General features: G+C 61.5%; 81 protein-coding genes (1 of these 81 only partly in view). 61 read left to right on the top strand and 20 right to left on the bottom strand.

Going from position 1 to position 51534, the window contains the following annotated elements; all coding sequences use genetic code 11:
- Nucleotides 1–25 carry the 3' end of a fibronectin type III domain-containing protein gene (locus tag NDI89_RS23095; RefSeq protein WP_277525150.1) on the top strand. Its footprint begins 2687 nt before the window's first position, so only the last 25 of its 2712 coding nucleotides appear in the window; its start codon lies beyond the left edge, outside the window; its stop codon occupies nt 23–25.
- On the opposite strand, the gene NDI89_RS23090 is transcribed toward NDI89_RS23095, so the two are convergent.
- The 16 genes from NDI89_RS23090 to NDI89_RS23015 form a co-directional block, all read right to left on the bottom strand.
- A complete protein-coding gene (locus tag NDI89_RS23090) occupies nt 22–204 on the bottom strand; it encodes a hypothetical protein (protein WP_277525148.1) in 183 nt (60 codons plus the stop codon). The two genes, NDI89_RS23095 and NDI89_RS23090, sit on opposite strands and share 4 nt — an antisense overlap.
- A 1119-nt stretch (nt 205–1323) precedes the next feature.
- Nucleotides 1324–1482, bottom strand: a complete 159-nt coding sequence (locus tag NDI89_RS23085; RefSeq protein WP_277525146.1) for a hypothetical protein — start codon at nt 1480–1482, stop codon at nt 1324–1326.
- Nucleotides 1483–1594: 112 nt separating this feature from the next.
- Nucleotides 1595–2473, bottom strand: a complete 879-nt coding sequence (locus tag NDI89_RS23080; RefSeq protein WP_277525143.1) for an HNH endonuclease — start codon at nt 2471–2473, stop codon at nt 1595–1597.
- A gap of 72 nt (nt 2474–2545) precedes the next feature.
- Nucleotides 2546–2944 (bottom strand): DUF7970 domain-containing protein, encoded by a 399-nt coding sequence (locus NDI89_RS23075; RefSeq protein WP_277525141.1) that lies wholly within the window; start codon nt 2942–2944, stop codon nt 2546–2548.
- Nucleotides 2941–3783 carry a ParA family protein gene (locus tag NDI89_RS23070; RefSeq protein ID WP_277525138.1) on the bottom strand — a complete coding sequence of 281 codons (843 nt, stop codon included), beginning with the start codon at nt 3781–3783 and terminating at the stop codon, nt 2941–2943. Before NDI89_RS23070 ends, NDI89_RS23075 begins: the two co-directional genes overlap by 4 nt.
- A gap of 246 nt (nt 3784–4029) precedes the next feature.
- Entirely contained in the window at nt 4030–4869 is an 840-nt protein-coding gene (locus NDI89_RS23065) for a hypothetical protein (RefSeq protein ID WP_277525136.1), read from the bottom strand.
- A gap of 93 nt (nt 4870–4962) precedes the next feature.
- On the bottom strand, nt 4963–5265 hold the full coding sequence (locus NDI89_RS23060; RefSeq protein ID WP_277525135.1) for a hypothetical protein: 303 nt from the start codon (nt 5263–5265) through the stop codon (nt 4963–4965).
- Entirely contained in the window at nt 5258–5488 is a 231-nt protein-coding gene (locus NDI89_RS23055; RefSeq protein WP_277525133.1) for a hypothetical protein, read from the bottom strand. Before NDI89_RS23055 ends, NDI89_RS23060 begins: the two co-directional genes overlap by 8 nt.
- The gene (locus NDI89_RS23050; protein WP_277525132.1) at nt 5481–5825 is read right to left on the bottom strand and encodes a DUF3307 domain-containing protein; all 345 of its coding nucleotides are present in this window, start codon (nt 5823–5825) and stop codon (nt 5481–5483) included. Before NDI89_RS23050 ends, NDI89_RS23055 begins: the two co-directional genes overlap by 8 nt.
- Nucleotides 5822–6151: a hypothetical protein gene (locus NDI89_RS23045; protein ID WP_277525131.1), complete on the bottom strand. Its 330-nt coding sequence runs from the start codon at nt 6149–6151 to the stop codon at nt 5822–5824. The genes NDI89_RS23050 and NDI89_RS23045 overlap by 4 nt, the downstream gene beginning before the upstream one ends.
- Nucleotides 6148–7959, bottom strand: a complete 1812-nt coding sequence (locus NDI89_RS23040; RefSeq protein WP_277525129.1) for a DEAD/DEAH box helicase — start codon at nt 7957–7959, stop codon at nt 6148–6150. The genes NDI89_RS23045 and NDI89_RS23040 overlap by 4 nt, the downstream gene beginning before the upstream one ends.
- Before the next feature lie 144 nt (nt 7960–8103).
- A complete protein-coding gene (locus NDI89_RS23035; protein WP_277525126.1) occupies nt 8104–8694 on the bottom strand; it encodes a hypothetical protein in 591 nt (196 codons plus the stop codon).
- Complete coding sequence (locus NDI89_RS23030; protein ID WP_277525124.1) at nt 8681–8845, bottom strand: hypothetical protein; 165 nt, start codon at nt 8843–8845, stop codon at nt 8681–8683. Before NDI89_RS23030 ends, NDI89_RS23035 begins: the two co-directional genes overlap by 14 nt.
- A gap of 539 nt (nt 8846–9384) precedes the next feature.
- Nucleotides 9385–10506: a DHH family phosphoesterase gene (locus tag NDI89_RS23025; RefSeq protein ID WP_277525122.1), complete on the bottom strand. Its 1122-nt coding sequence runs from the start codon at nt 10504–10506 to the stop codon at nt 9385–9387.
- Nucleotides 10499–10675 (bottom strand): hypothetical protein, encoded by a 177-nt coding sequence (locus tag NDI89_RS23020; RefSeq protein WP_277525120.1) that lies wholly within the window; start codon nt 10673–10675, stop codon nt 10499–10501. Before NDI89_RS23020 ends, NDI89_RS23025 begins: the two co-directional genes overlap by 8 nt.
- On the bottom strand, nt 10668–11030 hold the full coding sequence (locus NDI89_RS23015) for a hypothetical protein (protein WP_277525118.1): 363 nt from the start codon (nt 11028–11030) through the stop codon (nt 10668–10670). Before NDI89_RS23015 ends, NDI89_RS23020 begins: the two co-directional genes overlap by 8 nt.
- A 237-nt stretch (nt 11031–11267) precedes the next feature.
- On the opposite strand from NDI89_RS23015, the gene NDI89_RS23010 reads away from it, so the two are divergent.
- From NDI89_RS23010 to NDI89_RS22985, 6 genes are all read left to right on the top strand, one after another.
- Nucleotides 11268–11552, top strand: a complete 285-nt coding sequence (locus tag NDI89_RS23010; protein ID WP_277525116.1) for a hypothetical protein — start codon at nt 11268–11270, stop codon at nt 11550–11552.
- Nucleotides 11549–12034, top strand: coding sequence for a hypothetical protein (locus tag NDI89_RS23005; protein WP_277525114.1), 486 nt, complete (start codon nt 11549–11551; stop codon nt 12032–12034). Before NDI89_RS23010 ends, NDI89_RS23005 begins: the two co-directional genes overlap by 4 nt.
- Nucleotides 12034–12450, top strand: coding sequence for a hypothetical protein (locus NDI89_RS23000; protein WP_277525112.1), 417 nt, complete (start codon nt 12034–12036; stop codon nt 12448–12450). Before NDI89_RS23005 ends, NDI89_RS23000 begins: the two co-directional genes overlap by 1 nt.
- Nucleotides 12450–12797: a hypothetical protein gene (locus tag NDI89_RS22995; protein ID WP_277525110.1), complete on the top strand. Its 348-nt coding sequence runs from the start codon at nt 12450–12452 to the stop codon at nt 12795–12797. The genes NDI89_RS23000 and NDI89_RS22995 overlap by 1 nt, the downstream gene beginning before the upstream one ends.
- Nucleotides 12794–13033 (top strand): hypothetical protein, encoded by a 240-nt coding sequence (locus NDI89_RS22990; RefSeq protein WP_277525108.1) that lies wholly within the window; start codon nt 12794–12796, stop codon nt 13031–13033. The genes NDI89_RS22995 and NDI89_RS22990 overlap by 4 nt, the downstream gene beginning before the upstream one ends.
- 207 nt (nt 13034–13240) lie before the next feature.
- The gene (locus tag NDI89_RS22985) at nt 13241–13399 is read left to right on the top strand and encodes a hypothetical protein (protein ID WP_277525105.1); all 159 of its coding nucleotides are present in this window, start codon (nt 13241–13243) and stop codon (nt 13397–13399) included.
- On the opposite strand, the gene NDI89_RS22980 is transcribed toward NDI89_RS22985, so the two are convergent.
- The gene (locus tag NDI89_RS22980; protein WP_277525104.1) at nt 13387–13635 is read right to left on the bottom strand and encodes a type II toxin-antitoxin system HicA family toxin; all 249 of its coding nucleotides are present in this window, start codon (nt 13633–13635) and stop codon (nt 13387–13389) included. The two genes, NDI89_RS22985 and NDI89_RS22980, sit on opposite strands and share 13 nt — an antisense overlap.
- A gap of 3 nt (nt 13636–13638) precedes the next feature.
- The gene (locus NDI89_RS22975) at nt 13639–13938 is read right to left on the bottom strand and encodes a type II toxin-antitoxin system HicB family antitoxin (RefSeq protein WP_277525101.1); all 300 of its coding nucleotides are present in this window, start codon (nt 13936–13938) and stop codon (nt 13639–13641) included.
- Nucleotides 13939–14047: 109 nt separating this feature from the next.
- Here NDI89_RS22975 and NDI89_RS22970 point away from each other — a divergent pair, with 109 nt between their 5' ends.
- On the top strand, nt 14048–15328 hold the full coding sequence (locus NDI89_RS22970; protein WP_277525099.1) for a DNA double-strand break repair nuclease NurA: 1281 nt from the start codon (nt 14048–14050) through the stop codon (nt 15326–15328).
- 110 nt (nt 15329–15438) lie between these two features.
- Entirely contained in the window at nt 15439–16245 is an 807-nt protein-coding gene (locus NDI89_RS22965; protein ID WP_277525098.1) for a DUF4352 domain-containing protein, read from the top strand.
- On the opposite strand, the gene NDI89_RS22960 is transcribed toward NDI89_RS22965, so the two are convergent.
- The gene (locus NDI89_RS22960) at nt 16246–16590 is read right to left on the bottom strand and encodes a helix-turn-helix domain-containing protein (RefSeq protein WP_277525096.1); all 345 of its coding nucleotides are present in this window, start codon (nt 16588–16590) and stop codon (nt 16246–16248) included. It lies immediately after the preceding gene.
- Nucleotides 16591–17497: 907 nt separating this feature from the next.
- Here NDI89_RS22960 and NDI89_RS22955 point away from each other — a divergent pair.
- From NDI89_RS22955 to NDI89_RS22715, 49 genes are all read left to right on the top strand, one after another.
- Entirely contained in the window at nt 17498–17710 is a 213-nt protein-coding gene (locus tag NDI89_RS22955; RefSeq protein WP_277525094.1) for a hypothetical protein, read from the top strand.
- A gap of 393 nt (nt 17711–18103) precedes the next feature.
- The gene (locus NDI89_RS22950; protein ID WP_277525158.1) at nt 18104–18433 is read left to right on the top strand and encodes a PadR family transcriptional regulator; all 330 of its coding nucleotides are present in this window, start codon (nt 18104–18106) and stop codon (nt 18431–18433) included.
- Nucleotides 18434–18625 (top strand): hypothetical protein, encoded by a 192-nt coding sequence (locus tag NDI89_RS22945; protein ID WP_277525092.1) that lies wholly within the window; start codon nt 18434–18436, stop codon nt 18623–18625. It begins immediately after the preceding gene.
- Entirely contained in the window at nt 18622–18879 is a 258-nt protein-coding gene (locus NDI89_RS22940) for a hypothetical protein (RefSeq protein ID WP_277525090.1), read from the top strand. Before NDI89_RS22945 ends, NDI89_RS22940 begins: the two co-directional genes overlap by 4 nt.
- On the top strand, nt 18876–19241 hold the full coding sequence (locus NDI89_RS22935; protein WP_277525088.1) for a hypothetical protein: 366 nt from the start codon (nt 18876–18878) through the stop codon (nt 19239–19241). Before NDI89_RS22940 ends, NDI89_RS22935 begins: the two co-directional genes overlap by 4 nt.
- Nucleotides 19238–19648, top strand: coding sequence for a hypothetical protein (locus NDI89_RS22930; protein WP_277525086.1), 411 nt, complete (start codon nt 19238–19240; stop codon nt 19646–19648). The genes NDI89_RS22935 and NDI89_RS22930 overlap by 4 nt, the downstream gene beginning before the upstream one ends.
- Nucleotides 19648–20526 (top strand): hypothetical protein, encoded by an 879-nt coding sequence (locus NDI89_RS22925; protein WP_277525083.1) that lies wholly within the window; start codon nt 19648–19650, stop codon nt 20524–20526. The genes NDI89_RS22930 and NDI89_RS22925 overlap by 1 nt, the downstream gene beginning before the upstream one ends.
- A complete protein-coding gene (locus NDI89_RS22920; protein ID WP_277525080.1) occupies nt 20523–21332 on the top strand; it encodes a hypothetical protein in 810 nt (269 codons plus the stop codon). Before NDI89_RS22925 ends, NDI89_RS22920 begins: the two co-directional genes overlap by 4 nt.
- The gene (locus NDI89_RS22915; RefSeq protein ID WP_277525079.1) at nt 21329–22186 is read left to right on the top strand and encodes a hypothetical protein; all 858 of its coding nucleotides are present in this window, start codon (nt 21329–21331) and stop codon (nt 22184–22186) included. The genes NDI89_RS22920 and NDI89_RS22915 overlap by 4 nt, the downstream gene beginning before the upstream one ends.
- Nucleotides 22187–22212: 26 nt before the next feature.
- On the top strand, nt 22213–23037 hold the full coding sequence (locus tag NDI89_RS22910; RefSeq protein ID WP_277525156.1) for a DNA cytosine methyltransferase: 825 nt from the start codon (nt 22213–22215) through the stop codon (nt 23035–23037).
- Entirely contained in the window at nt 23034–23240 is a 207-nt protein-coding gene (locus NDI89_RS22905) for a hypothetical protein (RefSeq protein WP_277525077.1), read from the top strand. The genes NDI89_RS22910 and NDI89_RS22905 overlap by 4 nt, the downstream gene beginning before the upstream one ends.
- Nucleotides 23237–23467: a hypothetical protein gene (locus NDI89_RS22900; protein WP_277525075.1), complete on the top strand. Its 231-nt coding sequence runs from the start codon at nt 23237–23239 to the stop codon at nt 23465–23467. Before NDI89_RS22905 ends, NDI89_RS22900 begins: the two co-directional genes overlap by 4 nt.
- A complete protein-coding gene (locus NDI89_RS22895) occupies nt 23460–23888 on the top strand; it encodes an SGNH/GDSL hydrolase family protein (protein ID WP_277525073.1) in 429 nt (142 codons plus the stop codon). Before NDI89_RS22900 ends, NDI89_RS22895 begins: the two co-directional genes overlap by 8 nt.
- On the top strand, nt 23888–24526 hold the full coding sequence (locus tag NDI89_RS22890; protein WP_277525071.1) for a hypothetical protein: 639 nt from the start codon (nt 23888–23890) through the stop codon (nt 24524–24526). Before NDI89_RS22895 ends, NDI89_RS22890 begins: the two co-directional genes overlap by 1 nt.
- A gap of 437 nt (nt 24527–24963) precedes the next feature.
- Entirely contained in the window at nt 24964–28098 is a 3135-nt protein-coding gene (locus tag NDI89_RS22885) for a helix-turn-helix domain-containing protein (protein WP_277525069.1), read from the top strand.
- On the top strand, nt 28095–28361 hold the full coding sequence (locus NDI89_RS22880) for a hypothetical protein (protein ID WP_277525067.1): 267 nt from the start codon (nt 28095–28097) through the stop codon (nt 28359–28361). Before NDI89_RS22885 ends, NDI89_RS22880 begins: the two co-directional genes overlap by 4 nt.
- Entirely contained in the window at nt 28354–28887 is a 534-nt protein-coding gene (locus tag NDI89_RS22875; protein WP_277525065.1) for a hypothetical protein, read from the top strand. The genes NDI89_RS22880 and NDI89_RS22875 overlap by 8 nt, the downstream gene beginning before the upstream one ends.
- Before the next feature lie 161 nt (nt 28888–29048).
- Nucleotides 29049–29411 carry a hypothetical protein gene (locus NDI89_RS22870; protein WP_277525063.1) on the top strand — a complete coding sequence of 121 codons (363 nt, stop codon included), beginning with the start codon at nt 29049–29051 and terminating at the stop codon, nt 29409–29411.
- Between the two features lie 171 nt (nt 29412–29582).
- Nucleotides 29583–29822, top strand: coding sequence for a helix-turn-helix domain-containing protein (locus NDI89_RS22865; RefSeq protein ID WP_277525061.1), 240 nt, complete (start codon nt 29583–29585; stop codon nt 29820–29822).
- 149 nt (nt 29823–29971) lie between these two features.
- Entirely contained in the window at nt 29972–30541 is a 570-nt protein-coding gene (locus NDI89_RS22860) for a hypothetical protein (protein WP_277525059.1), read from the top strand.
- A gap of 8 nt (nt 30542–30549) precedes the next feature.
- Nucleotides 30550–30918 (top strand): hypothetical protein, encoded by a 369-nt coding sequence (locus tag NDI89_RS22855; RefSeq protein WP_277525057.1) that lies wholly within the window; start codon nt 30550–30552, stop codon nt 30916–30918.
- 641 nt (nt 30919–31559) lie between these two features.
- Nucleotides 31560–32135 (top strand): hypothetical protein, encoded by a 576-nt coding sequence (locus tag NDI89_RS22850; protein ID WP_277525055.1) that lies wholly within the window; start codon nt 31560–31562, stop codon nt 32133–32135.
- Between the two features lie 16 nt (nt 32136–32151).
- Entirely contained in the window at nt 32152–32748 is a 597-nt protein-coding gene (locus tag NDI89_RS22845) for an HNH endonuclease signature motif containing protein (protein ID WP_277525053.1), read from the top strand.
- A 76-nt stretch (nt 32749–32824) separates the two neighbouring features.
- The gene (locus NDI89_RS22840) at nt 32825–33073 is read left to right on the top strand and encodes a hypothetical protein (protein ID WP_277525051.1); all 249 of its coding nucleotides are present in this window, start codon (nt 32825–32827) and stop codon (nt 33071–33073) included.
- Nucleotides 33066–33359, top strand: coding sequence for a hypothetical protein (locus NDI89_RS22835; protein ID WP_277525048.1), 294 nt, complete (start codon nt 33066–33068; stop codon nt 33357–33359). Before NDI89_RS22840 ends, NDI89_RS22835 begins: the two co-directional genes overlap by 8 nt.
- Nucleotides 33360–33361: 2 nt before the next feature.
- The gene (locus tag NDI89_RS22830) at nt 33362–33538 is read left to right on the top strand and encodes a hypothetical protein (protein ID WP_277525047.1); all 177 of its coding nucleotides are present in this window, start codon (nt 33362–33364) and stop codon (nt 33536–33538) included.
- Nucleotides 33538–33675 (top strand): hypothetical protein, encoded by a 138-nt coding sequence (locus NDI89_RS22825; RefSeq protein ID WP_277525045.1) that lies wholly within the window; start codon nt 33538–33540, stop codon nt 33673–33675. The genes NDI89_RS22830 and NDI89_RS22825 overlap by 1 nt, the downstream gene beginning before the upstream one ends.
- Before the next feature lie 7 nt (nt 33676–33682).
- Nucleotides 33683–33889 carry a hypothetical protein gene (locus NDI89_RS22820; RefSeq protein ID WP_277525043.1) on the top strand — a complete coding sequence of 69 codons (207 nt, stop codon included), beginning with the start codon at nt 33683–33685 and terminating at the stop codon, nt 33887–33889.
- A gap of 3 nt (nt 33890–33892) precedes the next feature.
- Nucleotides 33893–34027, top strand: a complete 135-nt coding sequence (locus NDI89_RS22815; protein ID WP_277525040.1) for a hypothetical protein — start codon at nt 33893–33895, stop codon at nt 34025–34027.
- Between the two features lie 7 nt (nt 34028–34034).
- Nucleotides 34035–34238 carry a hypothetical protein gene (locus NDI89_RS22810; protein WP_277525038.1) on the top strand — a complete coding sequence of 68 codons (204 nt, stop codon included), beginning with the start codon at nt 34035–34037 and terminating at the stop codon, nt 34236–34238.
- A gap of 317 nt (nt 34239–34555) precedes the next feature.
- Nucleotides 34556–35158 (top strand): hypothetical protein, encoded by a 603-nt coding sequence (locus NDI89_RS22805; RefSeq protein ID WP_277525036.1) that lies wholly within the window; start codon nt 34556–34558, stop codon nt 35156–35158.
- On the top strand, nt 35158–36735 hold the full coding sequence (locus NDI89_RS22800; RefSeq protein WP_277525034.1) for a hypothetical protein: 1578 nt from the start codon (nt 35158–35160) through the stop codon (nt 36733–36735). Before NDI89_RS22805 ends, NDI89_RS22800 begins: the two co-directional genes overlap by 1 nt.
- Nucleotides 36732–37124: a hypothetical protein gene (locus NDI89_RS22795; protein ID WP_277525032.1), complete on the top strand. Its 393-nt coding sequence runs from the start codon at nt 36732–36734 to the stop codon at nt 37122–37124. Before NDI89_RS22800 ends, NDI89_RS22795 begins: the two co-directional genes overlap by 4 nt.
- Nucleotides 37117–39090: a phage portal protein gene (locus NDI89_RS22790; protein WP_277525029.1), complete on the top strand. Its 1974-nt coding sequence runs from the start codon at nt 37117–37119 to the stop codon at nt 39088–39090. The genes NDI89_RS22795 and NDI89_RS22790 overlap by 8 nt, the downstream gene beginning before the upstream one ends.
- A gap of 92 nt (nt 39091–39182) precedes the next feature.
- Nucleotides 39183–39311, top strand: a complete 129-nt coding sequence (locus NDI89_RS22785; protein ID WP_277525027.1) for a hypothetical protein — start codon at nt 39183–39185, stop codon at nt 39309–39311.
- 3 nt (nt 39312–39314) lie between these two features.
- A complete protein-coding gene (locus tag NDI89_RS22780) occupies nt 39315–39509 on the top strand; it encodes a hypothetical protein (RefSeq protein WP_277525025.1) in 195 nt (64 codons plus the stop codon).
- 3 nt (nt 39510–39512) lie between these two features.
- Entirely contained in the window at nt 39513–41411 is a 1899-nt protein-coding gene (locus tag NDI89_RS22775; protein ID WP_277525023.1) for an XkdF-like putative serine protease domain-containing protein, read from the top strand.
- A 12-nt stretch (nt 41412–41423) separates the two neighbouring features.
- The gene (locus NDI89_RS22770; protein ID WP_277525021.1) at nt 41424–42473 is read left to right on the top strand and encodes a phage major capsid protein, P2 family; all 1050 of its coding nucleotides are present in this window, start codon (nt 41424–41426) and stop codon (nt 42471–42473) included.
- A gap of 14 nt (nt 42474–42487) precedes the next feature.
- Nucleotides 42488–42670 (top strand): hypothetical protein, encoded by a 183-nt coding sequence (locus NDI89_RS22765; protein ID WP_277525019.1) that lies wholly within the window; start codon nt 42488–42490, stop codon nt 42668–42670.
- Nucleotides 42670–43047 (top strand): hypothetical protein, encoded by a 378-nt coding sequence (locus tag NDI89_RS22760; protein WP_277525017.1) that lies wholly within the window; start codon nt 42670–42672, stop codon nt 43045–43047. Before NDI89_RS22765 ends, NDI89_RS22760 begins: the two co-directional genes overlap by 1 nt.
- A 2-nt stretch (nt 43048–43049) precedes the next feature.
- Nucleotides 43050–43616: a prolipoprotein diacylglyceryl transferase gene (locus NDI89_RS22755; RefSeq protein WP_277525015.1), complete on the top strand. Its 567-nt coding sequence runs from the start codon at nt 43050–43052 to the stop codon at nt 43614–43616.
- A 3-nt stretch (nt 43617–43619) separates the two neighbouring features.
- Entirely contained in the window at nt 43620–43931 is a 312-nt protein-coding gene (locus NDI89_RS22750; RefSeq protein WP_277525011.1) for a hypothetical protein, read from the top strand.
- A gap of 7 nt (nt 43932–43938) precedes the next feature.
- Nucleotides 43939–44145 carry a hypothetical protein gene (locus NDI89_RS22745; protein ID WP_277525008.1) on the top strand — a complete coding sequence of 69 codons (207 nt, stop codon included), beginning with the start codon at nt 43939–43941 and terminating at the stop codon, nt 44143–44145.
- Between the two features lie 3 nt (nt 44146–44148).
- Entirely contained in the window at nt 44149–45021 is an 873-nt protein-coding gene (locus NDI89_RS22740; RefSeq protein WP_277525007.1) for a hypothetical protein, read from the top strand.
- Nucleotides 45021–45488, top strand: coding sequence for a hypothetical protein (locus NDI89_RS22735; protein WP_277525005.1), 468 nt, complete (start codon nt 45021–45023; stop codon nt 45486–45488). The genes NDI89_RS22740 and NDI89_RS22735 overlap by 1 nt, the downstream gene beginning before the upstream one ends.
- A gap of 3 nt (nt 45489–45491) precedes the next feature.
- Nucleotides 45492–46016, top strand: coding sequence for a hypothetical protein (locus tag NDI89_RS22730; RefSeq protein ID WP_277525003.1), 525 nt, complete (start codon nt 45492–45494; stop codon nt 46014–46016).
- 36 nt (nt 46017–46052) lie between these two features.
- Entirely contained in the window at nt 46053–46250 is a 198-nt protein-coding gene (locus NDI89_RS22725; RefSeq protein WP_277525001.1) for a hypothetical protein, read from the top strand.
- Nucleotides 46247–47173 (top strand): phage tail tube protein, encoded by a 927-nt coding sequence (locus tag NDI89_RS22720; RefSeq protein ID WP_277524999.1) that lies wholly within the window; start codon nt 46247–46249, stop codon nt 47171–47173. The genes NDI89_RS22725 and NDI89_RS22720 overlap by 4 nt, the downstream gene beginning before the upstream one ends.
- A gap of 2 nt (nt 47174–47175) precedes the next feature.
- Nucleotides 47176–47706, top strand: coding sequence for a hypothetical protein (locus tag NDI89_RS22715; RefSeq protein WP_277524997.1), 531 nt, complete (start codon nt 47176–47178; stop codon nt 47704–47706).
- 134 nt (nt 47707–47840) lie between these two features.
- On the opposite strand, the gene NDI89_RS22710 is transcribed toward NDI89_RS22715, so the two are convergent.
- Complete coding sequence (locus NDI89_RS22710) at nt 47841–48551, bottom strand: FxLYD domain-containing protein (RefSeq protein WP_277524995.1); 711 nt, start codon at nt 48549–48551, stop codon at nt 47841–47843.
- 42 nt (nt 48552–48593) lie between these two features.
- Here NDI89_RS22710 and NDI89_RS22705 point away from each other — a divergent pair, with 42 nt between their 5' ends.
- The 3 genes from NDI89_RS22705 to NDI89_RS22695 are packed head-to-tail and all read left to right on the top strand — an operon-like array spanning nt 48594 to nt 51514.
- Nucleotides 48594–49766, top strand: a complete 1173-nt coding sequence (locus NDI89_RS22705) for a hypothetical protein (RefSeq protein ID WP_277524993.1) — start codon at nt 48594–48596, stop codon at nt 49764–49766.
- Nucleotides 49763–50359 (top strand): hypothetical protein, encoded by a 597-nt coding sequence (locus NDI89_RS22700; RefSeq protein ID WP_277524991.1) that lies wholly within the window; start codon nt 49763–49765, stop codon nt 50357–50359. Before NDI89_RS22705 ends, NDI89_RS22700 begins: the two co-directional genes overlap by 4 nt.
- 3 nt (nt 50360–50362) lie before the next feature.
- Entirely contained in the window at nt 50363–51514 is a 1152-nt protein-coding gene (locus NDI89_RS22695) for a hypothetical protein (protein ID WP_277524989.1), read from the top strand.
- Nucleotides 51515–51534 lie beyond the last annotated feature (20 nt).

Genomic DNA, 51534 nt, shown 5'->3' with positions numbered 1-51534 from the left:
CGGCCGTGTCTCGAGGCAGGTTTAGACACCAATCTCGAGCGCGTCAACGGCCTCGGCGGGCCTGACGTCGTGATCGACGAGGCGATCGGCGGCCAGCTGCCACGCCTGTTCGGCGAGCTTGGGGTCCGCGGTTTCGTAGTGGACTGAGAACTCAGTCAGTGCGACGGCGACCAGGAAGTCTTCGCGACGATCGTCCAGAGGCATCACTGCCGTTGGCCGCGGCTTCATGTATAAACCTACGTAGTACAGAAACGCCGGCCAGAGGCCAGCGTTGGACCCCCCACCTCATCAATGGGTGTTCGACGGGGTGGGACCGAGATCGTGTGGCAATATGGCAATTGACTTTGTGATCGATCTCAGAGCGGCGAGGTGTGGATGTCTCGTGTCGAACAGTCGAGTGGTGTTGACCACTCTTTCCCCCTCGCCATCTGGTCGTTAGGACACAACTGGTATGAACCTATTGGCCGTTTTCGGACGTTTGATACCGGTAGAAACAGCGTTTAGTTTCTTTTTTGGTGATGGGATCTGGGACAACTCACGGATTGAAATGAAGCAAACCTTCAAATTGCATGCGGGCGCAGTAATGGATGTCCGGGGCGACAACTCACATCCATGAGGTCATTTCCCCCACCACCACCACTACCCTCATCTTCCCGGACTTCCTACACCAACCTGAGCCGACAGTCATCAGCTATGGAACTGGCGTACTATACGGACAGAGATCACAGGAGTAATCTGTCACACCGCGCCGAGTCCGTTCCTGGAGCGTCCCGTCATGGCAGGCTGGACAGATCTCGAGCGGATCGCGATCGTCGTCTGACATGGACCAGACAAGGGGAGGTTCTCACAAATACCTACGTCTCGAATATAGTCCCTACCAGAACAACAGAGAGGTCTGAGCAATCCTCAAACTTCTTTTTGTGAGCTCATGTAGGGACCACCCAGCCACCAATTCCTCCACCGACAAGGATGATGGCGAGCAGTAGCAACGCGATCACGATTAACGCAAGAACTCCTTTTGAGATTTTCATTTTAATCGTATAGATACCTACCCTATTATCCCAGCACTCACCGCAGCAAGGAGACCTCCAACTACGAAAACGACTACTGAGAGCAACACCAGTACCGGTCCAATGAGATGTGGATCTTTCACTTATCTCCCCCCAGATCTATTTTCGCTATTTTTAGGCCCATACCCAATTAAGGTGTTCATCGGTCCATATTCACCGAAAATAAGTATTCAACGACTGGCCGCTTCTTTCATGGAGAACTACACTCTCGAACTGTAGACATGGATCCTCCGAATAGCCGATGCACTGTCTTTCAGTACCTCGAGAAGCCCAATATCGTGATTGAGAAGCGGTCGGCAGCCAGCTGCCACGTCCATTTGGCGAGCTCGGGATCAGCTTCTTCGTAGTGAACGCTGAACTCGGTCAGTGCAACAGCGGTGAGGAGGTCCTCGCGACGATCGTCCAGAGGCATCGTCGTTGACCGCGGCTTCTCGAATAAAGGACAGGACAACACACTTGACTATCACAGTAATCAAGTGTGAATGTCATCAGTTCGGATATAATTCTTGGAGTGGTCTGAGAGATCAAAATAAGAGTTCGTATATTGACTCACGGTAATCTGTAACGATCTGCCCTTGGTCGAATTGCATCTTCTTTTTCTTGCCGAGGATATAATCACGGACAGCAGGCTGCCCCTGATAGCGCTCGTCGAAAAATTGACGGAACACATTCGGAGTGAGGTTCTTAGTAGCACCAGCGCCACTTTCATAAAAGCCAACCTTCTGTCCGTGTTTTCTGATTATATATTCGATCCCGTCTCTTCCTACCCCTTCACCCCATGATTCCCCCGTACCAAGAAGCAATTTATTGGTAAGACCATCCGGCCTAATCGCCAAATATCTCATCAAACACCCTTGGAGTTCCGGGCCGATCGGCACAAAGGTGTCACACAACCTCTGGGAAACGCCACTACCGGGCCCGTTTTTTGTTTCCTCGAGGAGAAAGAAGGGGTGAGACGGTCGCTCTACAGTTGACGTGAGGCCTAACCCACCGTCACGGAGGTAAATATCATCAACTGTAAGCGACGAGAGTTCTCCAACCCCGATGCCTGTCTTTGCTAATATTATGACGACCAACCGATCCAAAGGGTGGTGTATCTGGTTAATAAACCACCGCATCGTGTCAGTAGATGGCAGCCATCGAGTATCACTACTCTTGTAGTGCCCTTTTATCACTCCAATACTCCGGTCATGAGCTTTATCGTGGCAATCTATACATAGTGACCTCAGATTAGAGAGTTCATCAACTCCGCCAAGACTCTTCGGAACTACATGGTGAACATGCAGCATACCACTGTTACCGCAGTTCACGCATTGATGATCGTCGATCTCAAGACGCTGTTCTCGCAGTTGTCGCCACGTTTCCCCATCAGCCTCGGTAGTGTTTGTATTATCTCCACTCATATTACACCCGCGAGGTGGGTGTGCTGCTCCATCCCTATATCGTATGCCGCTTTATCGATTCGGCCAGTTGCCCTACTCGAAGTCGTAGCCCCACTCTCGGAGCTGGTCAGCAACCTCGTCGGGGTGCTGCATCGCGACCAGGTACGCCGCCTCTCGGAGGTCAAGCGCGTACACGTCTTCATCGAGGATGTCTTCGACGTCGTCGTGAAGATCGGCTTCCCCGTCGACGGTCGGCTCGCGGACGTGCAACTGGATGACCTCCGACCGATCCGACTTGACAGTGTTCCGTCGGTGGATCCACGGCAGCGAGTAGCCGTTGTTCTCGCTCGAGGCCGCAGTATCGGACTCGTCACTACCCTCGTCTTCGCCGGCGAGGAGATCGTCGACGCTGTCCTCGACTGCAGCGTCGTCGACATCCTCCTGGTCGTCATCGTCGTCGCTCAGGAGGTCGTCCCCCGCGCCGGGCTTCATAGGTCTGCCTCCGCTTCGATCGTCGCGGCGAGCTCATCGATCAACTCGAGCGTTTCGCGTTCGCGGTCGGGCACTCGCTCACGGTGTTCCTCGACGAACTCATAGGGAGAACAGCGATGCTCCCACGCGCCGTCGAACAGTGCCCCACGAATCGGGATCTCGACCGGGACGGGATACGCAACTTCCTGCAGGTCCTGGAGATACGTTCGCTGTGTCCCGGAGCGCTTGTCGACTTTGTTCGGGACGACCGCGAGGACGCCGACGTCAATGCCACCCAGTTCTTCCTCGAGGCCACCGACCAGCTGCTCGAGACCGATCACGGACTGCTTCCCCTTCGCCGTCGCCTCCGCTGGGACGACGAGACTCCCGGTCGCTGCGATCGCGTTGTAGAGACCAGCCCCTTCGGTCCGGGATGGGTCGATGATCACGACGTCGTACCGGTCGGCGACGCCGAACTCGACCAGGACCTCCCGGAGTCGGGTGGTCGGATCGAAGTCTTCCCCCATGTCGTTCGCGGTCTTCGCGACGCGATCGAGGAGATCATCGAGGCCTGAGAGCGCGTTGTGGGCTGGGATGATGTCGATGCCGTGGTCGGTCGTACGGATCAGGTCCTCGAACGAGCCCTTCGGCCGATCGATCAGGTGTCGGACCAGGTGATCGACGTCGGGGTCTTCGCGATCGTCGTCGACGTCGAGCAGATAACTGAGCGATGCGTTCTGCGGATCGAGATCAATCGCGAGGACATCCAGATCGTGGCGAGCGTGCGCAGCTGCCAGCGAGCCGGAGATCGTGGTTTTTCCCGGACCCCCCGCTTCGCCATATACACTGTACGCGAGCATGCCAGTCTGATCGTGAACGTTCGACATAAAGACCCGTCAGACGTTCCCAACAGTCGTCTTGGTCAAGGCGTCTGGTCAGAACGTCTGGTCAACTTGTCTGGTCAGACTGCCTGTGTTAACTCATCAGCATACTGGTTAGTTAACACGGTGGCTTCATGCATTCGACTTGATTGAAAGAGCGTCGACCAACTCCAGAAGTAAGTCGAGCTAACACTCGAGGTGCCGAAACTGTTAGCTGATGATCAGCTATGAGACCTCCATACGGTAGAAGACAGGTTCGATGATCTCCGGTGAAGCGGCCCTGAGTGCAGTTATCAATGCCTCATCCATATTGTCATATAGATATGATTCTGCATAAAGTCGATTAGGCGATTCAAATGCGTTCCATGGACGCTCTATCGAGCGGCTATGTTCTCGAATCGGATTATCTACGCTCACTTTATCAGTTACGTCCGATTCGATCCCTGCGGTCTCCTTGACGTTCTGTGGCTCATAGTTTATAACTCCGAACCCGCTTCCCGTCGAGATATTCCCTTCTTCAATATAGCTTGGTGGCCGCGCAGGGCTCACTTCGTGAATTTCATCGTATCGATCCGCATTAAATGGAATGTCTGGATGGAAGACTACCAACTCGAACCTTTTGACTGATTCTGCGTTATGAGTATGATAGTAGGACTCAGCGTAAAGTACTGAACCATCTTGTAAATCCGTATGGGCCCTAATTAGCGGCCGATGAGTGGAAAATTCCGAACTCTCGTCAAACTCTTCTTCAATTTCCTGAGATAGTTTGCTGATATTATCCTCAGCGTGTTGTAAGCTGTCTACACCTTTCCCCACTGCTTGATATGTTGGACGGTCATCAGAGGGACCAGCCCGTCCAAATTGGACAGTGAATATCGGCTCCTCTAAACAGATTCCAGTGGTGAAAATGGCTGCCAGATCTAACTCTTCTGCCGGAAAACCTCCACGATAGGTTCGTGTATAGTGAGTTGCTTCTTCCAGTTGATGGATGGCATCTGTCGGAATAGCAGATGCATATCCACCGGTGGTGATTCCATACATTCGTCCTCCAACATTCAGGTCCATATGAATGAAATTCACGTCACCTTGTAAATACTTTGTGTGGGATTGACTCGTCTCAAGTAATCTAAGCTGGCGACAGAACGCTAAAACAGACGGTTAGTCGTGATCGAATTCACGTTCCTCGAGCACGTCGACGACGTCCTCATGGTGCAGGTGGACGCGACGGAATACCGCTTTCTCATCGCTGACGTACAACCGTTCTTGCTCGAGCGTCTTCTCGTCCCGATCGTCGTCGACGACGCCACGTGAGCGGAAGGCGTAGGCCTGCGTGGTGCCGTCCGCGAAGTGCGTCGCCCGGATCGCCCACTTCTCCCCCCAGCGCTCGCGAGCAGCGGCCTCGAGGCGCTCGAGCGTTTCCTCACGGCCGTCGAGTTCGTGGTCGGCGTACTCGTCACCCATCCGGATCACCGCGCTGATCGTCGACGTCGTCCTCGTCGTCCGGTTCAACCACCGGTCGACCAGCCCGGCCGGCAGGAGTGTCTGGCCAGTTGTCTTGACGGTACTCCCCGGAGTGCTCGCTGTTGACGTGCTCGAGCAGCTCGTCCGCCGTGCCAGTGAACGGACAGTCGTCAGGCGAGGGACACGCGTAGATCTGGACGTCGTTCGAGTCTGACTCAGTCATCGTTTGCTACCTCGAGAGCGACTGCGAGGGCGATTAAATGCAGCGCCTGGTCGAACCACAGTGCTCGCGTGGGGAACCCGTCTCGGTTTTCATACCAACGCCGGGAGTCGACCAGGAAGTGCGACGCCCACAGGAACGCGAGAAACGTCGCAGTGCGCCGTCGCGACCAGTCGGTCCGACGGGCCGCCGGCAGGAACGCGGCCGTGTAGACAGTCACGTGGGCGGCTCGAGCGAGCCGAGAGTCGAACTTCCGGGATGCCATCCAGTCGGTTTGCAGGGGGAAGTCGCCCGCAGCGTGCGCGGCCAAGAACGCGAGGGCGTGGCGATCGTCGGTCACAGTCGATCAACCTCCTCGAGGGCGATCGCCGGCTCGTCGAGGACTGCGTCGACGGTGATCGACGCCACGCGGCCGGCCATGTGGTGGTAGAGATCGACCGTCCTGTACAGGTCCTCGTACTGGGCCGATCGGCAGATCGTCTCGTCGTAGATCACGGCTTCCTGCTGCAGCAGCGCTCTCGCAAGGTCGACCGTCCCGGTCACACGGTACAGTTCGGTTCGGTTCTCCGTCCGGCTCGCGTAGAAGACCTCACCGTCGTGGACGAAGCGGTCGACGAACCGCACGTTCGGGAGATCGTCAGCTCGGGGTTGGTTGGTGGCGCTCATGAGTCGACCTCCGTTTCGGTGACCGTCGTTCCACGCTCTCGCAGGTAGTCCATCTGCGAGCGGGCGTACTCTTCTTCTCGAGAGCCACGTGTGGCCAGCAGGTACGCTTGAGAGCCACCCAGCGGTCGCATGACCCGACCAACCCGCTGGGTGCCCTGTCGGCGTGACCCGCCCAGCATGGACGCGATGATGACGACGTCGACGTCGGGCAGGTCGATCCCTTCGTCGGCGATCCGGGAGACGATCAGCGCCTCGAGGTCGCCCTCCCGCAGCTGGGCGTAGTAGTCTTCGCGATCGTCGTGGCTCGTCTCGCCACTGATGAACGGAACGTCCAGCACGTCGCTGTACTGATCGCCCTGGTCGCGCCAGCCGCAGTAGATCAGGACCTTCTCCCCGGCTGCGGTATGCTCGCGGACGAGTCGGCGCGTTTCCTCGAGCTTCGCAGGGTTCTGTGCGGCCGTGATCATGGTCTGGATCCCCTCGGCGCTGCGGTAGTCCTCGCGAGCGCCGTCAGTCGCCCACGGGACGAACCGAACCTCGACGTCCGGCCGGTTGACCCAGCCGTCGGCGTACAGCTCTTCCCACGTCGACGTGACCGGCCGACCGATCAGCGTGAAGATCTCCTCGGACTTGCCGTCTGATCGGACCGGCGTTGCCGTCAGCCCCAGCCGTGATCGGGACTGGATGTCCGTGGTCCGGCGCCAGATCTCGGCCGGGACGTGATGGGCCTCGTCGAAGACGACTAGCCCCCATTCGCGGTCGAACAGCTTCCGACCGTGTCGGGACTTCGAGGCGATATCGTAGGTCGCGATCGTGATCGGCCGGATGTTCTTCTCACCGCCGTGGTAGCGGCCGATGTTCCTCGTGTTCTGGTGGATGCCGCCGGGGAGTTCGAGGTGAGTCGTCAGCTCGTCGTACCACTGGTTGACGAGCTCGCGCGAGGGGGCGAGAATCAGCGTCTGCTGACCGAGATCCGCGAGGATGGACAGCGCTGCGATCGTCTTCCCCGACCCCGGAGGCGCGTCGATCACACCGGATCCTGCCTCGAGGAACCGGTCGCGCCACTCACGCTGGTAGTCCCGGAGCTCGAGATCGTCGCGAAGCTCGACGTCCAGGGGCTCGCCGGTCTCGAGGTCGCGCTCGTCGATCGGCGGATAGCCGGCATCGTGGAGCGTCTGCTTGACCTCGCCCTCGGCGCCGGCCTTGATCCGCATCTCCGTGTCCGAGAGGTACTGCGTGTAGTGGTCATTGTGTTCGAGGTGCTCCTTCGCGACGTCCTCGAAGAGATCTTCGTCCTTCGCTCGGAGTACTGTGTACCCTTCCGAGTGGGTTCGTAGCCGGAAGGCATGGCCGCGCACCCACGTCCGCCGAATCTGCTGTTCGACCGACTCCGGGAGCTCGCCGGCGACGCCAGCGTAGTCGGCCACGAGTTCGTCGACGTGCTCGTAGGGTGAGGTCCAGACGTCGATCGGCTCGGTTTCGAAGATCGAGGCGTCGCCGTCGTGGCTGGTCTCGACCAGGTGTGCGAAGTTCCCGAGCGTCCCCGTCGTATCCTCGGTCGGGTTATCGACCGCGACGCGCAGCTGGCTCGGGTAGAGTCGGATCCGTTCGTCGAGCTCCTCCCGATCGGCGTCGACGACGTCGCTGGCATGGGCGATTTCGTGCTGCCGATCGAGCGCCTCGAGGCGGTCGGCGAGTTCGACCAGTTCCGGCGGGGAACTCTGTCGGATCCGTCGACCGATCTCCTCGAGGGAGAGGTCGCCACCGTCGCGATCGTCGCTGCGGTCTGGTTCAGAGGTCGTACTCATCTTGAATCACTTGCCTGTGGCATGAACCAGCGGATCTCTTCGCGGTCGAAGAACGATGCCCCACACTTCGGACACTGCTGGCGATGCGGATTGAACGAGTCCTCGCCTTGTGACTCTCGCCAACCGCAATCGCAGATGTTCACGTCAGTCGGCATCGGTGGTTCCTCCCGATCGGTCCTCCGCTGGAAGTGCGTCTTGAAGATGTCCCCAGACCCGACCATGCTGCTCTGGAACGCCGTGCTCGACGGATGCATCGGCAACGGCGTCGTGCGCTTTCGCCCCATCTTCGACGTCTGCGAGCGCTGACTGTGCCGCCTGTCGGCAGCGATAGCTGACATCCGGATACTCCTCGAGGGTCGATTCAGCATCTGCCACGTTCTCGATCGCCTCATCCAGGTGGTGATCGAGGACGTCGTCGCAGTTGTTGAGCTCGGCAGCTTCCTCGAGGAGCTCCTTGGCACGGCGGACGAGGGGTTCGACCTCTGGCTGGGGGTAGAGTTGCGGGCCTTCGCCGCGTCGATCGACCCAGAACAGTGAGTCGTCCTGTGTGAGGAGCATGTCTTCCTCGATCCCGCGGATCGCACACTTCTCACTGCAGAAGTAGGTCCGCTTCGCAGTCCGGAGGCCGACATCGTCATCGAACTCGAAGAGGCTGACGTCGATGCATTTGTCTCTGGGACGGGCTGATCCGTGCATCCCCTGGATCGTGCCGCCGCATGCTTCACATCTTGGCATCGTACTCACCCCCACAGTTCCCGCAGAACTCCATCTCGACAGTCTCAGCGTTCGGCGGGCCGACCTCGATCTCTCGCGTCTCGACGATGCTCGAGCCGCAGTCGAGACAGTTCCAGAACGGCTCCGTTCGGTAAGTGCCGTCACTCTGCATCGGGCGTGTCACCTCCGTCGCGATCAGTGATTGTCTGTAGTGACTGGCATAGGTGAACAGAGCTAGTCTTGCGTAAACAGAAATCGATAACGATATAGTCGCTAATCAAGATTGCGTTGACGAACTGGGTGAACAATATGACACAGCACAAGCGCGTCGTCGGTGTCTGTGAGTGCTGCGGGTCAGTGTATGCCGCAAAGGTGCTCTTGTCGGGGCGAATTCGTCCGATTGGACGGGCCCAGTGCTCCTGTGGAAGCAAGAGGTTCCGGCCGCTCGAGTGATCGGTACCGCTCGAGGAGTGCTCACTCACGGTCATAGCGCAACACGCTCCACGTGGTTTCGGTTCCGGATACTGTGACAGTCCGAGCAAAGTGTGATGTGCGGGTGGTCACAATCCGGGCCCGCTCGGTCTGGGAGATTGTACTCTTCGCGATGGACGTCCTCTCTCGAGAGGTCGAGCGTCTTCCCGCAGAGCGTAACGCCGCGAACGCTTTCGAAGTGCGTCCCCCAACCGTCGTTCGCCAGGATAACCATCGTCGTCACTCTGGATCACCGTCTTCGTTGACGACCGCGATGACTGCCTCAAGCAAATCCTCCCGGACCGACACCCCACAAGTCTTCCAAAAGTCGGCAAGGTCGCGGAACGTCTCGACCGGGACCTCGCAGCCGGCGGCCGTGGGATGCCCACCGCCGCCCAGTTGGTCGGCGATCTCGTGGCACTTCGCGAACGTCTCGCGATCGGAGTGCGAGTAGATCCCCATCCCGCCGTGGGGCTTCTGGATGATCGCGATGTCGTGGTCCATCTCTTCGACCAGGTCGTTCCCGATCTGGTTCGAGCGGCCGCCACGGACGTACGTGATCGCAACGTCGTATCCGCCGACACCGTACACGACCCGGTTCTCGATCGCCGCCTGCTCGAGCTCGCGATCGCGCTCGAGGCGCTCGTCGATTCGCTCCTGGACGTCGTCGGGAAGGTTGGCGCCGTGCTCAAGGACGACGTCGATGTACTCCCACGGACCGTCGACGAGCGACGCGAAGACGTTGAGCCGCTCGCTGCGGGGATCGTCTTTGATCCAGAGGTCGATGTCCTTCGTACACTCGGCGAGGTCCTTGTAGAGATCATCGAACGGGCCGAGTTCTCGTTCGATCAGCGACGCCGCACACTCGTCCTCGTCGATCACGACGCTGATACCGGCAGCCTCAAGATCTGCCACAAGCCCCTCATCCCATTGGTGGTGGTCGTACCAGATGATGGAACAATCGCGAGCGTTCGCGAGGGTTCCGAGATCGTCGACAACCGACTCGTTGTCGAGCGCAAAGTCACTGATGAAGATCGGCGTGCTGTGGACACCCGTCTCGAGTAAGTCTTCAACGACGTGTTCGAAGCGGTAGGGTCCGTTGTAGTCGATCGTCTTGACGGCGACATCGATAGTGTCGAGCGTACGCTCAAGGTGGTTCGTTAGAAGTGCCGCGCTACTCAGGCCATCCGCGTCCGTATGGCTGATCACGACGGCATCCGTCGGCGCGTTGAGACGCGATCGGAACTGTTCGCGAGCGCGCTTGCGCTCGATCGAGTCCGGGACCAGGTGTTCTGGCTGCGGTGTCTGGACCCACTCGTCGTAGTCCAGCGTCTCGCGAGAGAGTAGTGCGTCGTCAATCATCGGTCGCCTCCCAATCCCATACCTCGAGTTCGCCATCGAGGACCAGTTCCTGGATCTGTTCTGGATCCATCTCCGCAAGCGCGTCGCGGAGGTCTTGCACATCCCACGGCTCTGGGAGGTCGAACTCGGCCTGCGTGTCGATACGGAACGTAACTTGTCGATTAGTCATTGGAATTAGTGTCTGAGATTGCTTCTTGGGCTTGCTCGAGCGCTGCGCGTGCTGCCTCTGGATCGCCGCGTTCGAATGCTGCCTCGATCTCGTCTAGCGCGTCGGCCACGCGCTCAAGTTGGTCGCGTTCGGGTGCACCAATCTCGTCACGCCCCTTGTCTGTGAGTTCATAGAGGCCGCCGCCGATGTTCTCAACAAACTCGGCCGCGTTGAGTAGTTGGAGCCGGTTCTGTACATATTGCCGAGAGTAATCCAGCTTATCGGCGAGATTCTGCGGTGAATTTCGCCCTTCGGTAAGCGTGTTGAGGATTAACCCGTCGGCGTCGTTGGGTTCGTGAGCCATTTTCAGGTTCATTTCTCTGCCCTCGACTTGACCATGTTCCTTGACGGATTAAATGTTTGGTATAGCTAATACGCACGTACTTGACAAAGCAAACATTTATAGCAATGGCGCCTGTACTGTTGAGTAAGCACGGAACACCTCGGAGAATCTGAGGCCGGTGCTGAAGACACCGACCCCGTGCTGTGAAACAGCAATGAACGTTCAAACGCGAACCCTCGAAACGGTTTCGGAAGCACAGGAGGTCAACTGATGACGCGCAAATGCAAACAGTGCGGACAACTGACTAGTCCGAACCGGCGGATCTGTAAGGACTGCTCGCTCGAGAACCGGTACGGCGTCCCTTCGGACTACTTCGAGGACGACGAAGACGACCAGGAGGACGTCGAGACGAAGCGCGTCGAGTGTACCAACTGCGGAACGGAGTACAACCACGACGGCGACTGCGCCTGTCCCGACTGCGGGGCACGACGCCGGCGCTACATCGGGCCGATCGGCGGGCAGGCAGTTGCGACCGACGGAGGTGTCGACCAATGACGGTCGTTACAGATCACGAAGCTGTCGCACAGCGCGCGGAGGAACTCGAGCGCGAGGCCGCTCGCGAGATGCGTATCCGGGCGGAGGCTCGCGCGGTCGCCGGCTACGAGCCGACGGTCGAAGAGACAGACGGCTCGAAGATCATCGTCGCTGATGACGGTTCGGCCGTCGCGACTGACGGCGGCGAGACGCAGCCGATCGACGTTGGCGATCACGTCGAGGACGAACAGAACCCCGACGCGACGATGGTAGTAGTCAATCTCGACACGCTCCAAGCCGACGCGTACGAGATGGAAGACGGCCCAACAGTCGCGGACGTCAACACAGAGTACCCACCGGACGATGACGTCGTCGAGGTCGTCTACCCGAATCGAAAAGATCTCACCATCGAGGGGAAGAAGAAGTTCGCGTTCCCGAAGAGTCGTCTCGAGGTTGTTCATCGCGTCCACGATCGCGACGGTGACGACGGAGGTGAGAAGTGATGCAGGCGCGGAAGCGACTCAACGAACTCGCCCACAAGCGCGCGAACGCGTTCGACGCGACGATCTGCCACAACAAAGTCTACGAGACAGTCCAGGGCCACCACGATCACGGGCCTGACCTCCAGCGGTACGTCTCGGTCGCAGAGGACGTCTACGAGCTATCGGCCGACGAAGATCTCGAAGACCGCCGGATGGACGTCTTCGGTGCAGCGGAGACGGTCGACGGTCACATTGATGACGTCGTCGACGAAGTCACCGCCGCTGCGCTTGCCGACATGCTCGAGGTCATTGACGACTGGGGCGACGACTGGGACGACGCCGAGATTGAAGACGCGAAGTGCGAGGCTCGTGACTGGCTGCAGGGGCACTCCGAGGCAGCTGACCGAGCTGGCGTCTGGGAGAAGGTGACCGCGTGATGGCGGCCGCCGAGTCCGCCCACGACCCAACGGCCGGGATCGACGAGGCGACACTCACCCGCGACCGTCGCGGCGCCGAGCAGCCGATGGGGATCTGGCGGATCGCCGAGCGCCTCTGGGGCGTCGGATCTGGCAGTGGGTCGGAGTACTCTGAGTACGTTGTTGATCTTCGCGCAGGCCGTTGCACGTGCGACGACTGGATGCATCGGGGCAAGCCGGGAAGCGGGCAGATCGCCCGCTGCAAACACAGTGCAAGGGTCTTGATGGCCCTCGGTCGGATCCGCCCACCGGCCGACGCCGACGTCGATCGCGCGCTCGAGGCTCAGCGCACGAGGTGGTCGCAGTGAGTATCCAGACCGCGGACCTCGAGACGGCCGCCGAGACTGTCGGCGTGCACCCGACCGTTCGCGATGCCCGTGTCGTCGAGCACGACACGGATGCGGTTCCACGAGCACTCGAGATCGTCCTTGAGCGCGAGGTCGACCGCATCCCGCCAGGCGTGCTGGGGACGCTGGCCGATCATGACTGCGGTGTTGGATCAGTGCAGCAACAGGGCGCGTTCCTGATCGCAGTCGCGAAGTAGCTGTTCGCTGTTTTCTCTCGAGGTATTCCGCCAGAATTTCGACGTCTTAGAGCTTAACCAACACGCGAGAGGGTGTGACGGTTTTGTTGGTTAATTCGGCACAACGGTACCGGAGAAGGTACTCCGAATCTCCGTTGAAACACCTCTAAATCCCCAGTACTCTTTCGCAGCTAAAGCTATATACACACGTACATACTGAGATTAGGTATGGCAACTGACCGAAGCGCTAGCCAGCAGCCACCAGAGGACGAAATGCTGCCTGATGAGCGTGAGGTCATCGCTGAGCGTGCGTCCAATCTCAACGAACTCGAGGAAGACGAGTACCTCACAACTGACGATCTTGTCGATTCTCTCTACCGGGACTGATCGATCCATTCGCACCAGGCGTGGAAGTCCTCTGCACCACATTGATCGGCGATATTCCGGAGCGTGCCGGTTTTGATCCGGTCGTGCATCGGGACTGAGACGACGCGAACATCGTCGGAATTGGTCGGGTGTTCGTACCGGAGCCTTACGTGACTCCCCTCTCGACCGACGGTCCGAAACCGGTTCTTGGTCAGAGCCTTGACGATGTCGAGACCTGAAAAATCAGTTGTCGGCATTCGTCACTGCATGAACTCAGGAAGGCCATCAGCTGCTTCCCGATTCGCCTTCACTTCCTCGGGATCGAGTCCGAGATCTTCCAGTACCTCCTTCTCCTCTTCCCAAGAATCGATCGACTCTCCGACCTCACCGTTGTACAGAGCAACGGCCTCATCGAGATTCTTGAGGGCTTCAGTCCGTGTCTTCCCCTGACTGGCGACACCTGTTCCTTCGTCTTTTGCAACCCACCAGTCGTCCTCTTTCGTGAGCGTGATTCGCTCTTCGACAGGTGGTGTGCCGTTGGATCCAGTGTCCGTACTCATTGGTTGTCTGTATGGGGGATGGGTGGATAAGCATTCGGCCCGCTGCGGAACGGGACAGCATAACGTGACAACCACCTTCTTTTTGAGGAACCTGTTTGTTCTGTTGACTATGACACTTGATCCCGTCCACTTCGACGGTATCTCGAGGATTGCCGAGTTCGTCGAGTACGGCGTGGACGTTCAAGAGCATCGGCAGGTGGCAGAGAAAGTGTGGTCCAAGTCGCTTGACCCGCTCTTGGATGCAAATAAGAACCGGGTGATTCTGGAGTCATTAGACGGGTTGTCGCGACACAGAATCAATATCGAAGATGCGGGCCTGGCCGAACAACCGTTCGAGACGCAACACGCTGTCGATGCCGGAACGATCAACCCCACACAGTTCAAAAACGGGCTGGTCGTCGACGTCGCACAGGCAGCGATGGCGACAACACCATCTGATTTAGATCTGCACCGGTCGCGAACGGTCGTCTCAACCTTCCACTCGAACAACCACGAACTGAAGGTCAATGATGAGTGGCATACGTTCGACGACGATTACAGCCGAATGCGAGCGGTGAAGATCCCGCCACTATCAGGGGTTGCTGGGGGCGTTGTCCATGCGCTGGCGCTGTATTACGCAGAAAGCGAACATGCCCGCGTCCACTCAGATGCTGTTTCTGATCTCCTCATTTTGGATGGTCCCATCTATCCTCGAGGAATGCTTCGGTGGGGCGACCGAAACCATGACGCGTCCAACTTCCTCATTGAAAATCCGAGTCCGACGACTGTCCTAGAGAACTATGTTCGGCTCATTGAAGAGTTTGAAGAGCGCGGGATCCCGCTTGCTGGGTTCGTGAAGAACCCACAGCGGCGAATGATTACGCGAGCTGTAAAACGTGATCATGACGTTGACGTCGTCCCGTGGGCCGACGATGCAGCGTTCTTCACGCACGTCCTCGAAGTCGGAGAACGGGTGGACGATGTTGTTGGGGAGCGGTGGGAGCGTGACGACTCAGCGCTCACGTACACAAACTGGTTCCGCTCCCGTGGAGGGACAGACCAGCCCCTTTCAACCGATGGAAACGCCCTCGGCATCGAAAAGAAGCTTCCCGACGAGGATTACGAGGTTACGTTTTTCGTGGTCTACGACCCACGACGCGATCTTATCTACCGTGTTGAAGCCCCCTACGTGTTCACGAAGGAGCAAGATCGCCGTGATCGGTTGACGCTGCAGCTCCTCCAGGACGTTGCGGTTGCAGGTGGACCACCACAGATCGTTAAGAAGGCAGACGAGTTAGCCAAAATCGGGCGGGGAGAAAAGGACTCACTCAAAGAGTCTCTCGAGAAGCAATTCAACGCACCCGAAGACAAGACCGAAGATGACTATCGGTGGCCTCATTTATCTGATTGATCGGGACGGTCATTCTGGGGCGGTGTTGTCTGGCCTTTCCTGCTGATTGTCGAAATTCTGAATCCCCGCCATCTCAGGTATTAACCAACACAGGTCGGGAAACGGCTTGCGTGTTGGTTAAGATCGAACAGGCGACTTTGACCAGTCAACTATCCAGAACATTTACTGGTTGCAGGCCGAATGACCTGTTCATGAAACTCACTTTCAAGTCGATTCTGGGCTACTTGCTCGGGATCCCGATGCTACTTTTCGGAGCACTCGTTTGTTTCACCAGCTTCCTCAGCGGTGTCGTGCTGATCGTTGCTGGCATCGTTGCGATCCCGAAGACGCGGCGTGTATTCCAGGACCAGACAGGGATCGAATTTTCGACGGGAGCGGCCGCTGGCATCCCAACAATCCTGCTCATCGCCGGGATCGTGCTGCTCGCGATGACATCTGCCGGCACAGTCAGCGGGCCCGGAGATGAGGTTTCGAACGTCACGGTCGAGCACCAGGACCTCGAGGCCGAGCAACCAGATCACGAGCTCGCCGTGACCTACAACACCCGGGCACAGACGTCGGTCAACCCCGATCCGGACTCGATGACTCACTATTCAAGCGAAGACGGGCAGAAGTACCTCGTCGTCCGGATGGAGATCGAGAACCAGGGGACCAACGAAACCGAGCTGACGCCGCAACTGTTCCAGTTCGAGTCCGGTGGCGTCGTTCACGACTATCAGGGCTTGCTTGGCAGCGGTAATGGGCTCAGTAATGTGGCACTCGAGTCTGGTTCGACGTATCGTGCCTGGGTCGTGTTCTCGATTCCAGAGGATGCCACGCAAGGGACGCTCCGCGGATCGGATCAAGCCTTCTACGACGAAACCGTCTCGATTAGCTTCGAGCGGGACGGTTCGATGCCGATCGAGATGGAGACGTAGTCACTCTTCGTCGACGTCCTGGTCGTCAGTTGGCTCGAGCTCGTCCAGCTCCTCGAGCGGAATCTCGTCGGCCATGACCTGCTCGCCGAAGTCGGTCAGCCGGTACTCGCCCTCGCCAGTCTGTTCGACTAAACCGTATTCGACGAGAACCTTGCAGCGACCACTGGCGTGTTGTCGGGAATAGCCCGTGTTGAGGTGGATCGTCCGCGGTGTCTGGATCGCCGGCCGCCCACGGCGATCGCGCGTTGAGTAGAGAAACTCGAGGATAAGCGCATCGGCGGCCACCATCCAGCTCACCTGCCGATGCATTTCGGGCTCGTCCGGTCCGTTGGACGAGTTAGACATAATTTTGCTGATTAACTCGTCAGACGTACATATGCACCTTTAGAATGACGTGCGTACAGCAGAGCGTACGTACGTATAACTCTGTAATTCGCTAGCAATATCACTTTAGTGACTGTAGTCTGCACGTACTGGCGATGCCCAATGGATTCGGTAGATAAAACGCAAAGTCAGATCAGTTGCACAGTCACTTTCACTTTCACTCCGGCATCCACGAGACTTAAACAGGATATCACGCGACCCTCTGCATATGTACAGAGTTGATACCAGTGACCCTCTGCAGAAATGGCGCTGGGTCTGTCCAAGCCCGAAACGTCACTCCAATTGGCGGGTGACCGACGGCAAATTTGAATGCCGTTCCTGCGGGCGTACGTACGATGAGCTGGTCAACAACGAGACCGGCGATCGCGTCGCTCGAGACGAGATCGAGTTCGTCGGTCCGGACGCCGATTCAAAGGGACAGTTCGGAAAACCGACGGTAGGTGGCCGATGATCATACTTCGAAACAGACTATCTATGCGAAAAGGCGCTACTCGCCTGTTGGAGAGGGGCCATCGTGCGGCGATTTCCGCAAGCGGATCTCATCGCCGAACATATCAGCTACAAGCTCAAGCTCGTCTCCCTCTTCGAACCCTACGGACTGTAGGATCTCATCTGGAATCGAGACCACAGTACTTCCACCAGATGCTCGCAGATCCCGAGTCGCGTGAATGGTCTGGTTCTCTCGATCAATCTCCACTTTCCGTCCCATGGGGGGTACTTGCTGACTCTTACTCATGTATCTTCCTCAGTTCGTATATCACAACGCAGAATGATAAGTGTTAGGCACCGTGGCAAAGTCAGAGAGAAATAAGATTTAGACTCAGTGCTACCAAAGAGACTATTATGAACCAAAATAAAGTGAGTATTGATGAGTAGAGGGTCAAATGAAGCAGCAGACAAGATCTGTCGAGAACGCCCGATCCGGAGTGGTGGTGGCGGAACAAGCGTCATCACCATCCCACCGATTATCTTCGAATTCACCGAGTTCGGCGAAGAGGACGAGGTCGAACTCGAGGCCGACATCGGCGGCGACGAGATCGTGCTACGACGGCCCGACGCTGACGAACAGAACGAGAATTAGCCCTGTCCTGCGCGACCGGAATCGCTTGGTACCCGAGGCCGGGCGCGCAGGGGGCCAACCCCACACGCCACAATTACAATGACGCATGGAGCCACCGGGGAGAACAACCCCGGAACGGATAGCGGTATCGAATCGGTTGAAACTGAAGCGGCCACTGACACCAGTAGTCGGGCCGCCATCGCAACTGAGCGAATCGAGCAACAGGACTCACTCGAGATCGTCCTCGAGCAACTCGATTCCGAGCAGACCACCGACGAGTGGTGTGCAAGAGTCGACGGCGGTCCGGCATACGGCGAACATACTGGCCGGACACCGGGCGATGCACTCCACACACTGGCCGACCAGTTCGACACGATCGCCGACAAACCCACGGTCGCCACGGACGGCGGCCAGATCCGCAGCGATCTTTCGGCAGCGGAGGTCCACGAGCTCCGTCAGGACGTGTCGAAGTTCCAGACGCGGATTCTCGAGATTCTTGCCGAGGAGGATCGGTACGGACTCGCGGTCAAGCGCGAGCTCGAGGACTACTACGGGGAGAAGGTAAACCACGGACGGCTCTACCCGAACCTCGACGGCCTCATCGATTACGGGCTCGTCGAGAAGAGTCAACTCGACAGACGAACGAACAACTACGAGCTGACTGACGCGGGTCGAGCGTTTGTCGAAAACGATCTCGAGTGGCAGAACAGTCACGCCAACGAAGACAACGGAGGTGGGGAGTAGATGCCATCCCCCGATCTCGAGTCCCATGACGTCACCCTCGAGCAGTCGCTGACGCGCGAGGGAGACGAGGAAGTCGTCCGCTGGACTGCGACGGCCGACAGCGTCGATGTGACGCTCGGCTCCGACACGCCGGCCGGGGCGCTGCGTGCCCTCGCCGACGAGCTCGAGGTTAACGGAGGTGAGTCGGCGTGAGTTTTGAGACCGACGACTCCACCGGTGAGGTCCTCGAGGACGACGTCGACGAGACGGCAGCGCTGGTCCGCCGGCTCAAGGTTGCCCAGCGCTTCGACGACGCCGAGGCCCGCGCCGAGACGCTCGAGCCGCTGAAGGGCGGCCCGATGCTCGGCGCACACCGCTACCTCGTCACGGGCGAGCAGTCCGATGATGAGTGGATCGCGAGCTCCTACACTGTCGCAGTTGGATTCAACGGAGGTGAGTCCGCATGAACTGTGGACACTGTGGTGCGGACCTTCCGAGCCGCGCTCGCGAGGCGGTCGAAGACGGCGATCGCGACGAGATCGTCCTCCACGTCTTCAACCCCGAAGATGAGCCGTCGTTCGTCGTCAGTCAGACGGACGGCTACTGCGATCTTGAGTGCGCGAGTGAAGCGGTCGCCTACGACTTCATCGAGACGATGATGGGTCGGGCGCTCGCCGTCGACGGCGATCCCAGCGAAGACCGCCCCCGATCGTTCGAACACGCGGTCCGACTGCTGGTTCCGTCCGAGCACAGCGATCACATCAGCGAGGCGTACGAGCAAGCGATCGGCGACGACGGTGCCGAGATCGAAGCGGGTGAGTCGGCATGATCGTCGACGACGTTGAGACACCGTTCCCGATCAAAGGGGAACTCGAGCTGACGGAGTACGGACTTAGCCTGAGCGTTGACGCCGCATCGGAGTGGCTTAGCGAGTCCGAACACGGAAACCTCGTCGATAAAGCGGCTTCGGAGATCCGAAAGCGCCACGGTGAGGGCGTCACGGTCGAAGTCACGTGGTTCCGCAGCGGCCGTGTTGAACTCGGTGAAGTCGTCTCGAAGAGCGAGATTGCTCAGCTGCGCGAGAGCCATATCGACATCGCCTGCCACGAGACGGATGATGGCGATGTTCTACTGAAAATCGCCGGAAAAGTCGTCAAGACCGACAAGACCGGCGCACGGAAACTCACGGACGAGATTCTGACCGAACTCGATATCTGCGTCGGAGGTGACGCCTAATGCACGCCGCGATCCTCTACGTGCTCGAGGGCGAGCCCAACACGGGCGAACTCGAGCCGCGGATGACCGGCGAGTTCCCGGCGATCGACGTCGAGGGGACGGAGTACCTCGACGGGCAGACGATCTACCACGGCCAAGCCGCCGGCCGTATCATCGAGGAACGGAAGGTCCCGGCACCGACCAAGAAAGCAATCCTCGAGGAGACGATCGAGGTCACAGAGAAGGTCCAGACGGACTGGTACGCCGATCTCAAAGACGGCTGGGTCGGCATCAGCTCGTCAGATGGGGAGTTCCTGTTCGACTGGTTCGTCGGCACGGAAGGCGTCGTCCCGCAAGACGCACTGATCCGGCTCGATGCGTGGGCCGAAGACCTCGAGCGTCGTGACGACGCCAGCGTCTGGGCGGTCAGCTACTCGCAGTCCGAAGAGGACGGCCATGATGCCGATCGCGCTGGTGCGCAGTACCACGACGACGTCGCGACGCACAACATGCCAGTCGAAGGCAAGAGTGCAGTCGGCTTCACCTACGACTGGAACGGTAGCTACGTCCGCGGGATGGTCGCCGCGTCCGGCTACGTGGCCGCGTACAACGTCACGAACGCGGATGTCTTCGCGAAGTGGGTCGGTGAGGAGATCCTGCCGTACCTCGAGATCGACCGCGGTGATGACCAGCAGTTCCTCCGCGAGATCAAGGAGAAGCGCGAGTCGGACGAGACCGATCAGGACGGCAGCGATGGCGAGGCCGGCGAGTGCGAGAACTGCGACCGGGAGACCGACTCGATCCAGAAGACGCTCGTCGACACCGAGAGCGGCGACGTCATGAAGCTGTGCGTGGTCTGCCGTGACCACGTTCTCGAGACCGGAGAGGTGCCAGCATGACCGAGATCTGCCCCGTCTGCGGGGAGGATCCCGAGGCTGGCTACCGGTGTCAGAAGTGTGGAAAGGATCTGGTCGGTAGCGAGACCGAGACAGACGAGTCGGACGACCTCATGGCCGATGGCGGCTACGAGTACTACGCCCGGATCTCGGCGCCGAACAACCCCGAACACTTCGCGGTCCTGATCAACTCTCTCGAAGTCGGCGACAAAGTCGTCTGGAACGACCGCAGCGAGCCGTTCACAGTCACCGATATCGAGCGCGAAGAGTCAAGCCCAGACGGCATCGGTCGCTTCAAGAAGTGGCTGGTCGTCGAGAACCAGACTCGAGAGAACGGCGCCGAGTTCCGGATCCGCTTCGAAGAAGGTGCCGACCGCAGCCTCTCGCCGGGATCGTCCGGGTGGGATGCACGTTGCCAGGTCCAGCGCCAGATTGGCGATCGGGCCCTGAACGACGGCGGCTGGGGTCGCTGCGACGACGTCGAGTCACTCGCACACGTCAATCCAGTTGAGTCAGCCGAGCGTGACGGCAAGCGCGAGGTCGTGACCGACGGCGGCCAGACCAAGACGACCGACGTAATCGTCCTCGAGCAGATCGATTCCCTCGATGACGAAGGCAAGCACGGCGCGCCGATCGGCGCGCTCATCGAGGCCGTCCTGGAAGAGAGCGAGGTTTCGTTCAGCGCAATCTTCGAGACGGTCGACTGGCTTCACTCGCACGGTGAGATCTACTGTCCGGCCCGCGGCTACCTGCGGGAGACGCCAGAGATCGCACGTGAGGGAGACGGTATCGGAGGTGACGCGGCGTGAGCGACACCGACGAGAAAAGCGTTGCCGAGCACTGGCAGGAGCGGCTGACCGAGGCCCGCGTCCCGATCGGCGATGGACTCGAGCCCGAGCTGCTGGCTGATCGCTACGACGTCGAGACCGCTGCCGAGATCGAAGAGCTGACCACCCAGGCTACCAAGGAGATGATCCGCGGGGATCACACGCTCCTCGTCCTCGACGATCTGGATGCCGCCGAGGAGAAGCTCGAGGACGCGGGCGACTACGAGGTCGCGACGAATGGCGGCACTGACCGCCCCGAGGTCGTTTGCCTCTGTGGTTCCACGCGGTTCAAAGACGAGTATCGGGCGGCGAACCGCCGGTTTACGATGGAAGGGAAGGTTGTCCTTTCCGTCGGCTTATTCGGCCACGCTGATGGCCACGAGTTCTCCGACGAGGAGAAGGAGATGCTCGATGCACTGCACAAGCAGAAAATCGACCTCGCAGACCGCATCCACGTCATCAACGTCGACGGCTACATCGGCGACTCCACGCAGTCGGAGATCGAATACGCTCGGAAAACTGACACCGAGATCACCTACCTGGAACAGCCCGTCGTGACCGACGGAGGCACCAGTCACGTCCCAGAGAGGGATCTAAGCGTCCCTCTCGAGGATGCAGTTGGATACCTTCACATCGGCGTCGGTCCCGACTGTGACCCTGTTCCCGGCGAGGGTTACTGGATCCCGGTCGGCGAGCAGGAGTACGCCGAGGAACGGCACCCACCGCGTGGCCATGTCATCCAGTACCCGAAAGACGGCCGAGATCCATCTCGTGTCGGCGATCGGGATGTGCCAGACCATGTGCGAAATTGGGATTACCGAGGTGAGTCGGCATGAGCGACGCAGCGCCGACTCGCCACTCGATGCTCGAGACCAGCCAGTTCCTCGGATCCCAGCAGTACGACGAGCCGTCGGAGATCCAGCAACGGATCGGCTATACCGACCCACCGACGCACGTCAGCCTCTTCAGCGGCATCGGTGGCTTCGACCTTGGGTTCGCTCGAGCGGGGTTCAAGAACCTCGTCGCAGTCGAGCAGGGCGAACACGCCGCCGACACCTTCCGGCGGAACCTGATCGACGGCGATCACGGCGATCAGGACGAGCCACCTGTCCTGATGGAGCGCGACATCACGAAGGTCGCGACCTGGGAGATCCTCGAGGCCGCAGGCAAAGGCATCGGGGAGATCACCACGATCTCCGGCGGGCCGCCCTGCCAGGGCTTTTCGCACATCGGGAAGCGCGAAGAGGACGATCCGCGCAACGAGCTCTACCTCGAGATGGTCCGGATCGTCCACCAGGCCAAACCCGTGTCCTTCGTGATGGAGAACGTCCCTGGTCTGGCGACGATGCACGACGGCGAGGCGATCATGGAAGTCTGTGAGAACTTCGCCGCCGGCGGCTACCACGTCACCTGGGAGAAGGTCGACGCAGCCGACTACGGCGTCCCGCAGCACCGCGAGCGCGTGATCGTCATCGGCAAACGCGTCGACGTGATGGGGATGCCCGAAGAAGGCAATCCTCAGATCCACATCGGCGCGAAGCCGGGGGAGATCAAGCATCCGGAGTTCTTCCGCGAACGCCACGACCTCAACGAGCCCGACCAGGCGACGCTCGACGCGTTCGGGGACGACCCGGAGACGCTGGATGCGATGCTCGAGCAGATCATCCAGGAGGGGATGGCGGCATGAGCCGCGCTGGCTGGCACTACGGCTCCGTCGACGCCGCCCGCAGCGACGCCGGCGTCGGCGATCAAACTGACGAGTGTCGTAACGGGACGGTCGATTGCCCAGGCCCAGACGCCGACGTCGACGCACTCCCGTGCTTCCGGTGCCTGCTCGATGGCGCTGACGGCGATCGGAGCGTTGCGACTGACGGAGGTGAGAAAGCGTGAGCGACGCGTTCCTCCTCGAGGCCATGCAGTTGGACGACGTCTCCGTCGGTCGCGACGGCGGCGATATCGTCGTCAGCTGCCGTGACCACGACGGCCGCAGCGAGATCGAGACTGAGGGCATCCACGACCTCGTCGACGATCACGGCCTCCAGGTCACGAACACGATCGTCGACTTCGACGCCGGCGAGGTCCGGCACGTCATCGGAGGGTCGACAACCGATGACTGAGACAGACTCCGCTGACCAAGAACCTGTGACGGACCCGCTCTCGCAGGGCGATTATCAGTGGGTCCAAGCTTCCGCACGCGATCTGTACGAGCTTCCCGATCCCGGTGACGAACTCCGGCTCGAGGAGTTCCCGGAGGAGCTCCAGAAGATGTGGCGCCAGCTGAGGCAACACAACGTGATCCTCCTGGCCGGGAAGACTCAAGTTCGCGGTGGTGACTGGCGCAATCTGTGGACGGTCAATCAAGCCGCTGCAGAAATCGTTGAGAAGCACCGAGAGGTCGCGAAGGAGTCCGATACGATCCTGCCGTGTGACTGCACCACCGACGCGATCCGGAACCCCAGGGACGTTGACGGTATCGAGTGCAAGATCTGTGAGGAAGTCTTCGACCGCGAAGAGATCGATCGGGGTGGTCGGGCGTGATGTCCGACCTCTCGCAGTTCGGCGGCGGGATCGAACAGTCGGAAACCGGTACCGAGGAAGGAGATAGCAGCGACAGTCGCTACAAGTACAAGGCTGGGCGCTGCCGCGGCATCACGAACGACGGTGACCGGTGCCGTGCGTCGGCTAGCGAGGGAGACCTCTGCTACAACCACGATCTCGACGATCACTGCGTGACGATCGACTCCGACGCGATCACGCTGATCGAGTGGACGTCGCGAACGAAGTTCGAGAACCTCGAGGACCTCGACGTCGACGAGGACCTCATTCGCGAAGCGGTCCACAACGTGGTCGGACTCCGAGGGAGACCGCTACCGGTATACGAGGAAGGGATCTGGCTGCCCCAGAGGTTCTGCGAGGCCGACCAACTAATCGTCCGGACGCCGGCGAAGACCACGGACTCGCGCCGGACTGGTGACGAGCCACAGCGCCGTATCTCCTCGCTCGCAACTGCCGATGACTGGGATCCAGACTATTTGGTGGGCGAAGGTCGGACTGCTGAGATCCGTAACGAGGAATGTCTGCCCGGCGAGGACGGCGTCCCGAAGATTGGACTGAAGATCGCCGGTGAGGAGCAGCGCTGGTTTCCCGTCGAGATCGAAGGAGGTGAGCTCCCGTGAGCCCAACGGAGCGCGGACTCCTCACGCTCGCGGTCGGGATCGTGCTGCTCGCGACCATCGCGTACGGGTGGTCGCTGTGAGCTACAGTCAGGAGTGCGATGGCTGCGGGAAGACGATAACCGCCGCAGCGAGCTTCTGCCCCTTCTGTGGAGACGAACAGGGTAGAGACCAACAATGACTCCGTCAGACAGGACTATGCATTTTAAGTACGGTTACCGACAACAAGGGAGACAGCAAGCAAGAGCCAACGAAGAACACACGCGTCGCTGGAGAACGTTAGAGCCAGGGGGTAGGATATCTGGCTCTTGCACGTTTCTCCACATAAGCCTACCGGACGAAGAGCGGCGGCGCTGTGATACACGTCCGGTCAAAAACGCCGTGAACACAGGAGAGACAGGTCTACGCAGCCGTTTCAGCCGTCAGAACGAGGTGGGACGATGAGCGACTGGTGGGAAGTCGTCCTCTGTGGGCAGTGCAAGAACCCGTGGATCGTCGAGCAGCACGACCGCCGAACACAGGACTCGGTATCCTGCCCGAACTGCCCGAACGAGGTCACGGCGCCGAGGGTCGTCAAAAAGGCCGACAGTCACGAAGGTGCTGCTGAGCTTCGTGCGCAGTATCTGGCGAAGGAGGCAGACTGTGAAGAGGTCTACACCGATTTCCGCGACGAGTGGGGGCCGTGGAACGCCCAGCTCGAGGCGGTCGAGGACCGAACCGCGAAGGTATCGGACGAAGCGCTTGTCGAGTTCGTCACCGCTGACGAAGCGATCGCTCACTACTACGACGATTCCGACAGCCGCGACGCCCACTTGAGCCCTGACACCGAGGACTACCGACATCGGTATCAAGACCTCGCGGACGCGGTCGCCGAACAGACTCGACTCGAGCACCGCGAGATGTTCTCTGAACAGGTTCCCGATGAGCGTGCCAGCTGGAAGATCTTCCAGTCGCGCGTCGACGAACTGCTCGATGGATTCGCCGATCGACCCGATCCGGACGACCTGCCGCGGGGCGAGATCACTCCGACCGACCAGACGCTCGCATCTGTCGTCGTCGACCTTGATAAGGATGCGACGGTGACCGATATCTGGGAGCAGTTGTTCGAGAGTACGCGTGTCCGCGAAGTCCTTGCCGAGTCAGTCCGAGGAGTCCTTGCGGGCCTCGATCCTGCCGAGTGTCACGAGGTTCTCGAGGATGAACACATCCCGTTCTGGGTCCGGTCGCCGATCATCAACGCGGCCCGCGGAGATTCACGGGAAGCGTGGCGTGTCGCCGTCGACGTCATCCCGTCGATGCACGAGCATCCACTGGCTGCGACCGAGGACCTACTCGCAACGGCCACGCTGTTCGGGGGCACCGAAACTGGGGTGGCACTGGCTGCGATCGTCCACGAAGAGTGGCTCGACCGCAAGCGAAGTCAGCGCGAAGATATCTGCGAACTGCTAGCGATCCTCGCTTCGAATCTCGATGTCCGCGTCGCTTCGAGTGGGATCGTCCTGCAGCAACTGGCCGATCGCCATCGACTCGACCTCCCCGGCGTTAGCGAGTGGGGGAGTCAACGCCGCACAGAAACTGGCATCGCAGATCTCGTGAACGACGGCATGGCCGCACTCGATCACGACGGTCGGGAGGTTGCGATCCTCCGGACGCTCTACGAGGATGACGGCGATGCGCTGTCCTACGGGCAACTCTACGCCGAATTCCAGTGTGATGAGTCTCGTGTTCGGCAATGCATCTCAGAACTCGTGAGCCTCGAGCTCGTAAATCGGTTCGGTCCGCAGACCGGTCGGATGGTTGAGCTTCTCGAGGCCGGCGAAGCCGTTCTCGAGACGTTCGACAAGGAAACCGCACGACAGCGCCGGATTGAGTCCTTCGTTAGCGGCGATGGACAAAGCCGTTCGAAGGGCCGTGTAAACACGCACACGGGAAGGGTGGGGGAGGACGGCCCCCAGGAGCCGCCGGCCAAGGCGGCTGGTCCGTGGAAGACCGCCTTCCTCGGCAGCGCCGAGCACGCAGGGGCCGCTGCAGCGGCCGCAGACGGCGGTGTCACGCTGGTTCCCGGCGACGTCGGCGAGGAGAACGACCGCGTTCGCCGGGTCAGCTACGATGCCGATCGTGACGAGGTCGTCGTCGCTGTTCGAGGAGCCGATCCCACCACCTATGTGGCCAGCAGTGCGATCGCGTTAACCTGGCCGACCTTCCTCGAGAAGGTCTTTTCGAATGGTCGCCTCGAGGCGATCGACGATCCGCCGATCATCGTTCGCGAAGCCCGGTGTATCGGTGGAGCGACCGACGACGCTCTCGAGGACCAGTCCGAGTTCATCGAGAAACTGGCCGACTGGGGCAAGGAGATCGGCGACATGACTCGCCAGCTGAAACACGGCGAATACGGCGAGTTCGACGGTCGAGATGCCTTCCGGTCGGAGATCCTCCGGAAGTCACACGGCCTCTTCGGGACGATGGCACATCTCCTCGACGCGGTCGGCGTCGACCTCGTCCGGGAGATCCGTGTCCCCCCGAAGGCCGACCGAGAACGCCAGCTGGGCCAACTCGCTCGGTCCATCGCTGTCTCGGCGGCGATCCAGTCGACGTACAAGGACTGCTTTGCCTGCTACCGGCAGCTGTTCGAGGGTCGCGAAGAGAAGCGAGAGCGGGCCCTCGTCCCGTCCGTCGACGCCGCGGATCCGTACGGTGACCTCATCGGATCGATCGTCATCCGTGGCCCAGACATCCACCGCCTCGAGCCGTATCTCCGGTCGCGTCTCGAGGATCCCGAAGAGGAACACGAGGACGCTCTCGAGATCGCCGTCCAGGTCCCGATCGAGGACGTCGGTCGGCAGGCTTTCGCCGAGACGGCGGCCCGGATCCTCGGCGCAAAGAACCTCCGACCGACGTCGGAGGCCGTCTCGCTGCTTCACGGCCTCGTTGAGACGCCTCACGACGCAGCCGAGGGGCTCCATCAACGCCTCCAGGAGGAAGACGAGCGTCGCGAGGTCCGACCGGACGAAGTTCGGAAAGCGCTCGCCGGCGTCGACGCCGCAGCGCTGTGTCCCGACCTGCCGCGGTCGGTCGGCGTCATCCTCAAGACGCTGCTCGAGGCCGAAGAACCGCTTTCGAAGGCAGAGCTTGCCGAACGCTCCGGGAAGTGCGAGAAGACGGTCGGTCGCCACGAGGCCAAACTCGAGGCGCTGGGGCTACTCGAGATCTCCGAGGACGGCTACCGCGTCGAACTCTCGTTCCCGGAACAAGCGGAGCGACGCAATCCGGTCGTTCCCGAGACCGTCGCGACGCCATCGTTCCTGGACGTCGTCGACGCGCTGCTCGACGCCACACTTCCACCAGCACGGTACGCCGATCCGGACGACGCCCTCGGCGGGCTGCTGTGGGATCCGCCGAACCCTGGCGGTATCCTCGAGGACGACGATCTCCGACCGTGGGGCGAGCTCGCCATCCGGTTGCTCGACGTCGAGCTGCATGATCAGGGACCGACGACCGTTTCGATGGGGCCCGGCCCGGCAGTGATCCAGCAGTCGCTACCGACGACGGAGGACTCGAGAGAGGTGGGAGCATGATCGAATCGATCGCTCTCTACGCTGGCGGCGTTGCTGTCGGCGCGGCCGTGACGACGATGCTCTTCATATTCCGATTCGAGACTCGGTCGAAGGTCACGGAGACGCTTTTGGTCGAGACGATCGGCCAGCACGCGTTCCTTCGAGCGACCAAGGAGGTCGTCGACGACGAAACAGACGAACAGATCAAGGCGCGCGGGCAGGAGATCCTCGAAGAGGAGTACGACCTCGATGTCGTCGACGTCGGAGGTGAGTCCGATGCCTAAGTATGAGCCAGATACCTCTCACTGGGATGAGGAACCGGACGATCCACCGGCGTGGCGAGAAGACACGTCGGCAAAGGACATCACTCTCGACGTCCAGCTGCACGACCAGGGCTACCAGACAGACGAGAAGTGGACCGTCCACTGCACGGACCGCCTCGAGAACGAGGGGATCATCGCTGGCTACGCCATCAAACACACGAACAAGGGCAACTACTGGCGCGACGGTGAGCGCTGGCGTGACGCCGTCGACTTCGTCGATCTCCCGTTGCGCGTCCGCCAGCGCGTTGCTGCCGTGTTGAACCGCGACCTCGAGGAGATCACGCCTCCGTCTCGGACCATCCATCGCGAGGACGGCACGGGACTGGCCGATGATCTCGAGGACGAACCCGGGACCGTCGAGTGCGTCCACTGCGGCGACGACGTCCTGGAGGACGCGATCGTCGATCACCACACGACCGAACATCCGAACCGGCGCTACGACCCCATCTGGTACCAGTCTCTTTCGGACGGTGGTTACAATGAGTAGCGTTCAGCGCTTCGCGTTGACTACTATCTTGGGGAGCCTCGTGTTCCTCTGGTGGGCTTCTGACTCACACCTCATTTGGATGGCCTATGGAGCGGGTACAGCAGCCGGAATAGGTATTTGCACACTCATGCTCGCGATTGTCTCTGACCGAGGTGAGACCGATGAGTAAGACGGCCGGAGACGTCTCGACAGACACGCCGAAGGTCACAGAGTGTCCCGTTCGAGCAGCCGAGCACTACACTCGCCATAACGACCGGCACTACGCAACCCGGGGGGAAGTCATCGGATCCCTCGCTCGCGGCGGCAGCTCGCTCGAGGAGGCTCATGCAGCGATCCACGACGAGCTCGGCGACGGCCTACTCCGACCGCCGGACGACCCCACTCATCTCGACCCAACGACAGACGCTGAGGCGCTCTTAGCGTTCCTCGAGAGCTACCTCGAGCACGCAGAGGAACCGGATTCGGATCTGGTGGGGCAGATCAACGCTCGCCGGCAGGAGCTCCGCGACGGAGGGGATGCTTGATGTCGAACGACGTTACAGAACGCCCACTCGGACCGTTCAGCAATCTTGTCTGCTGGCTCAAAGGTCACGAATGGGAGGATTCGCCGCTCACAGGCATGGACGAATGCGCCCGGTGCTGGAAACTCGAGCGTTCTGCGGAAACGGAAACAGATCGACAACGGGGTGTCGACGATGCCGAGTGACACCGACACGCCGGTCGCTGTCCGCGAGGGCACCCCAACCCAGAAACTCGTCTATAAGGTCCTCGATCACGCCGACGACGCCCTCGATCAGGCTGCGATCGCAGAGCGGTCCCTCCTCCCAAAGCGAAGCGTCCGAGAAGCACTCGGCCACCTCGAGGACGCCGGCGTAGTCGAGTCGACGACCTACATGCCTGACGCCCGGAAGAAGATATACAGGCTTGACAAGTGACCTATTAGGTCGCTATACGACTCCTTATCTAAGATAAGTACCATATCTGGTAGTAAGTCAGATACCTCTGGGGCTCGCCGAACAGGCCGCCGGCTCGGATCGCCGGCCGTCTTTGTCCAGCAGCCCCGGATCCGCCGTTCTCACCACCCATGAAACAGTTTCGAGATATCCCGTTCGAGACACGTCCATCGGACAAGCGCAACTACGAGCTCTTCGAGGAGGAGATCTGGACGTCGAGTGAGATCTGCAACTCGTGTTTCGCCCAGGTGCGCTCGATCGGGCCGGCGAAGGAGAAGATGCTCGAAACGCCCGACGAGAAGTGTCTCGAACATGGAAAGCCAGTCACCCTGACGCTCTTTGAGTGGTACGAGCGCACCGAGAACGGATCCCAGGAACACACGACGTGGGACGCGAACCGGCGGTTCGGGACCTGTTACTGTCTGAACTGCGGGACCGACTGTAACGGGAACCACCGAAACAAGTCCCTCGAGGAGCTCAAACCGCTCGCGAAGAACATCTTCCGGTACGTCAAACGCCACACGGATCACGATATCGACGGGAAGACCTTCGGTCGGCAGGTTCGCCAGCTGAAGAGCCGGCGTGATGCCCAGGGCAACGAGACGGAGGTCCTCGGGATCGCGTTCGCCCGCGCCCTTGATCGGGATCGGCCAGCAACCGATGCCGGTCGCTCGTCGACGCCGGTCGCAGTCAGCGACTAACTCGCACTATGTCTACCGACGCTCAGTCCCCGCCTCGAGAGCCGTCGGCGTACCGACCGTCGTTGCACTTCCCCGAGCGGTTCAACGACCGGTACGAAGACGATCGCCCGCCGCGGCACCTGGACGACGAGATCGTCCGACGCTGCATCGAGGCAGGAAGCGTCACCGAAGCAGATCCAGGAACGGTCTGGCTTCGCGAGACGTTCGGCGGGGTGACGTACCGTCTCGTCGTCGACGTCGGCGACCGCGAAGTGATCACGGGTTATCCGATCTCGATCAACACCACAGCTGCTCGACGATCGGGCCGCTGGTCCACCCAGCAGATCGCAGACATCCGCGAGTTCATCGCGACGGATCCTCGCAACAACCCCCGATGACGGCCGCTGCCTCGGACCATCTCTGGCCTCGAGAGGCACGCTCGAGGAACCTCTCCGACTGACACACCTCTCCCCACCTTTCCCTGTCGACCCGACGCCTTGGTGGGCTGGCCGCAGTAGCGGCTGGCCAGGGTTCGACTCCCTCGAGGGTCATCCGATGACGTCAACGTCCGGCAGCGTCACGACTGCCGGAGACCGTGGTTGCGGTCGGCCTCGCCTAGCGCTCGAGGCCCGTCGACTGAGGTCACGCGACGGGCTGAGACATGCCCAGATAGGCTCTCGTCACTGCTCAAGGGCTGGCAGAGACAGTACACTGATCGTCGCGAGATTGCATCTCTTCGATCGCGGATTCGGTGGTTATCGTTCCGTTCACTTCAGCGACCACGACGACGTCCACGAACAGACTGTAGCGCCACGAGCAGGGCGAGCCCGCGGTGAGGGACTGCCGGCGGTGCCCTTGGGACAACCGAGGATCCGACCGGCTCGATCGAGGCCCCTCGCGAAAGCGAGCGATCGTCTCGAGCGACCTGCGGCCGCGAACCAACCCCATTAGCCAGTCCGACACCATCTTGAGTCGCCCCATCGGGGCGGCGTCTACTTTATCGTACACGAGAGGCCGACCGCAGTTTCACATACCCAGAATGCTCGAACCACTCACGAACCACATCTACGAGATCGCCGGCGTCGCGATCGGCGGGGCAGGCATCGCCCGACTCTACTACGGACCGCAGTTCAAGGAGGTCCCGTGGCAGCCGCTGCGGCGCGTGTTCATCCCACTGGCACACACCGTCGCGAAGCGCTCGCTCGGAGAGTCCTTCTACGCGACCTACCACGTCGACGAAGACGAACACGTCGCAACGCTCGATGCCGAACCAGAGGCCGTCATCGAGGACCTCGAGGCCGCAGGGTACGTCGTCGAACCACTCGCCGGACTGAAAACGGACTGGAACGGTAACACGGAGGTCGCCTCCTACGCCCGTCACCGGGGATCGAAGCCGTTCCCCGGCGCACCGGAGTGGCTTCGTCGACGGCAGGTCCACGTGACTCTGTTCCCAGCACCCGGCGATGGCACGATCGTCACCGCTCATCTGGAATATAATTCGTGGAGACCAGATCTGGCTGAAAAGCACTACCGAGGTGTAGACATGGATATCGAAAAAGGAGTCGAGTTGGCCGCTCAGGACCTCGGAATCGAAACTACTGAGGATCTGGAATGAGTGGATTAGAGGTACAATGGGGAAGCCGTGGCACGACGAGGAGACTCTCCGCGAACTCTATTACGACGAGGGCCTGTCGACCGACGAGATCGGCAAAGAACTCGGGTGTGCTGGACGTACCGTACGGGACTGGTTCGATAAGCTCGATATCGATACCAGGAGCCAAGCGGAGGCTCGCCTCGAGTACCCAAACTTGGCGGACGAGGAGTGGCTCCGAGAGAAATACACGGAAGAGGGGCTCACGGCACCTCAAATCGCAGACGCCCTCGGCTGCTCAAAGGGCGCAGTACTACACTGGGTCCACGAACACGGAATCAAGCCCCATAGCCAAGGGGTCGCAACAGCGACGGGCCACCCCTCTTTTGACCATCATCGCGGCTACTACCGCGCGACATCCCACAACTACGCAGACGGCGAACAGGTCGGAACGGACACGATCCGAGTACACCGCCTCGTCGCTGTCGCGGAATGGGGCTTCGATGCCGTTGCAGACAAACACGTCCATCACCGAAATGGATTCAAGTGGGATAATCGCCCAGAGAACCTACAACTCGTCACGAACGCGGAACACCGCCGCGTCCACGCGTCCGACGAATATCCGCGCGCGGCCTGATTTTCACAATCCTTGGCGGCTCGAACTCGCGGCGGCGGACCTCGGACTTTCTCTCGAAACACCACCAGACCCATGAATGACGCTCAAGAGACGCATCCGGCCACTGGCAGGCTTCGCAGCAGTTCTCACGCTGCTGTCCCTGATGGTAGCCGACACGATCCATCCCGAGATAACGCTCACACTCCAGAACAAGGCCCTGCTGGTCAGCCTGATTTCAGCACTCCTCGGCGTCGACATCGCCCTGGATCAGCTGCCGGTCACGATCGGTCGAACCGGAACCAGCCAGCAAAACGAGGGCAGTAACGGGGGCGATGGGGATGATTGATACCCAACTCGTGGATACGATCGGCGCGTTCGCCGGCGTGATCTGGATGTCTGCCGCACTCTACTTTCAGTTCTGGCGGCGTGATCACGTCCACCCCGCGCTGGTGAGCAGCTTGTTCCTGATCGGCGTCGCCCTACTGATGGCCTCGTCGGCACTGGTGCTCGCTGGGAGGCCGGCCATGGTCGTCCTCCTGGGCCTGATCGCCAACGGCCTGTTCGCTGCCCTTGGAATCGCTGTCTGGTACGGTCTCGATCAGAACACCCCCACCTGCGAGGTGGCTGCCTGACCATGTGGACCTGCTCGCTCGAGCTCGTCGACGACTGCGCTGGCCGCGGGATGTTCGCGGCGCCGGCGGAGTACCGCGGCGAGGACGCGTGCCGATCGTGCGTCGACGCCGTCGGGCCCGCAGCGGGACGAGGTAACGACGACTTCCCGGCGACGACGTCCTTCCAGGTGACCGACTGATGTCTTACTGCCCTCGCTGCGAGGACCATGAGGATGGAGAGATCCAGTGGCATCGGCGCTGCGCGCTGGTTGCTGCGACCGTCCTGCAACTCGAGGCCCTGGACGCCGAGGCCTACCGACACTACCCGAAGGAGTGATTCCAACATGGCAGAACTGACACTCACGCTCGTTCAACTCGCACTGATAACTGGCGCAGCGATTACGTTAGCACTTCTGCCGGGCGCTGACCTCGCGAAACTCGGACTCGCAGTTCTCTACCGGAAGGCTGGCATCAGCCCGGCCTACGCAGAGTCCGTCCAGGAGGGCGACGACGTCGATCCCTCCGAAGCGAATGGTGACGAGAGTGACTGAGCCATGTCCGACGACGCTCTCGAGCGCGGAGAGGACGTTGTCGTGTTCGAGTTCGACGGCTGGTTCATGCTCTACGACGGGACACCGGGTGGCTGGATCCGATCCCGTCCGCCTCTGCAGCTCCAGTACTGGCGGTGACTTTTTCATGACCTACCACTACGAGTGTGACGGCTTCTGCGACCCAGATACGATCTATCAAAGCCGTCCAGCGCTTACTGCCGAGTTCAACGAGCAGTGGATCCAGTCCTCGAAGATCGGCGGACAACTCGCTGAGCACGAGTACGACGCCGGTGACCTGATCACCCTCTGTCCGGAGTGTACGCGGCGGCTCCTGATCGACTTCCCATGACCGACTCGAGGGACCGACATAGAGAACGCACACACGACGAACGCGGCGGTCGACGCTGTCCGGGTTGTGGCCGCTCGTTCGATACCGCCGATCGCGTCGACGTCCACCATCGTGACGAAAACAAGCAGAACGGCCACCCGGCAAACCTCCGGAAGCGCTGCAAGAAGTGCCACCTCGAGGGAGAGCACGATCGGCCCGACGACGTCGACTCACCGAAGACACCAGCTGGCCTCTCTCGACGAGGACCAAACGGTCTCAGCCGAAGCGGTCCGCCGCGCTGAGCCACTACTGACACCCGACACCGCAACGATCCACCAATGACAGACGACGAAGAGTACGAGATCTCGAGCGAGCCTCCTCGAGATGAGCAGGGGCACCCGATTCATCCCGAACGAGGCCATCGTATCTGCGCGGCCAAGAAGTCGGACCGGACGACACCGACCGATCACGGCCGCGAGCGCGACGACTACGAGTACTGTCTGCAGGCAGCGGGCTGGGGTGAAGACAGACAGGTCGGGCCCTGCAGCAAACATCCGGTGACCGGCGAGCAGTGGGGCGAGTCCAACCCCAACCACGAGCACGGTAGCTACTCAGAGTTCCAAGACTTCATGCAGGAGGGGCTGACCGAGAACGAGGCTGATGCTATCGAGGCGCTCGACCTCGAGGAGCACGGCGACGACTTCGCAGCGGACGTCGTCAAGGAGGCGTACGCGAAGTACCTCCGGACCGGTGACGATCGGTTCCTCCGCGAGGCCCGGCAGTGGGCGGCGGACTTCGGCGTGATCGAGAAGCCGGCGGATAAACTCGAGGCAGAGGTCGACGCCGATGTCAACCAGACGACGGAGCTCTCGATCCCGGGCCACGTGTCCGACGCGATCGCGACTGCAGCGGAGTCCAACCTCGAGGAGGGCGGCGACTGATGAGCTCTGTAGATGTGTCCGGTCAGTCGGCCGCCGAGATCGACTCGGAGACACGCGCGGGAATCTACCGGGCGACCTACGAGTCGTTCGCGGCCTACGTCGACCTGATCTTCTCGGCGTCGTTCGAAGAGTTCGTCCGCGGCGAGTGGGTCGCGACCCGCTGCCGACGGCTGCAGGAGAACGACCGGTCGGTCGTCGTCGGCCCTCGAGACCACTTCAAATCCACTGGGAACTACGCATACGTCACGTGGTGGGTGTGGCGCAACCGGTTCGATGCCGATCCCGACTGCAAGTGGGCCGACGGCCCGACGGACCTCGAGATCCTCTACTTCTCGTTCAACCAGCCGATGGCGCGGTACCACATCGGCGCCGAGAACACGGACGGGATCAAACCGCTGATCGATCGCAACCCGTGGTTCGACGACGTCAACGACTTAAAGCCGCGTGCGGAGAGCCGCGGGGCCTACAGCTGGGACGGTGACCACGTCGTCTCGATCTCGCCGGCGAGCGTCCAGCAGATGGTCCGCGGGAAACACTCCGATATCGTCATCGTCGACGACCCGTTCCAGGACGACAACAAGCAGGACGCCGGCCTCGATCCTGGCCGCGTCCTCAAGATCAACCGCATCTTCAAGGACGCGATCATGTCGATCCCGTCGGGCGACGTCGCCGAGCTGCACGTCAGCACAACGCCCCAGACGGAGGAGGACTTCACGTTCGACGATGCGCTGCTGGCGGACTTCCACCGCCTCGAGGAGCCGGCGATCCAGGACTACGATCGCGAGGAGGTACTCTGGCCGGAGTGGAAGACCTACGACGATCTGATCGGCCTCAAACACAAGCTCGGGGACAAGTCGTTCAACCAGGAGTACCAGGTCTCCCCGCGCTCGAGTGAGATCGGTTACTTCCGGGATGAGGATATCGCCGGGATGTCGGTTCAGGGCCTTGAGGACTACGGCGAGCGCGGCCTCGAGGGCCGCTGGGTCGCACAAGAAGAGGAGTGGTCGTTCAACGGCTGCGTCGCTGGTCTCGACATCGGGAAGAAGCGCCACCCGGCACACCTCGCGGTCTTCGCGCTGCTCGATCGCGAGATCCGAGTGGGTGATGACTTGGCCGTCCGGTCGCCTGCCGGCCACCTCTTCCAGGTCCATTCGAAGTGGATGGACGGCTGGGACTACAAACGGCAAGTTGAGTACTGCCAGCGGGCGGTCGACTACTTCAACATCCGGTCGCTGCCCTACGACAACACTCGAGGCGAGTACGAGGGCCTTGACGAGATGGGGATGCTCCCGTCGGAGATGGTCCCGATCAGCCTCAACCGGCCAACGAACCAGGAGGTGGCGAGCTCGTTCGACGTCCACGAGTCAACCGGCCGGATCAAATTGCTTCCCGACGGCCGCCAGAATCGTCAGCTCAAGGTCGTCACGAACGACCTTGACGCCGTCGAGACGGGCGAAGGGCACGGCGAATCGTTCTGGTCGATCGCGCTCGCGTGCCACGCAGCAGGGGCGATCACCCGCCAGACGGCGTCGACGCAGCAGTCAAGTTCTGAGTCGACAGGAGTGAGTTACTTATGACAGATTCGGACGAGCCATATCACGACTTCGAGGGTATCGTTGGATGGGACAGAGACGAGGCCCGCACAGAGCCCGTCGACGAGGACCGTTGCGTCTGGTGCAAGTGGCCTCGAGACGAGTGGGACGACGATGTCGAGGGACACGAGATCGACACTGGAGAGGTAGTGTGTTCGAACTGTCTCGCCGACCAGCGCGCGTATAAGCGACAGACGATCCTCTCCATCTTCTACCCAGGTCACTGGTTCGACGATGAAACGCTCGAGGAACTGGACGAGCATACTGACCATGTCCACGAGGCGGTCACAGGGCGTGGTGCTGACTGGACAGGCCGATCAAACGCAACTGGACGATCAAACACAACTGGGCGCACGGTGATCGACGATGAGTAGCGACGAGGGCGAGGTCTCAGTAAAGGTATCAGGGATCGGTAGCGGGACACCACTGTCGAAAGCGGAGAACAGTACCCAACTCTCCGACCGGCGGATCCGGACCCACGGCGCCGGCGTCAAGCCGCCGTACAACCCATACCGGCTGGCGAGTTTCCACGAGCTCAACGAGACGCTCTCCACGGGGATCCGGAAGAAAGCCCGCTACGAGGTCGGCTACGGGTTCTCCATCGCGACCCACACCGACGTCGACGAAGACGAAGCCGACGATACCGAGAAGGAGGTCATCCGAAACTTCTGGCGTGGCCTCGACTCACGCTGGCAGACGAAGGCCCGCCAGAAGGCCGAACCGACGACGCCGGTCGAGGTCCTTGAACTGGCGCGTCAGGACTATCATCTGATCGGCTGGTGCTGTCTCGAGATCCTGACCGACCTCGAGGGGAAGCCGGTCGGCCTTGCGCACGTCCCGGCGAAGACTGTTCGCGTCCGGAAGCCCCAGAGTCGGTTCGATCAACCCCGCCACCCAGAGGAAGGGCGCTACGTCGACGGCGACGTCGCGGAGTTCGCGAGCCGCGGATACGTCCAGATTCGGGATGGCCGGCGCCGCTACTTCGGTGAGGCCGGCGACCGCTACCGCGGGCTTGACATTGAGATCACTGGTGGCGATGACGACTCGGCGAGTGTTCGCTATCGCGAGACCAATGGCAACGAGGAACCGATCTTCGTCGACCGGGAAACGGGCGACGTCGCCACCGGGTCCGCACAGAACCTCGAGAACGCGCCGGCGAACGAACTGATCTTCGTCACCAACCCGTCTCCCGGCGGCGATGATTACGGGATCCCGGACTGGGTGAGCGCCATCCGGACGATCACCGCGGACGAAGCGGCGAAGGACTACAATCGGGATTTCTTCGACAACGACACCATCCCGCGGATGGTCATCAAGGTCACTGGTGGGGAGCTGTCTGAGGAGTCCCGGAAGGATCTCCGGCAGATGCTCAACGGGCTGCGGGCCGAGTCCCATCGTGCAGTGATCCTCGAGGTCGAGAAGTTCGTTGATGACAACGCTCTCAAAACCGAAGACGGGAACGACGTCGAGATCAAGATCGAGCCACTGGGGCAGGGGATCTCGGAGGAGATGGACTTCAAGGAGTTCCGGAAGAAGAACGAGCACGAGATTGCCAAGGTCCTGGAGGTCCCGCCGGTCAAGATCGGCAACACGGAGACGTCGAACCGGTCGAACTCCGACCAACAGGACAAGGACTTCGCCCTCGAGGTAATCCAACCGGAGCAGTACAAGTTCGCCGAGCGCCTGTACCAGATTCTCCACCAGAAGGCGTTCGGGATCCGGGACTGGACGATCGAGTTCGAGTTGCGGGGCGCGGACCAGCCCAAGGAGGAGGCCCAGATGACCGAGCAGCGGGTCCGGTCGATGCGACTGGCCGGCGTCGCAACGGTCAACCAGGTCCTCGAGGAGCTCGGCCTCCCGACCCGCGATGACGAGTACGGTGATATGCCCCTCGCCCAGTTCGAGTCAGAGTTCACTGGCGGCGGTGCCGGCGGGGGCGAAGCGGAAGCGTCTCTATCGGCAAACGCAGCTGAGCCACCGCCGGAAAACAAGATCGGCGAGCGGGAGTGGGACGAGATCAAGACCGACCTCACGACGAAGGACGAGGTTGAGCAGATGCAATTCAACTCCTCGAACCTTGACGAGGGGCTCTACGACCACGAGGAGCAGGAACTCTACCTGTCGTTCCTCCGCGATGAGGGCCAATCGTCGCTGTACGCCTACGTTGATGTCCCGCCGACGGAGTGGTCCGGGCTGACGTCGGCCTCGAGCCATGGCGGGTATCACTACGATTCGATCCGCCTCGAGTACGCCTACCTCGAGATCACGAACTTCCACGAGCGGTTGCCGGAGGGCCCGTCACCCGATTCGGGTGAGGTGCCAGACGACCTTCCGATGTAACACTGCGGGCGGTTGCGGTTCGCCTCTGACTGGGCGGCGCGCGGTTCGACTCCGCGCCAGAGGCCTCCGCCGGGAGCGACCCGGCACCACCTATGACTGATTCTACCAAGAACGCAGAGCGCGGCGCAAAGCGTGGCGTCCTCTCGACTGACCGGGCTGAGAAGCTCGGGAAGACGAAGGACGCCGACGCGGACGCCGACGACGATGACGACGAGGGGTGACGTATGGCTACGTACCAACTCAGCATCCACGACGGTTTTGGGACCCAACAAAACTTCGAGGCCGATCCGGAGGATCTCACGATCAACGATGCAGTAGACGGGACGGAGGTCAAGGTGCATGCAAACGGCATCACCCCCAGCTTCCAGGCCCACATTCCCGAAAACGTCCCGTACACGATCCGAACCGTGGAGGACTGACACATGCCACCCGTAAGTAAAGCCGGAGGATCGGCTTTCCGCAAGGATGTCGAGTTCGTCACGAAGGACGACGACGAGCAGATCGCGGCTGGCATCGTGATGGTGCCGGACAAAGCCGATCTCCAGAACGACTTCGCTCGCGAGGAGACCATCCGCGAGTTCGCGGACCAGTTCGAGACGTTCGTCGAGGCTGGCGAGGCCGGCGGCGGCGTCATGCACGCCGTCTTCCCTGACGGCTGGATGGACCTCGAGCGCAACGAGGTCCTCGACGAGGCCACAGAGATCGGTGGCACCGAAGCGCCCGCTGGCGCGTGGGTCCAAGAGTGGCAGATCGACAACGGCGACCTCTGGGAGCTGATCGCCGACGGCATCCTCGAAGGCTATTCGATCGGTGCGATCCAGGTCGGCTGGAACGGCCCGTTCGAGCAGGACGCGGACGAGGTCGACGACGTCGCGGTTCCCGACGCACTCGGTGAGGACGCCCTCATCTGGGAGCTCGTCGACGGAATCATCCGCGAGGTCTCGGCGGTCGACATTCCGGCCGTGCCGGATGCACAGATTCTCGAGACGAAAGCCGACGCCGAGAAGCGGCTCGGTGACTACCTCGGCGATCGCGACGGCTTCGTCGAGGAGGCGCTCGATCGCGGCCACTCCGAGGCCGAGGCCGAACGCCTCTGGGACGTCCTGAACGCGGCCACCGAGGCCGAGGGGTCTGCCGAGCCCGGTGAGAAGAGCATCTTCCACCGGATCGGTAAGGCTGCCGTGGACACGTTCCTCGGCGACCCCGACGCGTCGAAGGCGTCCGGGCCCCCGGAGGACGGCTACATCATGGCCCCGACCGACAACGCGCCGAATCGGGGTACCGACAAGGAGGGGCGGACTCTCTCGACGTCGAACCGCGACCGCCTCTTCGCGACGATCGACGCGTCTGTTGACGTCCTCGAGGATGCCGGCATCGAACACGGTATCGAGCGGTTCACCGATCGCGACGAGTGGGGCTTCGATCTCTCGGAGCACACCGCTCGCGAATGGCCGGACGACGAGGATGGAGGGAGCCCGCTTGACGTGGACAACGCAAAGGCCGTAACCAAGGAGGACACGGTCGGCGTCGACGTGTTCCGAGTCCGTGCAGCCGATGACGACGAGACGGACTACGACGGCGATCTCCTCGGGATGGGCGTCGACTTCCCGGAACACGACGTCTACGTAGACTGGCGACGCGCGGCGTATCCAGACGAACTGGATGACCCGCATGTCTCGGTCTACGGGAGCGTTGGCGACCTCGAGCAGGCGACAGGCAACGTCGTCGAATCGCTGGGAACGGTCGACAGCCCGGTCGACGGGCTCGCCAACATGGCCCAGCGGATCCACTCGAAAGCCATCCTCGAGGCCGAGGCTGACGCTGACGAATCGGGCGACGAACACGCTGCCGGCGGCGAGACGCCGGACGATGGTGGCACAGAGGCCGCCGATAACTCTACAGAGACAGACATGACTGACGATGACTCCACCGACGGCGGGGACGGCGACAAGTCCCTGTCCGAGCAGAACGCAGAACAGATCAAGGACCTGACGCAGGCGGTCGAGAACCTCACCGAGAGCCTGACCGGGCCCGAGGCGAAGACCGCGGAGATCGAGATCGACGGCGAGACCTACGAGGTCCGCGAGGACGCAGCGAAGGCCGTCCTCGGCGTCGACGAAGGGTCCGACATCGGCGTCGCAGACGCGATCGAGCGACTCAACGAGAAGGCTGCCCGCGTCGACGAAGTCGAGGACCGCCTCGACACGATCGCCCAGCAGTCCGGCGTCGGGGGCGAGAGCCAGCAGCTTGAGGCCGCAGCGGCGGCCGGCGACAGCGGCGAAGAGGAGAACCTGGACCAGCTCGGCAAGATGCTCAACTAACGAGGTCAACAAATGAGTACCAACCTTTCCACGGCACGACAGCAGAATCGCGACGCCCTGCACGGTACGCAGAAGGACATCGGCCTGGCCGAACTGGACGGCTACCAGCTCGCCCCCGAGACGTTCGAGGAGTTCCTCACCCGGACGCAGGAGGAGATCGAGATTCTCGGTATGGCCGACGTGATGCCGCTCGACCGTCTCGAGGCGGACGTCCCTCGGTTCGGTGTTCCGATGCTCTCGGGCAACACCCGCGACGAAGGCGGCAACCGAACCCAGAGCGCCGACGCCGAATCCGGCGAGGTGAAGTTCAACACCACGGACAAGCAGTACTACATCCTCGTCGAGCCCGAGCGGGACGCGCTGAAGAATACCCACTACGGCAACGACGAGTTCGGGCAGTACATCATCGACGAGTTCATCCAGCGCTGGGCGAACGACGTCGGCCTGATCGGCATGCGAGCGAACGCCACCAACGGCAACCTCGAGTCCTACGCTGGCGCCGGTGCGTCGGATCTCGACGCCACCTGGAACGGCTGGATCGCCGTCGCAGAGGGCAAGGACAGCAACTCGGACCGCATCGGACTCGAGAACACCGCAGCAGGCGAGGTCGACTCGATGCCCGAGGTCGACATGGGCGACGCTCCGATCGACACGAAGATGTTCAACGACGGTGTCCAGCAGCTGGACCCGCGCTTCCGTGATCCCGACGACGTCGTCTGGCTGTGCAGCCCGGACCAGGTCCAGCAGTACAACTTCGACCTGACCGAACGCGAGGACGTCGGCGGCGCAGCTGTCCTCATGGGCGACGGCGACGTCACGCCCTTCGAGTACGACATCATCGGCGTCAACGGCTGGCCAAACAACTACGCCATGCTGACCAACCCCGAGAACCTGGCGTACGGCCTCTTCCGCGAGATGGAACTCGACCAGACGACCAACTCCGACAAGGTCAACGAGAACGCGCTCCACTCGCGTAACTGGCTCGAGGGACAGTTCGACTTCCAGATCAAGTCCCTTCAGGCGGGCACCCTGGTCAAGAACATCCAGGATCCGGCGGCCTAACGTGGTGACCTGACATGACACGAACAACGGTCTATCGGGGGACGCCCGATGATCACGACGACGAACCCCTCGCTGACGTCTACCACAACCACGACGCTGACGACGCAGTCGTGATCAAGGCGCAGGGGACCGAGTACCGCATCCCGGAGGGCGAACCGGTCGACATCTACATCGACGGCGAGGAGGTCGACGACTGATGGCTGGCCCGACTACGAACGCAGAGATGCGAGACCGATACGAACGCGGCCTCGCACTCACTGACGGCGCTCGCGGCAACGTCACGACCGACGCGCCGGCCAACGGCGCAGATACCGTCGTCACCGAAGACGCGGACGCCCACGTCGTCACGGCTGACGGCACCAACACGGTCGACCTCTCGAGTGCAGCGGCAGAGGGCCGCGAGGTCACGGTCGTCCACGACGGCGGCGCCAACACGCCGACACTGTCGTTCACTGACGCGGACTTCGTCGGCACCGGACCGAGCAACATCACTACACAGGGCGCAACGGCGACCGTCCTCAACATCGACGGCACGGCTAGCGGCTGGGTCGTCGTCGCCACCGGTAGCGCCTGATCATGCGCGCAGTTGAGAAGGTCCGTGGCGGACGGGTCTACATCCGACCGATCGACCAGCGGTTCTCGATTGGCGACCGCGTCACCGTCGACGAAGAGCTGGCCGCGTACCTCTGCGAGGAGCGTGGCGACTTCGAACGCGTCGACGGCGAGCGTGACGGGTGTACCGTCGATCACGATACCCTCGAGGACGGCGAGCAGTGCTCGAGGTGTGACTTCGTCGCACCACTTCCCGAGCCCGACAACACCGACCAGAACTCGATGGAAGCTCTCGAGGCCCAACTCGCTGCCGACGCAGACGACAAGAGCGGCGCGTCAGCGGATTCCGAAGACGACGCATCCGATGAGTCGGCCTCCGGCGACGAAGACAGCGACGACGAACGTGTCCCGACCTACGAAGGCGAGGACTACGATCCCGGGGAGCACACCGTCTCCGAGATCCAGAAGCACGTCGAGTCCACCAAGGACCGACGATGGCTCGAGCTCGTCCGGGATGCTGAGGAAGAGGGGCAGGATCGCACGACGGCGCTCGACGCCATCGACGCCCGGCTGAACGAATTGGAGGGCTAACCCGTGAGCGACTCCCCACAGGTCGCCGAGGAGACGATCGACATCGAGGCCGCCGGCAGTTCGGCTTCGATCCGGATGCTCGGCGCGACGATCGCGTCGCTGCATATCCGCGGCGATGCCGCTGCGGAGTATCAGTGGGATGCTCGCCGACGCGGCGGTGACTGGATCGAGAACGTCGGCCCGGAGTATACGGGCAGTGCGGACTACGACGACGTCCACGAGACCGGCGACGTCGAGGTCCGGGTTCGCTGCTCGAGCGGGACCGGGACAGCTGGTGATCAGGCCACGATCACACTGATGGCTGGCGGGGGATAGCCTCGCCATGCCGGACGATATCGAACTTCCGTGGGGGTCTGACACCTCGTTGCTCGAGGAGGAGAACCTCGACGAGGAACACATCCGCACCTACCTGGACGAGTGCATCGAGCACTGGAGGGCGTCAGATGCGGACTTCGCAGAGTACTACGTGGACGCGTTCCAGTCGACTCGGATGTCGATGCTCGGCGAACAGCTTCCTGAAGAGGACTAATTCATGACAACAGGTTACTGCACACTCGAGGACGTCCGACGAGCCTTGCAGAAGTCGAGTCTGCCGGGTGATCTCAGTCAGGACAAGCAGCTCGCCGTCGACGCGATCGTGTCGCAGAGTCGGTGGCTCGAGCGGACGTACAAACGCCACTGGTACGCACCGACTGGCGCGGATATCCTCGACGAGGCGACGGAAATCGACATCCCCACGGCGCCGCGAACGCGGGATGACGAACACGACATTTCCAGCCACGGTGCGATGGTCCACGGCGCGAGCGAGCGTGACCGATCTCGCCGTCGGAAGAACAGCGATGCACTCCTCGAGTCTGGGCCGCGGTACGAGCGTCGGCGACACGACCGCCGCGACTCCAAGCAGGAGATCCGCATCGCGATCGGCGAGCCCGAAGCGCTCGAGCCGCCGGTCGACGAGACCGTCCCAGCGTACACGCGGATCCGCCTCGACCGAAAGGACGTCGACGCGATCAACGAATTGCACGTCATCAACGGCGATGGCGGCTACGATGACTGGGTTGCAGAAGACGACTACGATGGCGGCGCTGGGCTGACCCACCGAGGGGAGGACTATTGGGGTCGCGTGAACAACGACGGGATCAGCGAGCTGTATCTTAACGTCCACGCGATGGATGACGAGATCGCGTCGCTGAGCAAGGCTGTCTACATCGATTGGGACTACGGCCGTGAAGGCATCTCGCGGACCGCTCGCCGGGCAGTCGCGCTCTTTGCTGGTGCCGAGTTCACCGAAGAGATTGGTACGCAGATCCCAGACAACGCCAAGCTGTACAACGTTGAGACGAAGGCCGAAGAGATGCGCAATCGGGCTGAGAAACTCCTCGAGCCCGACGCAGAGGTGCCGTGATGAGCGCAAGCGACACCATGGCCAGCGCTACGTTTTCGCTTGAGGGTCCAGAGCCGGTCCTCGACGAGGCCGAGCACGAACTGGTCGGAAAGGCCCGACCGCTGGTTTTCCAAGCTGTACGCGTCAGCCACGGAACACTGCGAAGCTATGGATCGCGCAACGACTACGATGCCGAGCCGATCATCGACTCGTTCGAGGGTCCCGAGGTAAGACGCTCGAGCGGCAAACTGACCGTGACGTGGCGCTGGGATCACGACGCGGCCGTGTTCTACAACAACGGCACGAGCGACCACACGATCCATGGCGATCCGGTGCTCGTCTTCCGGTTCGACGGCGACAAGTACCCGCACCTGGAGGAGATGTTTCCCGATGGAACGGCGTTCCTTCCTGAGGTGGACGTCTCCGGTCTCCCGCAGTCGCGGTTCGTTCAGGCCGGTCTCGAGTGGCTGCGACAGGAGGTGAGCTGATAGATGGTACAAGACGAAGTGCGATGGCTCCTTGAGGCGATCAAGACGAACTGGCCGGCCGCTTGGCCGACCGACGAGAACGGTGACCCAGTCCAAGCGCGGATCCATCGCAACGAGCCGGAGGTCCTCGAGACCGGCGAACGAACACTGGAGCGCGAGCTCACGAAGTGGAACGCAATCGGAGCCACGTTGAACAACCGAGAGCCGACGCCAGTTGGCGATGAATACAACCATCGCGTCGAAACGACGGTTTCGATCCGCTTCGAGGGTATGACCTCGCAGTCCGGTGAGTTCGGGCATATCGACTCGTCAGACCACTTCGAGAAGCTGGTCCGATACGCTCAGCACGCGATCGCGCAGGAGCGGTCCTACCCGACGGTCGAGGACGTCGACGACGACCCGATCGGCTCGGTCGCCTATCACACGATCTCGCCACCGGAGAACGAGGAAGATCTGAGCGTCGAGGACGAGGACTACTTTCGGCGGGACTGGGAGCACCGGTTTATCGGTTACGCAAACCAACCATGACTCGACACGATACGACACTGACGGCGGTGGTACTGTATGGTAGATAGCGAACAATTCGAATGTTCGCACAACGAGAACTGCGACGGCCTAGGGGAACACGTCGAAAAACGCACTCGGGAATGGGCCCGGGAAGAGGCCGAGGAAGTCGTCCAGGAGGAACTACGAAAGCGTGATCGGAAGATCGAGCGCCTGGAACGGGCGTTGGAATCGGAGACGGGGAGTGATCGGCAATGACGGGCGCTGGCGCGGCAACGGTGGCGTTCGGGAAAGAACAGACGTTCATGGGCGACCTCGTCGACGGCGACTCCGACGGCAACCCGGACTACTGGAAGTTCGGGCGAAACCCGTCGGTGACCGACCTCGAGCTTGACCGGGGGCTCTCAAACATGACCGAGGGCGACAGCGCCGAGTACGTCGAGTCGATCGCCGGCAACCTCGAAGGTGCGTTCGGCATCGAGGCAACCGTCTCGAGCGATGTCCATGGCGACGTCGAGGACCTCGTCTTCAACGACGGCGGGACCGGGTTCACGCCCGGGAGAGCGGCGAGCGGTCGCGTGTTCACCGGGATCGACTACCTCGACGGGACCGCCGAGCGCGAACTGATCGGCTGCATCCCGCTCGACTACTCGGTCAGCTACGAGCAGGGTGATGAGTTCACGTACTCGTTGTCGATGGGTTACGCGGACGAGAAGCTGAACACGTCGATCACGCCCTCGTCGATCAACACGGTCAGCGACGGGACGTCGGCAACGTTCCACGGCATCACGCTCCAGATCGATGGGACGACAGTCGCCAAACTACAGTCGGCCGAACTGTCGATCTCGAACATCAGCCGCTTCCAGCGCGGCGCGGATCACGTCGCCGTCGACGCCGTCCTCGCGCGACCCGAGATGGAGCTGACCGTCGACGCGACCATCGCCGGGCCCTCGAGGACCGAACTCGCGTACGGCAGTGCTGGCGCGACTGAGACAGCGGCCCGGATGGACAGCGTCACGGGGTCGCTCGAGGCTGCCGTCGACGGGACGCCGGTCTCGACGTACAACTTCGCGAAGCTCAAACCCAGCACCAACAGCTGGAACGACGTCATTACCGACGGAGACACCGACACGACCGACTCGACGACGTTCAACGTCACCGGCGGGGTGACGGTCGCCTAATCATGCCACTTCGAACTGAAACCTACGACCTCGACGAGGAGGTACAGCGCCTCGAGGACAAGATCGCCGAACTGGACGACGTCCTGGAGGACATCGAGGACGACAACCCTGTCGCGCAACGGTTTGAGAACGAACGCGTCGGTCTCGAAACCACGCTCGAGGGCGTCCGTTGGGCCCGGGACGAGGCCTTCGAGGCGGACTACGCCCCCCAGTGGGACGAGGACGCCGACACGATCACACTCGGCGGCCTCACAGCCGGCGAGTTCGGCTCGATCGAGGACGACATCGCGGATGGCAGTGGGCAGGGTGCGGTTCGTATCTATCAGGTCGCCCGTGGAACTGTCGACGCGCCCTACGTCGACGACGGCATGGACGACGACCAGCAGATCGGGGCCGTCTCGCAACTCCCACTCGCCTACACAAAGTGGGCTCAAACTCGGATCGACGAGCTCACTGGAGTGGGGGGAAACGGAGAGACGAGCTACAGCGAATTGTACGCGGAGATGCAAGCGACCGCATCGGACAGGACGTAAGAGCGGATCTTCTTATCGGCGTCGCCGGCGCGTGTGGGATCTCGCCACGTGAGGCTCGGCAGTGCTCCGTCCGAGATCTCGAGTTGATCGAGCTGGTCGCGGCCGAACTGTACGGCCGGCGCAGTCCGGAGTGATCATGCCGTCAGCACGATCTGGTAGCCGCCGATCCGCTCCTTCCAGTCGGGGTTTTTGAAGTGAATTTGCTGGTCGAAGTCCCATGATTCGCCGGCGCCGAAGTTCTGGATCGACGCGATCCCCGTCTCGAGCAGGTTGCCGTTGTCGGCGATCGTCTTCAGTCGTGCCTGGAGGATCCCGACGTCGGACTCGGACTGGTTCGAGACCGTCCCGAGGACGCGCGGCATAGCAAGGTCGTCGGTCGGGATCTGCATGTCGTGGGACTCGAGGACCATCCCGTTCGGGGCGATCGTCCGGGAGTGCGCGGTGGCGTCCGTGACGACCAACTCGGCGTGATCGACGTCGCCCTCGCCCATGTACGGGATCCAGGGCTCCCAGACCTGGCCGGGCTCGAGGTCGCGGACGTCCCACGGCGACGAGGAGAGCAACTGCCCGTCGGCATCGTAGAACTTCCCCGCAACGCTCACAAGTCCGAGGCGGGCGTCGCTGGTGTTCTCAACGAGCCCGGTTACGGCGGTCTCGGTGCGGTCGCCATCCAACTCTCGGGTCTCGAGGGTTGCATCGGTAACGGTCGTGTCGACCTCCGGCGGTTGCTCATCGCTTGGGGATTCATTCCCATCGTCTGGCTCGTCCGTGTCCGTTGACGAATCGGCGAGGCATCCCGCGACTGCAACAGTGCCCGTGACTGCCAGTAGCTGTCGTCGTTTCATACAGCCAACTGGGAGATCAGTGACAAAAAGAGTTCACAACACATGACAGAATTTAGCACAAAGGCGGAGTTGTCCTTTAGCGACTCGTCGGTGAAAAGCGCCAGTCGACAACTCGAGCGCGAGTTGAGCGGCGTCAGCGTCGGGATCGAGACGGGTGGCACGACGGCCAGACGCATGGGCGGTGGAACAGGAGGTGGCCTCGGGTCGACGGCGACGACGGCCGTCGGCACCAAGCTCTCCGGCGTCTCAGGGACGCTTGAGGAGACGCTCGAACTCGACCAGGAGCGCAACACGATCCTCTCGCAACTCCTCGAGGCGACCGAACGCAGCAGCGGCGGTGGTGGCGGTGGAGGTGGCATGGCCTCCAGCCTGATCACCACCGCCGGCATCAGCAGCATGCTGAGCGGGACCAGTCTCACGTCACTGATCGTCCCGGCCAGTCTCAGTTCGCTGGTCACCTCGGTCAGCGCTTCGGCGCTAATCGGCGGTGGGCTCGCTGCCGCGACACTCATCACCAGCGGCGTGATGGCGAAGAACCTCATCGAGGGGAAGGCGACTGTGTCGGATATCGTTAACCCGCTGAACAACCTCGGAGACCTCATCACGGGGCCGCTACCGGCGTCGGAGTTGGTCGAGACCGGCGTGGGGCTCGGGACGTTCATCGCCGGCGGCGTCTCGATCGCGAGTTTCGTGACCGGAACGTCGATCACGTCGATGGTCAGCGGCGCCGGGATAACCTCGCTGATCAGCGGGGCGGCGCTGACCTCGTTCGTCGCTCCGGTCGCCGCAACCGCGATCATCGGCTCGGTCGGGATGAGCAAGCTCATCGACATGCATGACGACAAGGGCCAGCCCAACCAGGACACCATGACGTCGTCGGCAGGGACGGACGCGGCGGACACCGAACCGCCCTTGCCCGAGGGGGTGAGCATGCCGAACAACATCGAGAACCCGAACCAGCTCGTGCCGCCTGAGGAAGCCGATGCCTGGGTCAAATCGATGCAGTCGGACTCAAACAGCGGCAACAGTACATCCTCTTCCAATTCCTCAGGTGGGACGAACCGGGCCCGCGAACGGTCGCGCCAACGGATGGAAATCAACCACTCGCCGACGTACCAGGTCAAGGATCTCCGCGAATTGAAGCGGAAACAGGAGCAAGACAAGCGCGACCTCGAGAGCCGAATCGAGAAGCTCGAGCGGGGGTTTGACGGATGACTTGGGTCAGCCCGCAGGTCGAGATCCAGAACGCGGAGATCGGCGGCTCGACCGTCGACGGGACGTTCGTGTTCCCGTCCGATATCATGGTCGAGTTCGAAACTCGGACCCAGGAGTTCTTCCAGTCGGAGGGAACGCTCGCGACCGGCGCGAGCACCATTCTGGACTATCTCGCCGAGCAGACGGACGTCGACGCGGCCAGCATTCGGCAGGAACTCTCGTTCGATATCGGTGGCGGGATCCACGCGATCACGCTCGACTTCCGCGGCTACACCGGCTCACCCCACCAGTGGGGCGACACCGGTGACGGTGGGACGAAGACCGATGCGACCGGCGAGGACCTCCACGCGCAGATGGCCGTCTTCGACCGCTACCTCAACGCCGCCCGGATCGACTCGACGAACCCGGCGCTCCTCGAGGTCGGCGAGTACAGCACCGAGGGCCGATACAGCCCGCTGCAGGTCGTTCCGGAGAACCCCAACGTGATGTTCGACTCAGAAGAGGAGAGCAGCGTCTTCGATGGGTCAGTGACCTGGGTGGAGACGGTCGACCTGCAGCAGTCGATCGACGGCAGCAAGCAGACCGAGGGATAACCGATGACAGACCTACAACTCTACACGCTCGTCGTCCCACAAGACTCGCAGTCTGGCCTTCTGAGCCAACTGCAGCAGCAACTCGCGACGTCGGGGATCCTCGAACAGGACGGCGGGATCGTCGAACAGCTCAGCGGCCAACCCGGTGACCAAACCGTCTCGGGCGTCTACCGAGCGCGATATGCTGGCAAAATGGCCGACGAACTCGAGGAGCTCGGTCGGGCCTCCGGCTTCGACGAACTCCCGCTCGCGGGGGTAGGCGAGAAGACGTCAAAGGACGGCTACTACGCCCTCGAGAGCGCGGACGTCGACCAGATCCAGCCCCAGACGACGCTGGTCCAACGCTACGACCTGCAGTTGCGGAAGAAGGGCACACAAGACGACTACTGGCGAGCCGTGAAGCCGAACCGGCGCCAACTCGACCACCCGTTCGGCAACGACACGGCGCCCGTCGAGGTCGGCGTGCCGGCCGCCGCCTCGAAGGTCCAGTGGTTCAACGCGGAGGATCAGAGCCGCGAGTCGGCGTCAGCGATCGAGACCCGCAGCGCCGAGCTCGGCGACGTCGATATCTACGACCTCGAGGGCGGCGAGAGTGCGGTCGGGGTGGAGGACCCAACCCTGATCTACGAGGTTCCGTACACCGACGAGGAGCTGACCGACTGCCGGATCTACGACACGCTGGGCGAGGCCTCGAAGCTGGACGCGGACGGCGACCTGCAGTGGCAGAAGCTGTTCTCGACCCAGCACGACTTCGACGACGAAATCGTCTTGGACAACGGCCGGATCCGCCTCCGGCTCGACGAGCCCGCCGGTACTCTCGAGGCCGAAACCTGGGACTCGAGCACCGACTCCTGGACGACGGTCGGCCTCGAGGCAGATCAGCCCTCGAGCGTCGAGCTGTTCGACGTCGACCTCATGGACGTCGCGATGGTCTGCGATCGCGCCCAGCTCACCTTCGACGTCGACGGCTCGCTCTTCGCGTTGAACGCGATCGTCAACCGCGGGCACGACGCCGTCCAGTTCACGATTCCCGCCGGCGAGTCAGGTCCGATCCCGACGGATCTCGAGTCGTGGCTCGAGCCGATCGCGTCGACGAGCGTCGTCGACGCGAACGCCGCTAAGACGCTGGTCGCCCGGAACGAGGTGCGACGATAGATGGCACTGACTTACCTCTT

The organism is Natrinema salsiterrestre (assembly GCF_029502005.1).
Lineage (GTDB): Archaea > Halobacteriota > Halobacteria > Halobacteriales > Natrialbaceae > Natrinema > Natrinema salsiterrestre.
Note: the sequence above shows the minus strand (reverse complement) of the source record. Positions and strands in the feature narration are given on the sequence as shown.

Bases quoted from the DNA above. Each gene is read 5' to 3' on its own strand.
- NDI89_RS22855 (WP_277525057.1), top strand. From the start codon at position 30,550: ATGTCTACCGACGCTCAGTCCCCGCCTCGAGAGCCGTCGGCGTACCGA.
- NDI89_RS23085 (WP_277525146.1), bottom strand. From the start codon at position 1,482: ATGCCTCTGGACGATCGTCGCGAGGACCTCCTCACCGCTGTTGCACTG.
- NDI89_RS22700 (WP_277524991.1), top strand. From the start codon at position 49,763: ATGACTTGGGTCAGCCCGCAGGTCGAGATCCAGAACGCGGAGATCGGC.
- NDI89_RS22805 (WP_277525036.1), top strand. From the start codon at position 34,556: ATGACAGACGACGAAGAGTACGAGATCTCGAGCGAGCCTCCTCGAGAT.
- NDI89_RS22770 (WP_277525021.1), top strand. From the start codon at position 41,424: ATGAGTACCAACCTTTCCACGGCACGACAGCAGAATCGCGACGCCCTG.
- NDI89_RS22710 (WP_277524995.1), bottom strand. From the start codon at position 48,551: ATGAAACGACGACAGCTACTGGCAGTCACGGGCACTGTTGCAGTCGCG.
- NDI89_RS22945 (WP_277525092.1), top strand. From the start codon at position 18,434: ATGCCATCCCCCGATCTCGAGTCCCATGACGTCACCCTCGAGCAGTCG.
- NDI89_RS23030 (WP_277525124.1), bottom strand. From the start codon at position 8,845: ATGCAGAGTGACGGCACTTACCGAACGGAGCCGTTCTGGAACTGTCTC.
- NDI89_RS22850 (WP_277525055.1), top strand. From the start codon at position 31,560: ATGCTCGAACCACTCACGAACCACATCTACGAGATCGCCGGCGTCGCG.
- NDI89_RS23005 (WP_277525114.1), top strand. From the start codon at position 11,549: ATGACGGTCGTTACAGATCACGAAGCTGTCGCACAGCGCGCGGAGGAA.
- NDI89_RS22985 (WP_277525105.1), top strand. From the start codon at position 13,241: ATGGCAACTGACCGAAGCGCTAGCCAGCAGCCACCAGAGGACGAAATG.
- NDI89_RS22895 (WP_277525073.1), top strand. From the start codon at position 23,460: ATGACTGAGACAGACTCCGCTGACCAAGAACCTGTGACGGACCCGCTC.
- NDI89_RS22815 (WP_277525040.1), top strand. From the start codon at position 33,893: ATGTCCGACGACGCTCTCGAGCGCGGAGAGGACGTTGTCGTGTTCGAG.
- NDI89_RS22905 (WP_277525077.1), top strand. From the start codon at position 23,034: ATGAGCCGCGCTGGCTGGCACTACGGCTCCGTCGACGCCGCCCGCAGC.
- NDI89_RS23060 (WP_277525135.1), bottom strand. From the start codon at position 5,265: ATGGGTGACGAGTACGCCGACCACGAACTCGACGGCCGTGAGGAAACG.
- NDI89_RS22930 (WP_277525086.1), top strand. From the start codon at position 19,238: ATGATCGTCGACGACGTTGAGACACCGTTCCCGATCAAAGGGGAACTC.
- NDI89_RS23025 (WP_277525122.1), bottom strand. From the start codon at position 10,506: ATGATTGACGACGCACTACTCTCTCGCGAGACGCTGGACTACGACGAG.
- NDI89_RS22830 (WP_277525047.1), top strand. From the start codon at position 33,362: ATGTGGACCTGCTCGCTCGAGCTCGTCGACGACTGCGCTGGCCGCGGG.
- NDI89_RS23080 (WP_277525143.1), bottom strand. From the start codon at position 2,473: ATGAGTGGAGATAATACAAACACTACCGAGGCTGATGGGGAAACGTGG.
- NDI89_RS23045 (WP_277525131.1), bottom strand. From the start codon at position 6,151: ATGAGCGCCACCAACCAACCCCGAGCTGACGATCTCCCGAACGTGCGG.
- NDI89_RS22780 (WP_277525025.1), top strand. From the start codon at position 39,315: ATGGCTACGTACCAACTCAGCATCCACGACGGTTTTGGGACCCAACAA.
- NDI89_RS22695 (WP_277524989.1), top strand. From the start codon at position 50,363: ATGACAGACCTACAACTCTACACGCTCGTCGTCCCACAAGACTCGCAG.
- NDI89_RS23035 (WP_277525126.1), bottom strand. From the start codon at position 8,694: ATGCCAAGATGTGAAGCATGCGGCGGCACGATCCAGGGGATGCACGGA.
- NDI89_RS23065 (WP_277525136.1), bottom strand. From the start codon at position 4,869: ATGGACCTGAATGTTGGAGGACGAATGTATGGAATCACCACCGGTGGA.
- NDI89_RS22875 (WP_277525065.1), top strand. From the start codon at position 28,354: ATGCCTAAGTATGAGCCAGATACCTCTCACTGGGATGAGGAACCGGAC.
- NDI89_RS22790 (WP_277525029.1), top strand. From the start codon at position 37,117: ATGAGTAGCGACGAGGGCGAGGTCTCAGTAAAGGTATCAGGGATCGGT.
- NDI89_RS22880 (WP_277525067.1), top strand. From the start codon at position 28,095: ATGATCGAATCGATCGCTCTCTACGCTGGCGGCGTTGCTGTCGGCGCG.
- NDI89_RS22745 (WP_277525008.1), top strand. From the start codon at position 43,939: ATGCCGGACGATATCGAACTTCCGTGGGGGTCTGACACCTCGTTGCTC.
- NDI89_RS22955 (WP_277525094.1), top strand. From the start codon at position 17,498: ATGAGTAGAGGGTCAAATGAAGCAGCAGACAAGATCTGTCGAGAACGC.
- NDI89_RS22730 (WP_277525003.1), top strand. From the start codon at position 45,492: ATGGTACAAGACGAAGTGCGATGGCTCCTTGAGGCGATCAAGACGAAC.
- NDI89_RS22870 (WP_277525063.1), top strand. From the start codon at position 29,049: ATGAGTAAGACGGCCGGAGACGTCTCGACAGACACGCCGAAGGTCACA.
- NDI89_RS22885 (WP_277525069.1), top strand. From the start codon at position 24,964: ATGAGCGACTGGTGGGAAGTCGTCCTCTGTGGGCAGTGCAAGAACCCG.
- NDI89_RS22835 (WP_277525048.1), top strand. From the start codon at position 33,066: ATGATTGATACCCAACTCGTGGATACGATCGGCGCGTTCGCCGGCGTG.
- NDI89_RS22760 (WP_277525017.1), top strand. From the start codon at position 42,670: ATGGCTGGCCCGACTACGAACGCAGAGATGCGAGACCGATACGAACGC.
- NDI89_RS22795 (WP_277525032.1), top strand. From the start codon at position 36,732: ATGACAGATTCGGACGAGCCATATCACGACTTCGAGGGTATCGTTGGA.
- NDI89_RS22920 (WP_277525080.1), top strand. From the start codon at position 20,523: ATGACCGAGATCTGCCCCGTCTGCGGGGAGGATCCCGAGGCTGGCTAC.
- NDI89_RS22705 (WP_277524993.1), top strand. From the start codon at position 48,594: ATGACAGAATTTAGCACAAAGGCGGAGTTGTCCTTTAGCGACTCGTCG.
- NDI89_RS22925 (WP_277525083.1), top strand. From the start codon at position 19,648: ATGCACGCCGCGATCCTCTACGTGCTCGAGGGCGAGCCCAACACGGGC.
- NDI89_RS22845 (WP_277525053.1), top strand. From the start codon at position 32,152: ATGGGGAAGCCGTGGCACGACGAGGAGACTCTCCGCGAACTCTATTAC.
- NDI89_RS22720 (WP_277524999.1), top strand. From the start codon at position 46,247: ATGACGGGCGCTGGCGCGGCAACGGTGGCGTTCGGGAAAGAACAGACG.
- NDI89_RS22740 (WP_277525007.1), top strand. From the start codon at position 44,149: ATGACAACAGGTTACTGCACACTCGAGGACGTCCGACGAGCCTTGCAG.
- NDI89_RS23000 (WP_277525112.1), top strand. From the start codon at position 12,034: ATGCAGGCGCGGAAGCGACTCAACGAACTCGCCCACAAGCGCGCGAAC.
- NDI89_RS23040 (WP_277525129.1), bottom strand. From the start codon at position 7,959: ATGAGTACGACCTCTGAACCAGACCGCAGCGACGATCGCGACGGTGGC.
- NDI89_RS22860 (WP_277525059.1), top strand. From the start codon at position 29,972: ATGAAACAGTTTCGAGATATCCCGTTCGAGACACGTCCATCGGACAAG.
- NDI89_RS23015 (WP_277525118.1), bottom strand. From the start codon at position 11,030: ATGAACCTGAAAATGGCTCACGAACCCAACGACGCCGACGGGTTAATC.
- NDI89_RS22775 (WP_277525023.1), top strand. From the start codon at position 39,513: ATGCCACCCGTAAGTAAAGCCGGAGGATCGGCTTTCCGCAAGGATGTC.
- NDI89_RS22980 (WP_277525104.1), bottom strand. From the start codon at position 13,635: ATGCCGACAACTGATTTTTCAGGTCTCGACATCGTCAAGGCTCTGACC.
- NDI89_RS22810 (WP_277525038.1), top strand. From the start codon at position 34,035: ATGACCTACCACTACGAGTGTGACGGCTTCTGCGACCCAGATACGATC.
- NDI89_RS23010 (WP_277525116.1), top strand. From the start codon at position 11,268: ATGACGCGCAAATGCAAACAGTGCGGACAACTGACTAGTCCGAACCGG.
- NDI89_RS22865 (WP_277525061.1), top strand. From the start codon at position 29,583: ATGCCGAGTGACACCGACACGCCGGTCGCTGTCCGCGAGGGCACCCCA.
- NDI89_RS22785 (WP_277525027.1), top strand. From the start codon at position 39,183: ATGACTGATTCTACCAAGAACGCAGAGCGCGGCGCAAAGCGTGGCGTC.
- NDI89_RS23090 (WP_277525148.1), bottom strand. From the start codon at position 204: ATGCCTCTGGACGATCGTCGCGAAGACTTCCTGGTCGCCGTCGCACTG.
- NDI89_RS22800 (WP_277525034.1), top strand. From the start codon at position 35,158: ATGAGCTCTGTAGATGTGTCCGGTCAGTCGGCCGCCGAGATCGACTCG.
- NDI89_RS22970 (WP_277525099.1), top strand. From the start codon at position 14,048: ATGACACTTGATCCCGTCCACTTCGACGGTATCTCGAGGATTGCCGAG.
- NDI89_RS22960 (WP_277525096.1), bottom strand. From the start codon at position 16,590: ATGTCTAACTCGTCCAACGGACCGGACGAGCCCGAAATGCATCGGCAG.
- NDI89_RS22840 (WP_277525051.1), top strand. From the start codon at position 32,825: ATGACGCTCAAGAGACGCATCCGGCCACTGGCAGGCTTCGCAGCAGTT.
- NDI89_RS22820 (WP_277525043.1), top strand. From the start codon at position 33,683: ATGGCAGAACTGACACTCACGCTCGTTCAACTCGCACTGATAACTGGC.
- NDI89_RS22725 (WP_277525001.1), top strand. From the start codon at position 46,053: ATGGTAGATAGCGAACAATTCGAATGTTCGCACAACGAGAACTGCGAC.
- NDI89_RS23020 (WP_277525120.1), bottom strand. From the start codon at position 10,675: ATGACTAATCGACAAGTTACGTTCCGTATCGACACGCAGGCCGAGTTC.
- NDI89_RS23055 (WP_277525133.1), bottom strand. From the start codon at position 5,488: ATGACTGAGTCAGACTCGAACGACGTCCAGATCTACGCGTGTCCCTCG.
- NDI89_RS22890 (WP_277525071.1), top strand. From the start codon at position 23,888: ATGTCCGACCTCTCGCAGTTCGGCGGCGGGATCGAACAGTCGGAAACC.
- NDI89_RS22995 (WP_277525110.1), top strand. From the start codon at position 12,450: ATGGCGGCCGCCGAGTCCGCCCACGACCCAACGGCCGGGATCGACGAG.
- NDI89_RS22765 (WP_277525019.1), top strand. From the start codon at position 42,488: ATGACACGAACAACGGTCTATCGGGGGACGCCCGATGATCACGACGAC.
- NDI89_RS22935 (WP_277525088.1), top strand. From the start codon at position 18,876: ATGAACTGTGGACACTGTGGTGCGGACCTTCCGAGCCGCGCTCGCGAG.
- NDI89_RS22755 (WP_277525015.1), top strand. From the start codon at position 43,050: ATGCGCGCAGTTGAGAAGGTCCGTGGCGGACGGGTCTACATCCGACCG.
- NDI89_RS22735 (WP_277525005.1), top strand. From the start codon at position 45,021: ATGAGCGCAAGCGACACCATGGCCAGCGCTACGTTTTCGCTTGAGGGT.
- NDI89_RS22715 (WP_277524997.1), top strand. From the start codon at position 47,176: ATGCCACTTCGAACTGAAACCTACGACCTCGACGAGGAGGTACAGCGC.
- NDI89_RS22825 (WP_277525045.1), top strand. From the start codon at position 33,538: ATGTCTTACTGCCCTCGCTGCGAGGACCATGAGGATGGAGAGATCCAG.
- NDI89_RS23075 (WP_277525141.1), bottom strand. From the start codon at position 2,944: ATGAAGCCCGGCGCGGGGGACGACCTCCTGAGCGACGACGATGACGAC.
- NDI89_RS22975 (WP_277525101.1), bottom strand. From the start codon at position 13,938: ATGAGTACGGACACTGGATCCAACGGCACACCACCTGTCGAAGAGCGA.
- NDI89_RS22910 (WP_277525156.1), top strand. From the start codon at position 22,213: ATGCTCGAGACCAGCCAGTTCCTCGGATCCCAGCAGTACGACGAGCCG.
- NDI89_RS23070 (WP_277525138.1), bottom strand. From the start codon at position 3,783: ATGCTCGCGTACAGTGTATATGGCGAAGCGGGGGGTCCGGGAAAAACC.